This is a genomic window from Halopseudomonas pachastrellae, assembly GCF_900114765.1.
Classification (GTDB): Bacteria; Pseudomonadota; Gammaproteobacteria; order Pseudomonadales; family Pseudomonadaceae; genus Halopseudomonas; species Halopseudomonas pachastrellae.
On record NZ_FOUD01000013.1, the window covers coordinates 1 to 56,888 of the forward strand.

The following is a 56,888-nucleotide window of genomic DNA, read 5'->3' on the forward strand; positions in this document are numbered from 1 at the left end:
CGTGGCAAGCCCCAAATTATCCGCAGCGACAATGGCCCGGAATACATCAGCAGCAAGCTCGTGCTATGGGCGGAAAAGCACGGCATTCGACTGGAGCATATCCAGCCCGGTAATCCACAGCAGAATGCCTACGTCGAGCGCTACAACCGCACGGTGCGCTACGACTGGCTGGGGCATTACTTGTTCGAGTCCATCGCCGAGGTGCAGGAGCATGCAACGCGCTGGGTATGGATATACAATCACGAACGGCCAAACATGGCCCTGGGTGGCATCACCCCCAAACAGAAGTTGGCTCTCGTGGCCTGACCTCTACTTCTGGCGAGCACTAAAAATGGGGGGATTACCCCTGCTGCCGACTCGACCTGACGCCTCCAATGCCATCTCTATGGCTGCGGCAAGCAGATCTTTACCAAACCCCAATCCCTTGATTGATCTGTCCACGCCCATACGGCCGAGCACGAAGACGGGCACGTCGATCGGTGCATTTCGGCTAAGCTGGCCTGGGGCTTTCGTTCGGAGGATCGAGCCGCTGGATAGGGTGAAATACCCGACAACAACTCTGGTGTCTTTGCGGCATATAACGAATACAACCGCTGATTTGGATTGCTGGTGCTTATGCGCCCGCTGTAGGTACTGATTTATTGATTCTTCTTCGCAGTCAAACTGAGAGAGATCGTGCGTTTCGTTTAGTCTTTCTGGTGCGCTTATTTCCACCGTTTGGGGCGGGATAGAAATGTGTTTAGACATCGTTCGGTTTCCTCGGGTCTAGGTTCGTTCAAGACCTTCACGAAAGCGTCAAATGCTACGTCATCCAGTGCGAAGACCCTTCTATCCAGGATCACATCCTCGGCCCGATGCAGCGCAGCATCGACCACGAATCGCGTTCTGTCTTGACCTAGCAAATTAGCTGCGTAGTCGATCAGGTTGCGTTTTTCTACATCGACCTTCATGTTCATGGGGGCGATGGTTTTATGACTCTCACCGTTCTGGGTAGACATCATTTAATCCTTAGCTTCAATAGGTACGTAGTGGTTAGCTCCTTAGTGGCGTTTCAAGCGGCCATAGTTTTTGCTGCGGTTGTTGGTTGCATCGGGGGACTCCTCTCGGCCTGAGGCCGGTCCATGTTTTATGTGTTGCATATCTCCGACCCCCAAAGCAGGGATCGAGAGAGCAGCCTTAGGCTACAGGCGTATCCTAGCACGCCGTGTATCCAATGTCTACATGCGTGTATCTCATGAGTATACGCTGACCGCTTTTGAATGAAGATGGTGACAGCAAATTTGATGCGTCAGTCCCCCGCAGGAATGCTGTGTTTTGCAGCGTCTCGGCCTGCTGGCTCGGGCCAATGCCCAGCTTTGGGAGTTGTGGTGCCCACGTACCCGAGCCGTTGTAGCTCCTGACACTCTCCCTACAGCCTGAAAATGGATTATTCCATCCAGAGCCATGAAGGAGATTCGCCATGTGGACCAACATCATCCCTGTGTTGAGCGTCGTTCATGTCACCGCTGCTGTCCTTGAGCGTTTGAATGACCCTGCCGCGTACGAATGCGACGACGGTGTGCGGCTCGAGCGCGCTGTCTAGGACTACGGCGCCTTTGTGCGGCTGATCAACATTCCTGCCAGAGGGAGCATCGGCGCCGTCGAACGCAAGGAATTATTGCCGAGGAATCCTAGGCGTGGCCGTATTTTGACCTCGGTGCTATCCGCGCTACGCAGCAAAAAGAGGCAGAAGTAGCGACCGGCACTAAGTGCCAGCCGCTCAAAACACTGCGGCAGCTCGCCCCCCCCCCCTCTCAAATGAGCCAACTACGAACGACGACGTAAGGGGGTTGGAAAGCTGCCCTGCTTGTCTCTCACCAAGCCCTGAATCAAAGGAGTTAGCAGCAAAGCCCAAAAAACAGACTTGCGTCTGCTGGTAGCCTGCTTACCACCGAAGATATTGCCGAACTGAGCAAAAAAGAATACGCCCAGCGGAATTTTCACATAGAGCGCTAGCAGCATTTTCAGCACGTTCCGGTTATCAAGCCAAGTACGCACGACGATAAACAAGAGCAGCAAAGCATCGAGCACTAGGGCAAGGGAAAACAGCGCCATACGAAGCTCGAAGACTGCCTCATCATTGGTGCCTGGCCCTCCGCCTCCGGCTACTAACACCGCCAGCGCAGCGATACTCGCTGGGATCAGGTAAAGCCCGCCGACAACCATCACGTCCAGGTGATTTCGATACACCACAATGTGTCGCTTCAAGCCTAAGCCGAGCCCAAAAGCAAATGGCAAGATCAACAAGAGCCCGACGCCCACTACCCACCAGCTCAGCGGCAATACACCCAATGTCGATTCAGCACCGGCATCAGACATGTTGAACCTCCTGGCTTCGAGCAGCCGAGCGGTTCAACCACTCGCGCGCGTCAACACGCCAGATCGCCTTGAAAACAACAGTCAGGCAATACAGAAACAACAAGGGTAGGATGAGCGTCCGCAACACAAACAGCGCCATGACTTCCATGATGGTGTCACTGGCATTGGAGAGCTTCTCCTGTAACGCATCCAATGCCAGCGGGTTGACTAGCGTGGCTACGGTGCCGCCCACAGAATCCATGATGCCGGAAGCACCATCCGGATTCTGCGCTGCTTCACGCTCGCGCTGGATCAATAGCAGGCCGTTTTGAGTTTTGTTGCGCTCATCCTCCAACAGATCAAGCTGATCCTCGTAAAGACCAACCTGCGCGATAGCCTTGGCGTGCTCGGGCGAACGCGACAAGAAGTTAAGGCGCTCGACGGTATCCATGCCTGCCTCCAGCTCATCAAGCTTGGACTCTGCCTGACGTTGCTGCTCTATTAGCTGCTCACGCTGGGCGGCGACTTCCTCAAGTCGCGCAGTGAGCACAGCTTCCCGTTCTGCGCGCTGCTCCTCGGCTTGCGACGCCAACGCACTGAGGGCTTGCGCATCTGCGCCTTTTACATCGACATTCTCGACCTCTCCCGGCAACGCTTCCAAGGCAGCAATCCCACCGCGGGACTGTTCAGCCAAAAAATACTCGCTGACCACACCGTTCAGGGCGACCACCATAACCAGTGCAAAGCGAAGGAAAACCAGAAAGGCAAAAAGGCGAACACTTTGATTAAACCCGGCGAGCGATGGCCGCAACAGACTGAGAATGACCACAGCACCAGACAGCGTCAGCAAGATTTTGAAGAACAAGTCAGAGACAACGCCAAGAAGCAGCTTTTGAATCAGCAGAGAACCGATCGATAGCTTCATGAGCGAGGAGTAATCCTCGATCAGATCATTGAACGGATCTAGCACCTCTCCCAGACCCAAGCTGCCAGAAAAGACCACCATGCTGACTTCTACCTCCACACTTTGCAGTAGGGAAATCAGCGCATTGAGCAGCTTGGCCACACCAAAAGCTACTGAGGCCTGCACGAGAGAGCTGTCGATGTAATCGGTCGAGGCACGGTCGATCGCCCCTAACCAACTCACTGCCATCAGTATAAGGACTGCAGCTACTACTAACGATCGGCCACGCCCCTTTAAAAGGCCTGACGATTGCGACGTCGACTCCATGTTCACTCCTTGGTTATCTTATTGATCAGACGGGGCAACTGGCTGAACAAACCGGCTTCCTTGCCCGCCTGAGGAAGGTACAAGCGCTGAACGATGGAAACAACTGTCACCGCCGTGCTTTGTCCCTGCAATTATTCAGCACCATCACGACAAACCTTGTCGCAATGACGGCGTAAAACAGAATTTTGCTAACCCGCTTGATAACCACGAGCTCGCATGAGTTGATGTAAAACGGCACCTTCATCACATGCAGGGCAGCCCCGCCGCTTGCGAGCAGCGACGCTACTTAAATCAACGCAAGACATGGACGCCACAGTGAGCGACACAAAAGACACTTTGCACCGAATCAAGCTAATGATCGCCCTCGTTCCTAAAGAGCCCGGCGATATCTCCACCAGAGAGTTGCTCTGCGCCCTGGAAAATGAAGGGTTTAACGTTAGTAAACGCACTGTTCAGCGTGATCTGGAAAAGTCATCCAACACCTTCCCCATTTACCAATCCGTTGGGGGCCATCATCCGCGCTGGAGTCGAAAAAAAAATGCACCGCTGGATACGGACATCATGCTCCCCGCCACTGCGTTAGCCCTGCATTTGGCAGAAAGCCACCTCAGCAGACTGCTGCCGAGCACTGTGCTGCAGAGGCTAACGGCGCAATTTGAGCTGGCCCGGCACCAGCTCCTGAGCAATACCAGCAACACGTTTCACAACTGGGCTAGAACCGTACGTGCCCTGCCAAATGGCAAAGCTTTGCTACCTGCCGATATATCTTCAAACGTGTGGGAAGCTGTATCCGATGCCCTGCTGCGAGAGAGGCAATTACGGGTTGTTTACCAAGCTCGCGAGCAGTCGACACCTCGCGAGCACGTACTGCATCCGGCAGGCCTGGTGTCACGACATGCGATTAGCTATCTGGTCGCACGGACCAAAAGCTACGAGCAGCCAGTGCAGTTTGCGTTGCACCGCATAACTGACGCAGAAGTACTTACAGACCCTGCCATGGAACTGGAAGGTTTCAGTATTGACCAGTTCATCAGCCGCCAACTCAACAGCGAAGAAGACATCGCCACTGTGACGCTTGAAGCCGACGTGTCCCCAAGCATCGCCTGGCTCCTCAACGAAACCCCACTGAGTATGGAGCAAAGTCTCACCCCTCTTGAGGACAGCCATTGGCAACGCTTGCGTGCCGTTGTCCCGAATGACAAGGAAACACGATGGTGGGTCTACTCGCTAGGAGAGAACATACGAGTAAGGGCACCAGCCGACTGGATTGAGGAGATAAAAACCCGAGCGCAACAGACACTCGCTCAGTACCAAAAAAACGCTGAATAACCTCAAAGCAGGGCGCATTTAACGAGCGGTCTCTGAGGCCTAACGGAGCCTGTAGCAAAGGCAAAACGCCAAGAACAAAAGCGCCGGAGCATGCGCAAGGCGAGTGGAGCCTATCGCTGCGCACTGCATAAACAGCCTTTGCCTTGCTCCAGCAAAGGCGACAGCAGTGCAATCGCCTGTTGCCAGCCACAACGGCGCAACGCCGTCGCCAGAAGGCTTTCGGCACATTCCCACTCTCAAGAAAAAACTGGCCTTCATGCGACACGGCCTGTCGCGGTGCTGCTGCACAGTCCCCTGTAACAGTACAACGGAGGACTGACATGCCCTTTCCACCCAGCCCCACTACCTACCGATGCCGTCAATGCAGCTGGCGCAAAAGAGTTCGCCCCACAAGCGATGCCCTCGCGTGGGGGGTGGACTGTTTTGCCTCCTGCCCGCAATGCGGTAGCGACAATCTACAGATAACTCATCACCCCAAATCGCGCGGCCCACTGGCCTGGATCTTTGGGCGTTGACTCTTAACGCGAACGACAAATCAGCAGACAAGGAAGGGTTCTACCCCGTTACTGCGGACATTTCTGAAAAGAGGCACAATGTGCCGAAGGAGTGTTCATGACCAAACGCAGAAAATACAGCCCCGAATTCAAGCGCGAAGCCATCGCGCTATCTCGCCAACCCGGCATAAGCTGCCGACAGGTAGCTTTGGAAATAGGCGTTAATCCCAACATGTTGACCCGATGGGTGCGTGAAGCGAATGGAGAGCCGAGCAAGGCCTTCAAGGGCTCTGGGTCGGCCCGTGATGAGAATCTTGCCAAACTGAAGCGGGAACTGGCGCGGGTAAAAAAGGAGCGCGATTTTTTGCGCGAAGCGGCAGTGTTCTTTGCAAAGGAGTCGTCCGGAGGTATCAGGCGATTAAGCACTGTCGCGACCAGTTCCCCATACGCCTTATGTGTCGCTGTCTGAAGGTTTCTGCCAGCGGCTATTACGCTTGGGTATCTCGGCCGCTCTCCAGCAGAGCAAAGGCTAACCAGCGTCTGCTGAGGCGGATCAGAGAGATTCATGATGACAGTGGCGGAATGCTTGGGTCGCCCCGTATGCATGAAGACTTAGCTGCTGAAGGTGTTGCAGCCAGCCTGAATCGGGTTGCAAGGCTAATGGCTAAGCACGGCATTCAGGGGGGGGGCCGCAGGAAGCGAGGACGCCTCGGACGCGCATCGAATCGGCCACTAGGTATTCAAAATCACCTTGAACGGGATTTCTCCGCATTGGAACCTGATACCAAATGGGTCACTGACATTACGGAGATCTCCACCCAGGAAGGGAAGCTATTTCTCTGCGTGGTTCTGGATTTGTTCAGCAAGCTGATCGTCGGCTGGTCTATGCACCACCTGCAGGATCGGCTGATGGTAATCAGAGCCGTGCAAATGGCTGCGTGGCAACGTCAGGGCGAAACACCTGTGATATTGCATTCAGACCGCGGCAGCCAGTTCACCAGCGGCGATTACCAGCGTTATCTTGGCAGTAATCATTTGGTCAGCAGTATGAGCGCGGTTGGCCATTGCGGAGACAACGCAGCCTGTGAGGGGTTCTTCGGCATGCTGAAACGCGAGCGAGTACACCATCGGCGTTACCGAACGCGGGACGAGGCAAGAGCTGATCTGTTTGAATACATCGAGCGGTTCCATAACCCCAGGATGCGACGTAGAGTTGCTGCTCAGGATCGGAAGCTCAAAGCCGTTTTATAACCGTCCGTGGAAACGGGGTAGAACCCCAATGCCATCGAAGAACTGCTGCCGCACAACTGGAAGCCGGCCATCAAGGTGTGATGGCCGGACGCTTACATTTTTTTCCAGAGACCCAGTATTTAGTGGCCCGTAGTGCACCCGTGCAACACTCCACCATATTTCGCCAGGACGAACTGTGCAGCATTCCACCATATTTTGCTTTCGAGGCAAAATGCCTACAGGCCTCATATTTACTGGGCTGTAGAGCACCCGTGCAGCGCTCCATCATATAATGCAACTACTGGCGTCGCTTAGCTTCCCGAGCGTATCCGACAGGCTATTCATGGCCGGGATTAGTAGACCACTACACTACGATAACCGACGATCAACACTGGTGCGTGGTCGACCCTAACGACGGAACGGCAGACTTTCTGAAAGGTTTGAAAGTGTCCGCCATTTCAGTTGGCCTGCTCAGTCAAGGCCGTCCGGTCCTTGGCGTAGTCTATGCGCCGGTAAGAGCCGCCGGTGGGCCCGACTGCATCGCCTGGGCAGAAGGCATGAAGACGATCTACCGCAACGGCGCACAGCTCGCCAACGCCAGCCTGACGCCCGAGTCGCGGGTAATGGTCAGCAGCGCCGCGAGCAGGAAACCGGCCATTAACGCGGAGCTATGCGCACCAGCAACCCCCGCTCCTACAACCAGTATCGCGTACCGACTGGCAGCAGTTGCCGCCGGAGATGCCGTAGCCGGGGTGTCGCTGGTCACCACTGCAGCTCATGACGTATTGGCTGGGCACGCCATCTTGCGCGGCGCCGGCGGCGTGCTACTCGACCAAGATGGACAGGAAATCACCTACGGTAGCCGATCCGCCTTGGCGGTCACGTCTAGGCGTTGCTTTGGTGGCGCCCTAGACGCCTGCAGGGAACTGGCCAACCGAGACTGGGACCGTGTTTTTCAGAAAAACGTTTGAGCAATCGTTTTCCATTGAAAGCCTTGCCGGTACGCTGTGGCCGCAACCTTGGAGCAAGATAGAAGTTCGCTGCTCTGCGATTAGGAACAAGAGCCAGACAAGAACGCGACAAGTTGTGCCCACACGGCAGACAGCCCGGCTTGGAAGGAGGCTAGTCCCTATCGGCAGGGATGACGATACCCATGGCCCACGGTGGCCTGCTTAGGCTATCGTTATCGGAAGAGGTCTAATCGAAACACCTTCTCTGGAAATCCACATGCCGCAAAACAACGACCTGGATAAACGCCGTGCGGATGTACTCCACGTTCAGGCGAGCAACAGACTCTCCGGAGTCCGAGTAAGCCAATACATGGCAGCAAGAATGGAGGAGTATGCTAACGGCCGTCTTTCTTCGGCAGAGCTAGTGGCCGAAGCAAAAATAAGGCACGGAGTCCAAAAGCGCTCACCTTCGGGCGAGGAATGACACGCTAGTCCACACCATCGCAACGCTCGTCTGCGACGCCCTTATTGCACGATGCACGAACCTGGGTGGGCGAACCTCTCGGAGACGCTTATTCACCTTGTCCGATACTGTAGTCCTAACACCGAAGCTTTCGTCGAGCTGTCAGTACCAAGAGCCCCCCCGATCCCCAAAAGATCACCTGCCAAAATGCTTCCCTGCTTTCAGGCCCACAAGGCTCAGTCAACCAAGCAGGGACATCCCGCGGTAAAAAAACAGATGGAACAAAGCGCCGTAGAGAGCTCCATTCGATTAGACGAGCATACCTAGCTGCCATATCAATACGTCACTTGGTGCCGCAAGAGTAGGCGAATTGAGGTCGCCAACCGAGATCGGAGCCGGAGCGGACTATAGTCTATTGAGATGCATGAAACGCCCTAGGGCGGAGCTAACCGAAGGATCAAGCTGGTAAAGACCGACTAAGGTCAGGTGGTCAAAAAAGGTATCATTTCGTGTATCAAAAGCAACAACGCCGAAACACGAAAAAACGTAACCTATTGATTTAATTGGCGCGCGAGCCCGGATTCGAACCGGGGACCTACCGCTTAGGAGGCGGTTGCTCTATCCAGCTGAGCTACAAGCGCGTATCCCTGTGACGAGCCGCTGTCATGGCTCTCGGACGCTGCGCATCTTAACCAAAGCAGGAGGTCATTTCCACCAAGGCGGGCGCTGCGTTCAGCACTAGCAAAGTGCCATTCGTCGTAAACCCGTCACATTTTAGGGGCATTTTTTTGTCGCGCTCTGGCGCTCTGAAAAAAAACCGGGTCTACTAGTGGCACCTTGCAGGCAAAACTTGTCTAACCTGACGACAAGGATGCACTGGCCCATGGCTTACCGCCGTTTGAGGCACTAGGCCAGTATCGATTTTTTCAGCGAAGCGATTATTATTGCCCCATGAAAACAGCGACCCAGCACTACACCAGCCGCACAGCCGACAAGTTTGTTGTTCGTCTGCCACAGGGCATGCGTGATCGCATTGCCGACGTAGCCAAACAGCATCACCGCAGCATGAACTCGGAGATCATTGCCCGGCTCGAACACAGCCTGCTCGATCTGCCCACACTGCCCGACACCGGCCACCCTTCACGCAAGATGCTCAACGAGCAGGATGCTGAAGGTCTGAGCAGCCCTGAGCGCGAGCTGCTGCTGCGCTTTCGTGAAATGAGCCGCCGCCAGCAAAATGCACTGCTTGCTCTGCTGGCCAACGAACAGCAGTAAAACCACCGCCCTCCTCGGATACACCCTGCCAAGCCATCGGCATCATCTAAAGGGCATAAAAAAACCCGCTCAATTGAGCGGGTTTTTTGTGGCCTTCACTATCAGCCGACGAAGTTCAGCAGGATACCTGCTGCCACCGCCGAGCCAATAACACCGGCCAGGTTGGGACCCATCGCATGCATCAACAGGAAGTTGTGCGGATTGGTCTCCAGACCTACGCGGTTGGATACCCGCGCCGCCATGGGCACCGCCGATACGCCGGCAGAACCGATCAGCGGGTTAATCGGGTTCTTGCTGACCAGGTTGAGCAACTTGGCCATCAGTACACCAGCCGCAGTACCAGCGCAGAACGCCAGCATGCCCAGAACCAGAATGCCCAGGGTCTTGAGCTGCAGGAAGGAGTCGGCAGACAGCTTGGAACCAACCGCCAGACCCAGACCAATGGTGACAATGTTGATCAGCGCATTGCGCGTGGTGTCAGCCAGGCGCTCAACCACACCACACTCACGCATCAGGTTACCGAAGCACAGCATACCCACCAGCGGAGCTGCATCAGGCAGCAGCAGAGCAACCAGCATCAGCAGCAACAGCGGGAAGATGATCTTCTCCGACTTGCTGACCACACGCAGCTGAGTCATGACAATGCCACGCTCTTTCTGGTTGGTCAGTGCGCGCATGATCGGCGGCTGCAGCAGCGGCACCAGTGCCATGTAGGAGTAGGCGGCCACAGCAATCGGACCCAGCAGATCCGGCGCCAGCTTGGAGGTCACAAAGATAGAGGTTGGACCATCCGCACCACCAATAATGGCGATGGATGCCGCTTCCTTCATGGTGAACTCAAAGCCCGGGATACCGGCCGACGTCAGCGCCAGGGCGCCAAGCAGCGTGCCGAAAATACCAAACTGCGCAGCGGCGCCCAGCAGCAGCGTGCGGGGGTTTGCCAGCATCGGACCGAAGTCGGTCATGGCGCCCACACCCATGAAGATCAGCAGCGGAAAGACACTGGTAGGCAGACCCACTTCATAGATCAGGTGCAGGATGCCAGACCCTTGCGCCATATTGGCAACCGGCAGGTTGGCCAGAATGCCGCCAAAGCCGATCGGGATCAGCAGCAGCGGCTCAAAGCCCTTGCGAATGGCCAGGTAGATGAGGCCAAAGCACACCAGGATCATCACCGCCTGGCCGGGGGCCATGTGGTAGATACCCGTGGTATGCCATAGCTGGAGAAGCTTATCCATTAGTCTCTCCCTTAGCCGATGGTCAGCAGAGTGTCGCCAACGGCAACGGCGTCGCCAACCTTGACGTCAACAGAAGCAACGGTACCGGCGCGCTGTGTGCGGACTTCGGTTTCCATCTTCATGGCTTCAAGGATCATGACAACATCACCCTCTTCCACAGCATCGCCGACGCTGACCAGTACCTTGAAGATATTGCCCGACAGCGGCGCAACCTGCGGCTCGCCTTCACCAGCAGGTGCGGCAGCAGCCTGAGCCGGCGCAGCGCTTTCACCAATCGGCTTGATGCCGGAGATGTCGCCACCCTCGGTCACCTGAACCACGTACTCCTTGCCGTTGACGGCAACGGTGTAGGCTTGCGGCGCAGCCGCGCTGCTGCCGGCCGGCAGTTCGTTGCCGGTAGGCACCGGCTCGAAGGCGTCCGGGTTGCCACGGTTTTCCAGGAACTTGAGACCAATCTGCGGGAACAGCGCGTAAGTCAGAACGTCGTCGATCTCGTTCTCGGCCAGCTTGATGCCCTTTTCGCTGGCCAGGCCCTTGAGCTCGGCAGTCAGCTTGTCCATCTCTGCTTCCAACAGATCAGCCGGACGGCAGGTGATGGCTTGAGCGCCATCCAGAACGCGCGCTTGCAGCTCTGCATTGAAGGCCGCCGGCGCCGCGCCGTACTCGCCCTTCAGAACGCCTGCGGTTTCTTTGGTGATCGACTTGTAACGCTCGCCGGTCAGGACGTTGATAACCGCCTGGGTGCCAACGATTTGCGAGGTAGGCGTAACCAGCGGGATAAAGCCCAGGTCTTCGCGAACACGCGGGATTTCAGCCAGCACTTCGTCAAACTTGTCGCTGGCGCCCTGCTCCTTGAGCTGGTTTTCCATGTTGGTCAGCATGCCGCCCGGTACTTGAGCGACCAGAATGCGCGAATCAACACCGCGCAGGTTGCCTTCAAACTTGGCGTATTTCTTCCGCACTTCGCGGAAGTAGGCAGCCACTTCTTCCAGCAGCTCCAGATTCAGGCCGGTGTCGCGCGGGGAGTTCTGGAAGATGGCAACGACCGATTCGGTCGGCGAGTGACCGTAGGTCATCGACATGGAAGAGATCGCGGAGTCGACATTGTCGATACCGGCTTCAGCAGCCTTGAGGATGGCGGCAGTGGACAGACCAGCGGTCGCATGGCACTGCATGTGAACCGGGATGCTCAGCGTGGACTTCAGCTGGCTGACCAGATCGAACGCAACATAGGGGTTCAGAATGCCGGCCATATCCTTGATGGCGATGGAGTCGGCACCCATGTCTTCGATCTGCTTGGCCAGATCGACCCACATCTGCAGGGTGTGCACCGGGCTGGTGGTGTAGGAAATGGTGCCCTGGGCGTGCTTGCCCTGCGCCTTGACGGCTTTCAGAGCGGTTTCCAGGTTGCGCGGGTCGTTCATCGCGTCAAACACGCGGAATACGTCCACACCATTAACCGCAGCGCGCTCAACGAACTTCTCAACCACGTCGTCGGCGTAATGGCGGTAACCCAGCAGGTTCTGACCACGCAGCAGCATCTGCTGACGGGTATTGGGCATGGCCTTTTTCAGAGCGCGGATACGCTCCCACGGATCTTCCCCAAGGTAACGGATGCAGGCATCAAAGGTCGCGCCGCCCCAGGATTCAACAGACCAGAAGCCAACCTGATCCAGCTTGCCGGCGATCGGCAGCATGTCGTCCAGACGCATGCGCGTGGCCAGGATGGATTGGTGAGCATCACGCAGGATGACATCGGTAATGCCCAGAGGCTGTTTGTTATCGGTCATAGTGTCATGGCCTTTATTTGATTTTTAATGGTGAAAACCGCAAAACGAAATCAGGAACGCTGGCGCGCGCGGTGCTGCTTGATAGCAGCGCCAATGGCGGCAACGACATCAGGGTCCACACTGGCTGGCGCAGCACTGGGCCTTTTGCGCACGGGCTTGGGCGCCGGAGCGGCCTCGGGGAAATAACGTGACAGGATGGCGGACATCAGGCTGGTACAGCAGACCAGCAGAATAAGGAAGGAGAACACTGCCCCCATCCCGAGGAGCATCAGCTCGACGCCCTCAAGAACCAGATTGGTTGATTCCATTTTCTCTCCCTGCAACTCTGGGCATGGTTGGGACCATGCTGCTCTTTTAATAGTTGAACTTCAGTGGGTGTACGACCAAAGCCCGATTGCGGACGGGCCTCCCACGCGAAAAAACGGCCTAATGTATCCTGATGTGACATTTTAGGCAATCAAGGCGACACCTACTCAGGGTGGGGAGAGCACACTCAGAGCAGGAACAACGTCGCCAGGCCGAGGAAGATAAAGAACCCGCCACTGTCAGTAATAGCGGTGATCAGCACGCTTGAACCCAGCGCAGGGTCGCCGCCAAGACGCAGCCTGATCAAGGGTATGAATACCCCCATACAGGCCGCCAGCAGCATATTCAGCGTCATTGCAGCCAGCAGCACGATGGCCAGCGCGACACTGCCGTATAAAAGGTAGGCGATACCGGCAAGTACGCAACCCCAGAACAAACCGTTGATCAGCGCCACGCCAACCTCTTTGCGCAGCAGGCGCTTGCCGTGCGCCACCTGAACCTGCCCGGTGGCAATACCACGGACAATCATGGTGATGGTCTGGTTGCCGGAATTGCCGCCGATACCGGCGACAATCGGCATCAGCGCCGCCAGCGCGACCAGCTGCTCGATAGCCGTCTCAAACAGGCCGATTACCCGGGAGGCAACCAGCGCGGTACACAGGTTCACAGCAAGCCAGGCCCAGCGGTTGCGCACGGATTTCCAGACCGAGGCAAAGATATCCTCTTCCTCGCGCAGACCCGCCGCATTCAGCACCTCGGCCTCGCTCTCCTCACGGATATAGTCAACCATCTCATCGATGGTCAGACGGCCGCACAGGCGCCCGAGATTATCGACAACCGGCGCGGACACCAGGTCATAGCGTTCAAAGGCCTGAGCCGCCTCACCGGCGTCATCTGCCGGATCGAACACCACCGGGTCATCCGCCATGACATCGGCCACCAACGCATCCGGAGAGCTGACCAGCAGCTTCTTGATCGACAAAACCCCCTTGAGCAAGCCTTCGGTATCCACCACAAACAGCTTGTCGGTGTGATCAGGCAAGGCGTCAAAGCGGCGGAGATAGCGGCTGACCACTTCCAGGCTGACGTCATCACGGATCGTCAGCATGTCGAAGTCCATCAGCGCCCCGACCTGATCCTCGTCGTAAGACAGGGCCGACTTCAGACGATCGCGCTGCTGTGCATCCAGGCTATCCATCAGCTCGCGCACGATGTCGCGCGGCAGATCAGGTGCCAGGTCCGCCAGCTCGTCCGCATCCAGGCTGTTGGCGGCGGCGATCAGCTCATGGCTGTCCATGTCGGCGATCAGCGTTTCACGCACCGCATCCGACACTTCCAGCAGAATCTCGCCGTCGCGCTCGGTCTTGACCAGCTGCCAGACCGCCAGACGCTCCTCCAGCGGCAGCGACTCCAGCACATAGGCTACGTCGGCCGGATGCAGCTCATCGAGCTTGCGCTGCAGCTCGACCAGGTTCTGCTGATGCACCAGATGCTCGACCAGCTCCTGGTGCTGGCCATCCTGCTTGTGCACCAGATTCTCGACCAGGCGGTGGCGCTCCAACAGCTCCTGCACCTGCTCGAGACGATCCTGCAGGCTTTCCGGTGATTTTCTGTTGATTTCCGACATGGCAAGGCTTCCCGACCGCCCTATTGCGGGCATTTACCTATCGACGCCGCCCGACACAGGCAGGCCACAGCAAGTTGGCACTCAGCCTATCAGGCTTTACCCGGCAACTCAGCTGCACTTTCATGAAGACAAAAAAAAACCCACTGAATTCAGTGGGTTCTTCATATGGCGCACTCGGGAGGATTCGAACCTCCGACCGCTCGGTTCGTAGCCGAGTACTCTATCCAGCTGAGCTACGAGTGCGTGTGGAGGCGCATTATACGCACTTTTTTCGCCTTGTCATCAGTAACATCAAACTAAAGACGAAAAAAAACCCACTGAAATCAGTGGGTTCTTTATATGGCGCACTCGGGAGGATTCGAACCTCCGACCGCTCGGTTCGTAGCCGAGTACTCTATCCAGCTGAGCTACGAGTGCGTGTGGGGGCGAATTATAGGCTCTTTTACCGCGCCGTCAAATGTTTTTTCTTTTAAATTCAAGAAGTAACACCTGACAAAACCTACAACTCTAAAAATGGCGGAGAGGGCGGGATTCGAACCCGCGATACCCTTTTGAGGTATACTCCCTTAGCAGGGGAGCGCCTTCGGCCTCTCGGCCACCTCTCCGAACACGCGGGGAATATTACCCGCGTGATTTTATTATTGCAACGAAAAACTCAATAAAATTAGTTATTTGGTTCTTCGTCTTTCTCTTTCTGGATGCGCTGGTAAATTTCTTCGCGGTGAACAGCGACTTCTTTCGGCGCATTGACGCCAATGCGCACCTGGTTGCCTTTGACGCCCAGGACAGTCACGGTAACTTCATCACCTACCATCAGGGTTTCACCAACCCGTCGAGTGAGTATCAGCATTCCATTTCTCCTTACTAATGATCAGGACACAGCTCTGCAAAAAACCGGCTAGTAGCCTGGCGCGACCTTGATCGACGCAGGCGGACACGGCAGCCAGAAACCGCGCCCTTGTAACTGACCAGCCGGGGCCGGTCAGCCGGGACCGACAACGCCGTTAAGCGTCCTCGGCTGCCGGAGCATCCAGCCCGAAGGCGGTATGCAGCGCACGCACTGCAAGCTCCAGATACTTCTCGTCGATGACCACCGACACCTTGATTTCAGAGGTGGAGATCATCTGAATATTGATACCTTCATCCGCCAGCGCCTCAAACATGCTGCTGGCCACGCCCGCGTGCGAGCGCATGCCTACCCCTACGATAGACACCTTGGCGATTTTGTCATCCGCCGCCACTTCACGTGCGCCGATATCGCTGGCTACCTGCTTGAGAATAGACTCTGCTTTGCGAAATTCGTTGCGATGCACGGTAAAGGTGAAGTCGGTCGTGTTATCCATCGACACGTTCTGCACAATCATGTCGACTTCGATGTTCGCAGCACTGACCGGGCCCAGAATCTTGAAGGCCACACCGGGGGTGTCCGGCACGCCGCGGATGGTCAGTTTGGCTTCATCACGATTGAACGCGATACCGGAGATGACGGGTTGTTCCATTGATACATTGTCCTCAAGGGTAATAAGGGTGCCCGGGCCTTCTTTAAAGCTGTGCAGCACGCGCAGCGGCACGGCATATTTGCCAGCAAACTCCACCGAACGAATCTGCAGCACCTTGGAGCCCAGGCTGGCCATCTCCAGCATCTCTTCAAAGGTGATGCGATCGAGTCGGCGAGCGCGCTCAACCACGCGCGGGTCAGTGGTATAGACACCATCTACGTCAGTGTAGATCTGACACTCGTCGGCCTTCAGCGCTGCTGCCAGCGCCACACCGGTGGTGTCCGAGCCGCCACGGCCAAGGGTGGTAATGGCGCCATTCTCGTCCGCCCCCTGGAAGCCCGCCACGATAACCACACGACCGGCAGCCAGCTCGCTGCGCATACGCTCGTCGTCAATCTGCTGGATACGCGCCTTACCGTGGGCACTGTCGGTCAGAATACGCACCTGCGGGCCCGTCATGGAGACAGCCTCAACACCGATAGCCTTGAGCGCCATGGCCAGCAGGCCGATGGTGACCTGCTCGCCAGTGGAGACGATCACGTCCATCTCGCGCGGATCGGGGTCGGCCTGAATCTGCTTGGCCAGATCAATCAGGCGGTTGGTTTCCCCGCTCATGGCGGAGACCACCACGACCAGGTCATCACCCCGCTCCCTGAAGCCCTTGATTTTCTCGGCTACTTGCTGGATTCGCTCCACGCTGCCAACCGAGGTACCACCAAACTTCTGGACAATAAGCGCCATTTTGCTACGTCAATCCTCACCCAGCGGTCGGCCTTCCGACCCGTCTAAAAGCACTCTTGCGAGCGCCTCCCCTACTGCTGCGCGACCCACTCGGTCGCTGCGCTCAACGCCTGGTCCAGCGCCGCAACGTCAGTGCCGCCGCCTTGCGCCATATCCGGACGTCCGCCACCCTTGCCGCCAACGGCCTGAGCGGTAGTTCGAATCCAGTCGCCAGCCTTCAACGGCCCGGCCAGATCCTTGGTGACACCGGCCACCAGCACCACTTTACCCTCGTGCTCACCACCCAGCAGGATAGCGGCTGAACCCAACTTGTTCTTCAGCTGATCGACCAGCGCCATCAAACCTTTGCCGTCCTGGCCGTCAACACGCTGTACCAGCACCGTACGACCACCCAGCTGCTGTGCAGCCGCTGCCAGGTCAGACCCGGCAGCACTCGCGGCCTTGGCCTTGAGCTGCTCAACCTCTTTCTCAAGCTGGCGGCTGCGTTCAACCAGCGCGGTCAGCTTGTCCAGCACGGTGTCCCGGCTGCCTTTGACTACCTGTGCCGCGTCACGCAGACGCTCTTCGGTCTCGGCCACCCAGGCGAGCGCACCGGCGCCGGTGACCGCTTCGATACGACGCACACCCGAGGCGATGCCGCTCTCGGCGGTAATCTTGAACAGGCCAATATCGCCGGTACGCGATACGTGGGTACCGCCACACAGCTCAACGGAGAAGCCGTTGCCCATGGTAAGTACGCGCACTTCATCGCCGTACTTCTCGCCAAACAGCGCCATGGCACCCTTGGTTTTGGCGGTCTCGATGTCGGTCAGTTCAACGCCGACAGCCGAGTTTTGACGCACCTGCTCGTTGACCATGTCTTCCAGCAGACGCAGTTGCTCGGGCTTGATGGCCTCGTAATGGCTGAAGTCAAAGCGTAGACGTTGGCTGTCGACCAGCGAGCCTTTCTGCTGCACGTGATCACCCAGCACCTCGCGCAGAGCGGCGTGCAACAAGTGAGTGGCCGAGTGGTTCAGCGCGGTCGCCTGACGCACGCTGGCGTCAACCTGGGCCTGCAGCTGATCGCCAACCCGCAGGCTGCCCTGTTGAACTACAACGTGGTGCAGGTGCGCATTGCCTGCCTTGGTGGTATCGGACACTTCAGCCTGCACGCCGTCAGCACGCAGAAAACCGGTATCGCCAACCTGTCCACCGGACTCGGCATAGAACGGCGTCTGATCCAGCACAGCCACGCCCTTCTCGCCTTCGTTCAGCGCCTCGACCTGCTCGCCATCACGGAACAGCGCAACCACACTGCCCTGCCCCTCAGTGCCATCGTAGCCCTGGAAACGGGTCTCGATGTCGACCTTGACCAGCGCGTTGTAATCCAGACCAAACTGGCTGGCAGACCGGGCGCGCTCGCGCTGCGCTTCCATCGCCGCTTCAAAGCCGGCCTCATCAATGGTCAGCTCACGCTCACGGGCGATGTCACCGGTCAGGTCCACCGGGAAGCCGTAGGTGTCATAGAGCTTGAAGACAACATCGCCAGGAATCTCGCTGCCCTTCAGCTCGGCCAGATCCTGCTCCAGAATGCGCAGGCCCTGATCCAGCGTCTTGGCAAATTGCTCTTCCTCGGTTTTCAGCACACGCTCGATGTGCGCCTGCTGGGTTTTCAGCTCGGGGAACGCATCGCCCATCTCGGCTGCCAGCGCAGCAACGATCTTGTGGAAAAACACGCCCTTGGCGCCCAGCTTGTTGCCGTGGCGGCAAGCGCGGCGAATGATGCGGCGCAGCACGTAGCCCCGACCTTCATTGGACGGCAGCACGCCGTCAGCAATCAGGAAGCTGCAGGAACGAATATGGTCAGCGACCACTTTCAGCGACGCTGCATTGTCCTGGGCACAGCCGATGGCTTCGGCGGCAGCGGACAGCAGATTCTGGAACAGGTCGATCTCGTAGTTGGCATGTACGTGCTGCATGACGGCGCTGATGCGCTCAAGCCCCATGCCGGTATCTACACTCGGCGCCGGCAGTGGGTGCATTTCACCATCAGCCGTGCGATTGAACTGCATGAAAACGTTGTTCCAGATTTCGATGTAACGATCACCATCCTCTTCGGGCGAGCCCGGCGGGCCACCCCAGATATCGGCGCCGTGATCAAAGAAAATCTCGGTACAGGGGCCGCACGGGCCGGTGTCGCCCATGGCCCAGAAGTTGTCAGAGGCGTAAGGCGCACCCTTGTTGTCGCCGATACGCACCATGCGCTCGGCGGGCACACCCACTTCTTTGGTCCAGATGTCGTACGCCTCGTCATCGCTGGCGTAGACGGTGACCCAGAGCTTCTCCTGCGGCAGGTTCAACCACTTGTCCGAGGTCAGAAACTCCCACGCATAGTGGATGGCATCACGCTTGAAGTAGTCGCCAAAGCTGAAGTTGCCCAGCATCTCGAAAAAGGTGTGATGGCGCGCGGTGTACCCGACGTTCTCCAGGTCATTATGCTTGCCGCCGGCGCGCACGCACTTCTGGCTGCTGGTGGCGCGGGTATAGGCGCGCTTTTCCAGGCCCAGGAAGCAGTCCTTGAACTGGTTCATGCCGGCGTTGGTGAACAGCAATGTCGGGTCGTTGGCCGGAATCAGCGAGCTGGAGGCGACGCGGGTGTGCCCCTTTTCTTCAAAGAAACGGAGGAAGGATTCACGGATGTCTGCGCTTTTCATAATTCCCTTACCAGAGACGGGTCGGCCAGCTGAACGTCGGGAGCATGTCGCGGTCTGCGCCGCGTGGAGAGGCTGCCCCAGATGGAGCATCCAAACTGGCAAAGAGCCGCATTATATAAGCATCAGAGCGCACTATGCATTATCTGCTCCGTTGATATTCACTATGGCAACTATAGATTCGGACCATTGAACAGTCCGCGAGGTTCACCGCGCTACTGCCGCAGCTGACAAGACCGGCGCGCCTGCGTTGCAGAGCCACCTGCCGAGATAGCCCGGCAAGCCTCAGGCGTTCAGCGCGACCGCCCGCACCAGCGTTCCAGCACGCAACTTCAGACGCTCTGCGGACTCAGCGCCCACCACCAGGGTGCCGGCAGCTACGCGCGCCGGGGCGGCAATCATGCGGCAATTGTCACGCCCGCGATTGGAGATGAGATAGGGCTCGGCTTCATCGCCCGGCGTGCCGATGGCCAGCAGCAGGGTGCGGCTGTCGCGGATGGCGCGAATCTGTCCACGCTGCGCCTCCAGGGTGGCGCCGCCATCAAAGATGTCGATATAGCCCTGATAGCGCATGCCTTCTTCTTCCAGCACCAGCCGGCCCGCTTCAGAATCGGGGTGTACCTGCCCGATGGCGTCGCGCGCAGCCTGACTCAAAAAACAGGCGTAGAGCGGAAACTTGGGCATCATTTCGGCGATAAAGGCCTTGTTGCCCAAGCCCGTCAGATAGTCGGCACGGGCAAAGTCCATGCGGAAAAAGTGCTGGCCCAGGCTGTCCCAGAAAGGCGAGCGGCCGCTCTCGTCTGAGCGACCGCGCATTTCCACGACGACCCGTTCGGAAAAGTCCTGCGGCGCATCGGCCATAAACATGAACCGCGCCTTGGAAAGCAGGCGCGGCGTATCCCCACTGCGGAATTCGGGGGCAAGGAAATAGGAGCACAGGGCCGTAGCGCCGGTCAGGTCATTAACCAGAAACAGGGTCGGATGCTGGCGATAAACGCCCAGCTCATCGCTCGCAGCCACGGTCAGCCCCATGCGATAGCTATACCAGGGCTCGCGCATGCCGGCGGCGCCCAGCATGCCGCTGGAGCCGATCAAGCTGCCGTCCACGCCCTCCAGCACCAGCAGGTAATCAGCATCGGCCTGCGGCACCTGGCCGGCAAAGCTCTGCTCGATCAGTTGCAGGCGCTCGCGCAGACGCTCCTCGCTGGCCGGCAGCGTCGTCAGCCCGGCGCCCGCACTGTGCGCCAGCGCCAGCAACGCCTCAAGATCCCCCAGATTGGCGGCCCGTACCAGCATGTCAGTCTCCCCTAATCAGGCGCACACTATCGCCCTCGGCAACACGCAGCGCCTGGGCGGTTGCCGCATCCAGCTGCAGCGGCTCGCCCGGCTGCCAGGCAAAGCGTAGGGCGCAGGCACGGAAGTCGCACACCTTGGTATTGGCGACCAGCCACAGTGTGTCGCCTGCCTGCGGCTGGCCAACCACGACCTGTGCCAGCTGGCTGTGGCGCACACTGGTCAGCATGGCCGTGCGCGCATTGACTACCGGCCCGCCATCAAAGATGTCGACGTAGTTGTCCGTCTCAAAACCTTCGTCCATGAGGATGTCGAACACATCCTGCACGCTTGGATTGACCTGCCCGACCACTTCCTGAGCCTCGTCAGACAGCATGGGTACGTAGATCGGGTAGCCCGGCATCAGCTCGGCCAAAAAGCCGCGCCCGCGCTCACTGCCGATGCGTTCGGCCTCGGCGTAGCTGACAGCGAAGAAGTGCCGGCCAACTGCGTCCCAGAACGGGGCGTTGCCCTGTTCGTCACTGATACCCACCACCTCAACCGAGGTAGACTCGGCAAAACGCTGCGGGTGACTGGCCATGAACAGCAGGCGCCCACGCGCATTGAGCTGCGCCAGCTCGGGCGTACGATGGCCTTCACTCAGGTGATAACCAACCAGCAAACTGTGACCGGTCAGATCGTGACAGAGCGACAGCACGTGAATACGGTTGTGCAGGCCCAGCTCACGCGAGGCATGCACAAACATTTCATTGCGGAAGGTATAGAACGGAGAGCGAAAACCGGAGGCAGCGATAATTCCACTGCAGCCGACCAGGGTCGCGGTAGCGGTGTCCTCCAGCACAAAGAAGTAACGCTCCTCACCGCTGAAGGTGACCTCCTCGGCCATTGAGGCTTCCGATGCTGCGAGGATATTGGCCAGCCGCTCTCGACTGGCCGGCAGCGCGGTCACCCCGACCGGGCTTGCCGCCGCCAGGCGCTCAATCTGTGGCAGGTCCGCCGTCCTGCCCAAACGCAGCATCAGCATCCAGTTCTCTCCCAGGGCCTAGGCGACCAGCCGCTGCAACGCAGCGCGCAGGCGTGCCAGGCCTTCTGCCATATCCGCTTCATCAATGATCAGGCTCGGCGCCAGACGCACCACATCCGGCCCCGCCTGTAGCACCAGAACGCCCTCCTCCTGCGCGAGCATCTGCACGTCTTTAGCCTTGCCGCGCCAGGCGTCGCTCATCACCGCACCCAGCAGCAGGCCGCTGCCGCGCACGCCGGAGAACACACCAAACTCCGCGCCCATGGCTTCCAGCTCGGCCCGCAGGCGTTGGTGCCGCTGCGCCACGCCATCCAGCACCGCCGGTGTATTGACGATATCCAGCACCCGCTCGGCAACAGCGCAGGCCAGCGGATTACCGCCGTAGGTGCTGCCATGGGTGCCAACAGCAAAATGCTCAGCAATCGCCGTGGTGGTCAGCATCGCCGAAATCGGGAAGCCGCCACCCAGGCTCTTGGCACTGGTCAGAATATCGGGCACGACACCGCTGTGCATGTAAGCAAACAGCTTGCCAGTACGCCCCATGCCGCTTTGCACCTCATCAAACACCAGCAGCGCCTGATGCTTGTCACAGAGTGCGCGCACCGCTTGCAGGTAGTCGCTGCTGGCCGGAATAACGCCACCTTCACCCTGGACCGGCTCCAGCACCACCGCACAGGTGGCATCGGACATAGCCGCTTCCAGTGCGGCCAGGTCCTGATAGGGCACGTGGCTGATGCCGCCCATGGCAGGGCCGAAGCCTTCGGAGTACTTGGGCTGACCGCCGACACTGACGGTAAACAGCGAGCGACCGTGGAAGCTGTTCGTGCAGGCGATGATCTGGTGCTTGGCCGCACCACCGGTGTTATGCCCCCAGCGGCGCGCCAGCTTGAAGGCGGCCTCGTTGGCCTCGGCACCGGAGTTGGCAAAAAACACCCGCTCGGCAAAGGTGGCCTTCACCAGCTTGTCGGCCAGGCGCAGCGCCGGCTCGTTGGTCATGATGTTGGAGACGTGCCACAGCTTGCCCGCCTGCTCGGTCAGTGCCTCAACCAGCGCCGGGTGTGCATGGCCCAGCGCGTTCACCGCAATACCGCCCGCCAGATCAACATATTCTCGGCCTTCCTGGTCCCACAGACGCGAGCCCGCGCCGCGAACCGGAACCATATTCACCGGTGCGTAATTGGGAACCATAACCCGATCAAAATCGGACCGACCGACCGTTGTTGACACTGTCTTCTCCTTGCTATCAAAAGGCACATCAAAAGTATGTGCAGTCATACCCGCTCGCCCTTGCGAAACGGTTCAATCAGGCACTGCCCTCGGCAGTCTGCTGTGCCCGCCGCTGATTGCGATCTTCGCGCGGCGTGACGCCAAAACAATTGCGATAGGCACTGGAAAAATGCGGCCCGGATGAAAACCCACAGGACAGGCCTATCTGAATAATCGACTTACTGGTCTGCAACAGCATTTGGCGCGCCCGATTGAGCCGCAACTCCAGGTAATACTGCGACGGTACGCTGTTGAGATACTGCTTGAAAATGCGCTCCAGCTGCCGCCGTGACACGCAGACGTGCCGAGCAATTTCGTCTGTGGTCAGCGGCTCTTCAATGTTGGATTCCATCAGAATGACCGCCTGGGTCAACTTGGGATGGCTACTGCCCAGCCGATTGCGCAGTGGCATACGTTGCCGCTCGCTACCGTCGCGGGTGCGCTCAATCACCAGGTCCTCGGCAACCAGCGCCGCCAGATCCTGTCCTTGCTCCTGCGCCAATACGCTGAGTAGCAGGTCAGTGCTGGCAAGGCCGCCACTGCTGGTGGCCAAATTGGCGCTCTGCACAAATAGCTGGGTGACGGCCTCCACTTCCGGGAAGCGCTCGCGAAATTCGTCAAGCATGCGCCAGTGCACCGCGCAACGAGCGCCATCAAGTACACCGCACGCTGCAAGCACCGCGACGCCCGCCTCCAAGCCACCGACCAGCACACCAGCGGCCACCCATTCGGCAAGCTGCGGCGCCAGCCAGTCGGGCAACGAGTCAACCGCATGCAGGTGCTCGGCCACCAACCACAGCTGGCTAAAACCGGCAGCGCAGCCCTGCAGCGGCGCGGGCTGCAACAGCAGACCATCCGCCGCGCGCACTGATTGCTCCTCAAGCGTGCAGCATTCGATCTGGTAAAGGGGCTCTTCGGCCATGCGATTGGCCGACAACAGCACCGATAGCGCGGGCATCAGACTGCCGGGGTGAGCACCGGGCAGCAGCACGAAGACGACTCGCCGCAGCTCAGTCGCCATCTGTGTATGTCCTGCCAGGTTGAATGCTCACGCGCTTTTTCCGTCCGAGCCAGCAAAACCGCATTGTGCCATAAGGCCGGCTACCAATCACCGCAGTGCGCCGCGCTTTGTGCAACAAAAAAGGCGCCTTCCTTACGGAAGACGCCTTCTGTCATCGGGGCCGCTGACGCGGCCGCGCCGATCAGCCGCGATAGGCTTCGAACAGGCCGGTTGCGCCCATGCCACCGCCAACACACATGGTGACGATGCCATAACGCTTGCCGCGACGCTGCAGCTCACGAACCAGGTGACCCACCTGACGAGAACCCGTCATGCCGAACGGGTGACCAATGGAGATGGAGCCGCCGTTGACGTTGTACTTCTCGTTGTCGATCTTCAGGAAGTCACGAGCGTACAGGCACTGGGAAGCAAAGGCTTCGTTCAGTTCCCACAGATCGATGTCTTCAACAGTCAGGCCACGGGATTTCAGCAGCTTCGGCACGGAGTAAACCGGACCAATGCCCATTTCGTCAGGCTCGCAACCGGCAACAGTGAAGCCACGGAAGTAGGCCAGCGGCTTCAGGCCCAGCTCCAGCGCCTTGTCCAGGCTCATGACCAGCGTCATGGAAGCGCCGTCAGACAGCTGAGAAGCGTTACCGGCAGTCACGGAACCGTCTTCGGCAAACACCGGCTTCAGGCTGTTCAGGCCTTCGATGGTGGTGTCGGGGCGGTTGCAGTCGTCGCCTTCAACAACGCCGTCAACGATGGTTATTTCGCCAGTAGCCTTGTCCTGAACCTGATACTTGACGTTCATCGGCACGATTTCGTCGTCGAACAGACCTTCGGCCTGAGCGCGGGCGGTACGCTGCTGGCTCTGCAGTGCGTAGTTGTCCTGCTGCTCACGGGTAACGTTGTAGCGGCGCGCAACGATCTCGGCAGTCTGACCCATCGGGTAGTAGATGCCCGGGAAGTCTTTTTCCAGGATCGGGTTGACGAAGTTGTCAGTGTTGCGGCTCTTGGCAGTCATGGTGATGGACTCAACACCACCGGCAACGATGGCGTCGGAGCAGCCGGAAGCAACCTGGTTGGCAGCGATGGCAATCGCCTGCAGACCGGAAGAGCAGTAGCGATTCAGCGTCATACCGGCAACGTCGATGCCCATTTTGGACAGCACGGCAACGTTACGGCCGATGTTGTGACCTTGAGCGCCTTCGTTGGAGCCGGCACCGACGATGCAGTCGTCGATCATCTTGGGGTCAATGCCAGTGCGCTCAATCAGCGCGTTGACACAGTGGGCCGCCATGTCATCCGGACGGGTCATATTGAACTTGCCGCGGAAGGACTTGGCCAGACCGGTGCGGACGCTGTCGACGATTACGACTTCACGCATTGCGATAACCTCATTGCTTGCCTAGGGGTTCAGACGGGCAACCCGTCAAAGGTCGCCAAGCATACTGCCCCAAGGCCACAACAGGAAACACAATAGACGCAGCTGATAAAACGCCATAGTCCGTCGACAGAAGGCTGCCGACGGACCGGCCTTCAGTTGACGGGCACGCGTTTGGCCGCCAGACGGAACATCTCGTCGTAGATAACCTGCGGATCAGCGCGTTTTTGCTCCAGCGCCAGCCGCCCGCGCTCGTGCGGCAGAATCATGAACTGATCCGCCTCACTCTCGCGATAGGTGATATCTGCCACATCGGCAGCGCTGATGGGGGAGTTCTCCAGCAATTTGGCCATATCGTCGCGTGCCTGAGTGTCCGGCCCGTGGTACGAGGCCAGCAGGTTGGTCTGGAAAAACGACGGACAAACCACGTTAACCTTGATGCCCAGCGGGTGCAGCTCAGCCAGCAAACTCTCCGACAGCGCCACCACCCCGGCCTTGGCTACGTTGTAGTTGCTCATACCCGGCGTTTGAATATGGGCAGCCATAGAGGCAATATTGATGATGCGGCCTGCACCCTGACGCATGAACAGCGGCATGAACGCCTTGCAGCCCTTGACCACGCCCATCAGGTTGATGCAAATCTGCGCGTCCCAGTCTTCCAGCGACAGGTCCCAGAACAGGCCGCCTGATGCGATACCAGCATTATTGATCAGCACGTCCACGCCCTGCAGTCGCTCATCGCAGCTCTGCGCCAACGCAGCCAACTGGCTGAAGTCACGGACATCACAGCGCTGAGTAAAGGCCCAGCCACCGGCCGCTGTGGCAAGGCGTCGGGTTTCTTCCAGCCCGTCATCGTTAATATCTGCCAGCGCCAGCCGCGCCCCTTCCCGCGCGTAGCGCAGTGCCAGCTCCCGCCCCAGGCCACTGCCTGCGCCCGTAATAACGACCCGCTGTCCTGTTGCTTGCATGCGATCCCCTTAATTGTTCTTGTTGTGCCACAGGCGACGGCCTGTTCTGCGCAGTCTAGCGAGCCCACTGGGCCGAGCCAGCGCTAGCGGGGGATAATAAAAGCTGTGAATGCGCGACTCTATTCGCCGGCCCGGTCGGGCCCGGCGCCATAGTTCTGAAGGTAACGCGCCTGGCCCATCGCGCGGATCTGCCCCTCGATCAACGCCTCGAACGGCGCCAGCAGCGCATGCTTGTCAAAACCGGGATGCAATACAGCAAGCGCCTCGGCCCCGGCCTCAATAGTGGACAACGCGCCCGGCTGCGGCACCTTGCGCAGGCGATAACGGCTGACCAGCCCGTCAGGCAGACACACCTGCGCCATCGTCTGTAAAACGGGGTTGAGATAAACCAGCTTGCGCGCCTTGCGCCAGGTGCCGTCGAGCAGCACCAGCCGCCGGGGGCGCACGTCAGCGGGCGCAGGCGCCAATACCTGCGCCCGCTCGCCAGGGAACAGCAGCTCGTTGCGCCATTGAGGGTCCTGTAAACGCCTTATCCAGGCGGGATGCTCCTGCAGGTTTTCGGTGACCAACAGATGCGCATTGACCAGCCCCGGCACCAAAAGGCGCGCCGTATTAAGCGCATGGGAGGCTTCATCGGGATGCTGGATCACCAGCACCTGGGTTGGCGGCCACAAACGGGGAATCAATGAACACAGGCACTGGGCCTGCGGGCGGGCGCACACCGGGCAGCGGACGCGGCCGACTGAAGGATTGGCAGACATAACGGATAACCAGACAACGGTGATTACCCATTATGCCCGCGCGGCAAGCGCAGGTCAGGGCAAAAAACGCCTCGCCCACCGCGCTCGACCGTTTAGTTTTACTTGGTCTTTTTCTTGTGCGCGTCGCGCCAGATGAACAGGCCCACACCGCCCAGAAAGGCCACCATCAAACCTACTGTGATCACACCAGCAATGACTGCTTCATCAACGTACATAACCCACCTCCTGCGTTGGCAATGACTGCAGGTTATGCCGCACAGGGTGTGGGGTTATTGACGCGGGTCAATAAGAGAGACGGCTACTTCTTCTTTTTATTGCGGCGGCCTTTTTTGCCGGCCTTGCCGGGGCCTGGCAGCGGCAGTGCGCGGGAAAAGGCATCGCGCATGGCCTCCAGGCGGGCATCGTGAATATCGTGAATACGTTGACGACGGGCTTGCCCCAGGTCGATCACGTCACCACTGCGATTGTCGTCGGTCATGGTTCCACTCACTGTATAAGGAAGCGCTGCCCACCAGCGCATTCCACTCAGCGCTCAGACTATCAAACTTCGATATCGACAAGCAGCCCCTTCTCCGGCAGCTCCAGCTCGTCTGCGCCAACCTGACGCTCCTCGGGTGACTGCTCCTGGCGAGTATGCACACGACGCTTGCGGCGCCGACGCTCCGGCCAGCGGCCACGGTCATTCTGACGCCGCTCGACCTGAGGCGTAGCCGCATCATGCAGCGGCTCGCTGGCCGCCGAGGGCTTGACCTCGCGACTGCTTTTGATTGCGTCATTTTGCGCACCGGCTGGCGGCAAACCGGGTATCAGCATGCTCTGTTCCCTCGTCAACATCGTCCCTGAAGACCAGCTACTACACTGCTATATCGACCGCGGGTTCGCCGCCTTTACTCGCCCGACAGTGACCTGGCGCACAAAGCGGATACTTTTTAACCAACTTGAATGTCCCACCACCGCTCGGTAAAGGCAAGCCGCCGGTTCCGGGATGGCGGGTGATCGGGTACGATATGCGCCTTTTTTTTCGGCACCATCAGGAGAGTGGCATGACGGCTTTTATCCCGGGACAGCGCTGGGTCAGTGACAGCGAAGCAGAACTGGGGCTGGGCACCGTCCTGTCGCAGGATGACCGCGTGGTGATCGTGCTGTACCCGGCCAGCGGCGAAACCCGCCATTACGCCCTGCGCAACGCGCCGTTGACCCGTGTGCGCTTTAGTCCGGGCGACGCCATCAGCCACCACGAAGGCTGGCAACTGGTAGTCAGCGATGTCACCGAGGCCGATGGCCTGCTGGTCTATCATGGTCTGCGCGAAAATGGCGAAAACACCAGCTTCCCGGAAACCATGCTGGATAACTTCATCCAGTTTCGCCTGGCCAGCGACCGCTTGTTTGCCAGCCAGATCGACCCGCTGCCCTGGTTCAGCCTGCGTTTTGAAAGCCTGCGCCACTTTTGTCGCATCCAGCGCTCGCCGCTGCTGGGCCTGGCCGGCGTACGCACGCAACCCATCGGCCACCAACTGCATATTGCGCGCGACGTCGCCGACCGCATGGCGCCCCGCGTCCTGCTGGCCGACGAGGTAGGCCTGGGCAAGACCATCGAGGCGGGCCTGATTCTGCACCGCCAGCTGCAGACCGGCCGCGTGCGCCGGGTGTTGATCGTGGTGCCGGAGAACCTGCAGCACCAGTGGCTGGTGGAAATGCGCCGCCGTTTCAACCTGCAGTTCGCTCTGTTCAACGCCGACCGCTGCGACGGCGCAGAGAGCAACCCCTTCGAGGAAGAGCAACTGGCGCTGGTGGCGCTGGAGTTTCTGCTGGAGAACACCACCGCACAGGACTACCTGCTGCAAGCCGACTGGGACCTGCTGGTGGTAGACGAAGCTCATCACCTGGTCTGGCACGAGGACAACCCGAGCCCCGAGTACACCCTGGTCGACACCCTGGCCCGCCAGACGCCGGCCGTGCTGCTGCTCACTGCCACCCCGGAGCAACTCGGCCAGGCCAGCCACTTTGCGCGCCTGCGGCTGCTCGACCCGGATCGCTTTCACAGCCTGGAGGACTTCATCCAGGAAGCGGAGCGCTATCAGCCCGTCGCCGAAGCCGTGCAGCACCTGCTTGAACAGGACCAGCTCAGTGAGGAGGACCGCAACGCCATCGCCGGCTGGCTCGGTGACAGCGCCACCCCACTGTTCGCCGCGCTGGACAAGGGCGGCGATGAAGCGCCGGCCGCGCGTGACAGCCTGGTGCGCCAGCTGCTCGACCGGCATGGCACCGGCCGCGTGCTCTACCGCAACACCCGCGCCGCAATTGCGGGCTTCCCCGAGCGCGACCTGCACGCCTACCCCCTGCCCTGCCCTGAGCAATATCAGGACCTTGAAGGTCAGGTGGCGCTCTACCCGGAGCAACCACTGCAGGCCGATTTTGACGGCCAGGAACAGCCCTGGTGGCAGGCCGACCCGCGCGTTGAATGGTTGATCGATACCCTCAAGTTGCTCAAGCGCAACAAGGTACTGGTGATCTGCGCCCACGCCGAGACTGCCCTCGACCTGGAAGACGCCCTGCGCATCCGCAGCGGCATCCCCGCCACCGTGTTCCACGAGGGCATGAGTATCGTCGAGCGTGACCGCGCGGCGGCCTTCTTCGCGGATGAGGAATTTGGCGCACAGGTGCTGATCTGCTCGGAAATCGGCAGTGAGGGCCGCAACTTCCAGTTCGCCCATCATCTGGTGATGTTTGACCTGCCGACCCACCCCGACCTGCTTGAGCAGCGCATCGGGCGCTTGGACCGCATTGGTCAGCAGCACCGTATCCAGTTGCACATCCCTTATCTGGAGGGCACTGCGCAGGCGCACCTGTTCCAGTGGTACGACCAGGCGCTGAATGCCTTCCGTGCAACCTGTCCGACCGGCAACGCACTGCAGCACAGCTACGGCAGCGAACTGCTCCAGCACCTGGATCATCCGGGTACCGATGGCTGGGATGCGCTGATCGAGCGCGCCCGCGACGAACGCCAAGCGCTGGAGCAAGAGCTACACAACGGCCGTGACCGCCTGCTCGAGCTGCACTCGCGCGGCCAGGCCGACGCTGACCAGATGATCGACACCATCGCCAGGCAGGACAGCGACTTCCAGCTGCCGATCTACATGGAGCGTCTGTTTGACGTATTTGGCGTCGACAGCGAAGACCACTCCGACAACGCCCTGATCCTGCGTCCGGGCGAACGCATGCTGGATGCCGGCTTCCCGCTGGGTAACGACGAAGGGGTTACCGTCACCTATGACCGGGATACCGCCCTGTCACGCGAGGACATGCAGTTTCTGACCTGGGAGCACCCGATGCTCCAGGGCGGCATGGATCTGGTGCTGTCCGGTAGCATGGGCAACAGCGCCGTTGGCCTATTGAAGAATAAGGCCCTCAAGCCCGGCACCATGCTGCTCGAGTGCATTTACGTCTGCGAAGCCGTTGCCCCGCGCGCCCTGCAACTGCAGCGGGTACTGCCGCCAACGCCAATTCGCTGCCTGCTGGACATTAACGGCAACAACCTGGCAGCCAAGGTCAGCTTTGACACGCTGGACGGGCAGATCGAGTCGCTACCCCGGCAACTAGCCGTGAAGATCGCCAAGACCCAGCGCGAGCCGGTAGAAGGCCTGCTGAATAAGGCAGAAAAGGCGGCTGACGCCGAGCACCGCAAGCTGGTTGATGACGCTCGCGCTCAGCTGCGCGCCGAGCTGGAAGAGGAAATCGACCGTCTCAAGGCGCTGCAGCAGGTCAACCCGCTGGTGCGCGACGATGAGATCAAGGCGCTGCAACTGCGCCTGGCCGACGGTGACCTTGCCCTGGCGCAGGCCAAGCTGCGGCTCGACGCTATCCGTGTATTGGTGGCAGGTTAAGAAAACGCTGTAACTGATCTCGCTTGGCCAGCGCATCACGCCGGCCAAGCGCGATCAGCTCGCGGGTGTAATCGGCCTCGAACAGCAAATAGCTGACCACGCTACCGCCTGAGGCCCGGGTCGCCCCGCTGCCCCGCAGAAAAGCACGCAAGCTGCGCGGCAGCAGTTTGCGATGACGCGCGGCGATGATATCCAGCGGCTCGCTGGGCGAGATCACCTCGACTTCCACCTGCCGCGGCCCTTTACCATTCATGCGTGACCCGACCGGCAAGTAGCCGGCCAGCGTGTTCATGCGCTCCAGCAACTCGATATCGGCTTCCAGATTATCGACAAAGGTACTGCTGAGCAGGTGACCACCGATCTGCGCCAGGGTTGGCGGCAAGGCGGCACGCAGACGCGGACCACGGCGACCGCCCGCCGGCTGATTGGCCAGATTGTCGGATACCCCGATGACCAGCACCCGATTGGCCCCCAGATGCAGCGCCGGGCTGATCGGTGCCTGCTGACGCACCGCGCCATCGCCAAACCATTCACGATTGAGCTGCACCGGCGGAAAGACCAGCGGAATGGCCGAGGACGCCATCAGGTGCTCCAGCCCCAGCCGCGTTTGCACCCCCAACCGCCGGTGCCGGGTCCAGGGCTGGATGCGGTCGCGCCCCTGATAAAAGCTGACCGACTCGGCCGACTGATAACCGAAGGCGCTGACCGACACCGCCTGCAGCAGACCGGCCTGCAGGGCCTCATCGATCCGCCCGAAATGCAGCGTGCGCTGCAACAGGTTACGCAAAGGCGCATTGTCCAGCATGGCGGTCGGCTGAGAGCTGGGCACGCCCAGCAGGTTGGCCCGTGTCCAGCGCCAGGCCTGGGCGGTGACGCCGAGCCAGTCGCTGCGATAGACCTGATCACAGGAGAACGCCGACCAGACCTGCTGCAGCCGCTCTACCCCCTCGCCAAAATCCTGGGCATTGGTTGCCAGCGCCAGGGCGTTGATCGCCCCAGCCGAGGTACCGCAGATCACCGGAAAAGGGTTACTGGCACCGGCCGGCAACAACTCCGCCAGCACCGACAGCACGCCAACCTGATAGGCCGCACGGGCACCGCCGCCCGAGAGAATCAGCCCGGTAAAGGCGCCGTTCGTCTCACCCAGCATCAGCCACGACGCGCTCTGCGTTTGCGCCGCCGACGCTTGGCGTAGGGGCGCGACTCGCCTTCCGGTCGTGTCTTGAAGCGTCGATGCACCCACATATATTGCTCAGGCTGCTGCGAGATAGCCTGCTCGACCCACTGGTTGATGCGCAGCGCGTCGGCGGTCTCGTTTTCGCCCGGGAAACCTTCCAGCGGCGGGTGTACGGTCAGGCGGTAACCGCTGCCATCGGCCAGACGGGTTTGGGTAAAGGGCACTACCTGCGCCTTGCCCAGGCGGGCAAAGGTACTGGTCGCGGTAACCGTCGCCGCCTGCACACCGAACAGCGGAACAAAAACACTGGCCTTGCGACCGTAGTCCTGATCCGGCGCGTACCAGATCGCCCGGCCTGAGCGCAGCGAGCGCAGCATGCTGCGTACGTCTTCGCGCTCTACCGCCTTGGCATCCAGGTTATGGCGCTCGCGGCCACGGCGCTGAACAAAATCAAAGGCCGCATTGCGGTGCTCACGGTACATGCCGTCAATCGTCACCGCCTGCCCCAGGAGCGCCGCGCCAATCTCCAGCGTGGTGAAGTGCAGCGACATCAGAACCACGCCTTTGCCCTGGGCTGCTGCGTCGTTCAGATGCTCCAGCCCTTCGATGTGCGCCAGGCGCGCCAGGCGCTGCCGTGGCCACCACCAGGCCATGGCCATCTCGAACAGGGCAATACCGTTGGAGGCGAAGTTCTCCCGCAGCAATCGCTCACGGGCAATCTCGGACATCTCGGGAAAACACAACGCCAGGTTGGTGCGCGCCACCTCGCGGCGGTCACTCATCAGATGAAACATCCCCCAGCCCAGCAAGCGCCCCAACCCCAGCAACCAGCGATAGGGTAGCTGCACCACCAGCCACAGCAGCCCCAGTCCCAACCAGAGCAGCCAGTAACGCGGATGCAGCAACGCAGCGGTAAAACCTGGACGATCCATCAGTAGGCCCATTCAGCGAAAACCGACATTCTAACCAAGGCGCTCGCGGCTTGCGATCTGTAGGGGCAATCTATATAAGGAAGCGCTGAATCTTTAGGAACTGGATGGACCATGACTGCTGACACTACCCTCGACCTGCTCGACAACGATCCGGTATTCCACCTCAAGGGCGGCATGCTGACGATGACCCTGGTCGAGCTCATCCGCCTGGCACCGGAGCAGTTCGCCAGACAACTGGCCGAGAAGGTAGAACAAGCCCCCAATTTCTTCGTCGACACCCCGGTGGTGATTGCGCTCGACAAGCTGAGCGAGCCGCTGAGCGACATGACCTTACGTCACCTGCTGAGCATCTGCCGCGATCACGGCCTGCAGCCGGTTGCCCTGCGCGGCGGCGAAGACTTTCGCGCGCTGGCCGGCAATGCCGACATGGTGCTGCTGCCGCCGGGTCGCCAGCGTGAAAAAGCGATTGAAGTAGCCGCAGAACCTGCGCCCAAGCCAGCCCCCAAAGCCGAGCCCGCGCCTGCGCCAGCAGCGCCCGCTCCGCCCCCAGCCCCGGCCGGCGCAGGCAAGATCATCACCGAGCCGGTGCGTGGCGGCCAGCAAATTTACGCCCGCGGCGGCGACCTGATTGTGCTGGCACCGGTCAGCGCCGGTGCCGAGCTGCTGGCCGACGGTCACATCCACGTTTATGGCCCGCTGCGCGGCCGCGCTCTGGCCGGCGTTACAGGCGATCGCCAGGCCCGTATTTTCTGTCAGAGCCTGGAAGCCGAGCTGGTTTCCATCGCCGGCCAGTACAAGGTGGCCGAAGATCTGCGCAAGCAACAATGGAAAGCCCCGGTACAGATCAGCCTGGAGGGTGACAGCTTGAAGATAACCGGGCTTTAACAGATACTGTCATCCCATTCGGGGCGCCCGATTTCTCTGGTCTGTGACCGAGTTCCGCAGCCTTGCATCCACGTCGGGAACCATCACCGCCCGACGTAATCCACTATCAGACATTTTTTCGACAGGAAGGTCATTTTGGCAAAGATCATCGTTGTCACATCAGGCAAGGGCGGGGTGGGCAAAACAACCACTAGCGCCGCCATCGGTACCGGGCTGGCACTGCGCGGTTTCAAGACCGTCATCGTCGACTTTGACGTTGGCCTGCGTAACCTCGACCTGATCATGGGCTGCGAACGCCGCGTGGTTTACGACTTCGTCAACCTGATCAACGGCGATTCCAACATGAATCAGACCCTGATCAAGGACAAGCGCTCGGAGAACCTGTTCATCCTGCCGGCCTCCCAGACCCGCGACAAAGACGCCCTGACTCCCGAAGGCGTCGAGCGCGTACTTGAAGAGCTGAAAGAGAACTTCGACTACATCGTCTGCGACTCCCCTGCCGGCATCGAGAAAGGCGCCCACCTGGCCATGTACTTCGCCGATGAGGCCGTCGTGGTCACCAACCCGGAAGTCTCCTCGGTACGTGACTCGGACCGCATTCTGGGCCTGCTCTCGAGCAAATCCCGTCGCGCCGAGAACGGCGAGAAGATCAAGGAGCATCTGCTGCTGACGCGCTACAACCCCGAGCGCGTCGAAAACGGCGAAATGCTCTCGGTAGCCGATGTCGAAGACATTCTGTCCATTCCGCTGCTGGGCGTCATTCCCGAGTCGCAGGCCGTTCTCAAGGCCTCCAACCAGGGCGTCCCGGTCATCATGGACGACAAGAGCGATGCCGGTCAGGCTTACAGCGACGCCGTAGAGCGTTTGCTGGGCAAGGACGTTGCGCACCGCTTCCTCGAAGCACAGAAGAAGGGGCTGCTGCAGCGCCTGTTCGGAGGGCGTTAAGTGAGCATTTTCGATTATTTCCGTGACCGCAAGAAATCGACGCCCGCGTCGATTGCCAAGGAACGTCTGCAGATCATCGTCGCCCACCAGCGTGGGCAGCGCACTCAGCCCGACTACCTGCCGCAACTGCAGCAGGAAATCATCGACGTCATCAGCAAATACGTTTCCATCGATCGTGAACAGGTGCATGTCGCCCTCGACAACCAGGATGACTGCTCAGTCCTTGAACTGAACATCACCCTGCCGGAACGCCCCTGACCAGCCGGCGCCGCCCACCCGGGTGGCGCCCTCCGGAAGACCCATGCCACTAACCCACATCGGCATCGTGCATCAGGACTCCAGCTTCCTGATTGTCGACAAGCCGACGCTGCTGCTGTCCGTCCCAGGCCGCGCCGAGGACAACAAGGACTGCCTGATCACCCGCATGCAGGAAAACGGCTACCCCGAAGCGCGCATCGTGCACAGGCTCGACTGGGAAACCTCCGGCCTGCTGGTGATTGCCCGCAACCCGGACGCCCACCGCGAGCTGTCACGCCAGTTCCATGATCGCGAGACCGAGAAGGCCTATATCGCCCTGTGCTGGGGCCAGCCAGAGAGCGATGCGGGACACATCGACCTGCCGCTGCGCTATGATCCTCCCAACAAGCCACGGCATATCGTCGACCACGAGCTCGGCAAGCATGCGCAGACCTTCTGGCGTGTACTCGAGCGCCACGCAGACTACTGCCGCGTAGAGCTGACACCGATCACCGGTCGCTCGCACCAGCTGCGCGTGCATATGCTCGCCATCGGCCACCCGCTGCTAGGCGACCGTCTCTACGCAGAAGGCGCCGCGCTGGACGCCTGCCCGCGCCTGGCACTGCACGCCGCGCGACTGGTCATCAGCCACCCGGAAACGGGCGAGCGCATGGCATTTGAGAGCCCCTGCCCGTTCTGAGCAGGTGCCCGTCACCCCGTTGCAGGAGAGTTACATGCAGGACCCAACGCTTCAGGATCTGGCCGATTTCATTGCTGCCTCCCCCACACCCTTTCACGCCACCGCCACCCTGCGCGCGCGCCTGCTGGCGGCCGGCTTTACGGCGCTGGATGAGCGTAGTGACTGGCAGCTGGAGGCCGGCGGGCGTTACCTGGTGACCCGCAACGACTCCTCGCTGATCGCCTTTCAGCTGGGCGCCGAAGGCGCGCTGAGCAAGCGAGGACTGCGCCTGATTGGCGCCCATACCGACAGCCCCTGCCTGCGCGTGAAGCCGCAGCCAGAGAAGGACCAGCAAGGGCTCTGGCAGCTGGGCGTCGAGATCTACGGCGGCGCCCTGCTAGCGCCCTGGTTCGACCGCGACCTGTCGCTGGCCGGCCGCGTCACCTTCCGCAATGCTGACGGCGCGCTGGACAGTCGCCTGATCGACTTCCAGCGCCCTGTTGCAGTAGTACCCAACCTGGCGATCCACCTGAACCGGGGCGTCAACGACGGCCTGGCCATCAACCCGCAGACCGACATGCCGCCCATCCTCGCCCACAGCCTGGATGGCGGGCGCGACCTGCGCGCCCTGCTGGCCAGCCAACTGGCGAGCGAGCACGCCGACTGCGAGGGCGCCCAGGTACTGGATTACGAGCTGAGCTTCTACGACACCCAGCGCCCCGCACAGCTCGGGCTAGACGGTGACTTTTTCAGTGCAGCGCGCCTGGATAATTTGCTCTCCTGCCACGCTGGTCTGAGCGCCCTGCTCGATAGCGACGGCGAGCAGCCCTGCCTGCTGGTGTGTACCGACCACGAAGAGATTGGCTCCAGCTCCTGCTGTGGTGCCGACGGCCCCTTCCTGGAAGACGTGCTGCGCCGCCTGATCAGCGACGACGCCGAGCGTATTCAGGTGATCCAGCGCTCGCTGCTGGTGTCGGCGGACAACGCCCACGCGGTGCACCCGAACTTCGCCATGAAGCACGACGAAAACCACGGCCCCCAGCTGAATGCCGGCCCGGTTATCAAAATCAACAACAACCAGCGCTACGCCACCAACAGCGAAACCGCCGCCTTCTTCCGCGACCTGTGCGCGCGCACCGACGTACCGGTACAAGCCTTTGTGGTGCGCAGCGACATGGGCTGCGGCAGCACCATCGGCCCGATCACCGCCAGCCGCCTGGGCGTGCGCACCGTGGATATCGGCGCACCGACCTTCGCCATGCACTCGATCCGCGAGCTGGCCGGCAGCCGTGATCCGGGCTATTTGATCAGCGTGCTGACAGCGTTCTGCAACAGCGCACAGCTGATCTAAGCACCCCTTCGCGGACACGCTGCGCTTAGTCCGCCCCACGGGCCGGTGCTGTGCTGTAGGGCGGACTAAGCGCAGCGTGTCCGCGCATGCCCCATCACGACTATCGCGCCCAAACACCACAAAAAAGCCCCATGCGTCAGCAACGCATGGGGCTTGATGTGCCGCGATGGACGAACAATCAGTCTTCGCGCAGCAGAATCACCTTACCCACCACCTGATCACGCGCCAACTCCTCAAACGCTGCCTCGGCATCGGCGAAGGAGAAGGTTTTCGCGACCATCGGCTTGAGTTCGCCACTGGTAAACAGCGGAATCAGACGCTGCTCCATATCGGCCAGCAAGGTCGCCTTGAAGTCAGCATCGCGGGTGCGCAAGGTCGAGCCCAGCAGGCTGATGCGCTTGGCCAGTACCTTGGCCAGATCCAGCGTTGCCTCACGGCCGCCCATCAGGCCGATCAGCACCCAGCGCGCATCAACGGCCAGCAGATCCAGATGATCAGCGGCGTAGGTCGCACCAACCGGGTCCAGCGCCACATTGAAAGGCCCGAAGTCCTTGAGCGCGGCAATGCCGTTCTGACGCAGCACGCCACCTTCAGCGCCCAGCTCGACACAGGCATCGAGCTTGTCCTGACTGCCGACACTGACCCAGCAGGGGTTGCCCTGGGCCTTGCACAGCTGAATCGCGGCGGTGCCGACACCACTGGCGCCGGCGTGGATCAGTACCTTCTCGCCCGGGCGCGCATCACCCAGCACAAAGATGTTCAACCACGCGGTGCTGAACACCTCGGGGATAGCGGCGGCCTCGGCCCAGCTCAGGCTATCGGGCACTGGCAGCAGGTGGCGCTGGTCGACTACCACCTCCTCGGCCATGCCACCGCCGGCCAGCAGCGCGCACACACGGTCGCCCAACTGCCAGCGCGAGCCTTCTGCAACCTCGATCACTTCGCCTGCGCACTCAAGGCCCAGCACACCGGTCACACCCGGCGGTGGCGGATACATGCCGGCCTTCTGCAACAGGTCGGCACGGTTCAAGCCAGCGGCCTGCACGCGAATACGCACTTCGCCGGACTTCAGCTCTACAGCACTCTGGGGCTGCCACGTCAGTGCCCCGCCCTCGGCTTGCAATCCTCTCACGCTACCTCCATAGTTCTTATCAATGGTCACCAGCGGGAACTCGCTGTCCCGCGTGCACTCCTAAAAGCATACTCTCTCCGGACGCTATACCCCAGATGAAAGGTTTCCCCCTCCTGCGCCGCACCTGCCTGCTCGCCCTGCTGACTGTCAGCAGCAGCGTTCTGGCACTCGAACAGGTCCCTGCACTGGATCTGGATCAACTGCAACCCACTCGCGATCAGGTAGTCGCCAGCCAGAATACCGTAGAGCTGCTGCGCCGCCACCATTACAACCGCACTCGTCTCGACGATGCCCTGTCGGCGCAGATGTACGACACCTACCTCAAGCATCTGGACCCGCAGCGCAGCCTGTTTACCCAGCAGGACATCGATGCCTTCTCCGGCAACCGTTTGCGTCTGGACGATCTGCTGCTGCAAGGCGACCTGAGTGTTGGTTTTGCCATGCACAAGCGTCAGCTGCAACGCCTGCAGGACCGCCTGAATTTCAGCATTGATCTGGTTGAGAACCAGCTCGACAGCTTCGACTTCAACACCGACCAGGACATTCTGGTCGACCGCGAAGAAGCGCCCTGGGCGAGCGACGAACAGGCACTGCACCAACTCTGGCGCGCCCAGATTAAGGATGAAGTCCTGCGCCTGAAGTTGGCCGGCAAAAGCTTGGACGACATTGGCGAGCTGCTCGGCAAGCGCTATCGCGGACAGCAAATTCGCGTCAATCAGACCCGCTCAGAAGACATCTTCCAGAACTACATCAACGCTCTGGCACAGGTGTACGATCCGCACACGCAATACATGTCGCCAGAGAACGCTGAAAACTTCGACATCAACATGAGCCTCTCGCTCGAAGGCATCGGCGCCGTTCTGCAGAGCGACAATGAATACACCAAGATTGTCCGTCTGGTACCCGCCGGGCCGGCCCAGCGCAGCCAACAGCTGGCAACCAGCGACCGCATCATCGCTGTAGGCCAGGGCGAAGACGAGATGGTTGACGTGGTCGGCTGGCGCCTGGATGAAGTGGTCAAGCTGATTCGTGGCCCCAAAGGCTCACCAATTCGCCTTGAGGTCATCCCGGCCAGCAACCCACCGGGTGACCTGACCAGCAAGGTCGTCAACCTGACCCGAGAAGCCATCAAGCTCGAAGACCAGGCGGCCAAATCCTCGGTAATTGAACTGAACAACAACGGGCACGATTACCGCATCGGCGTGATCGACGTCCCCGGCTTCTATATCGATTTCAAGGCTTACCGCAAGGGTGACCCGGACTACCGCAGCACCACACGCGACGTGCGCCGCCTGCTCGGCGAGCTGAGCGAGCAAAAGGTCGATGGCGTGGTACTGGATCTGCGCGACAACGGCGGCGGGTCACTGCAGGAAGCAACCGAACTGACCGGCCTGTTCATCGACCGTGGCCCGACCGTACTGGTGCGTGACAGCCAGGGTCAGGTGCAGCAGCTCGATGACCCGGAAGCCGGCGTTACCTATACCGGCCCGCTGGCTGTGATGGTCAACCGCCTGTCTGCCTCGGCCTCGGAGATTTTCGCCGGCGCCATGCAGGACTATGGTCGCGCGCTGGTGATCGGTGAATCCACCTTCGGCAAGGGTACCGTGCAGTCTATTCAACCGCTCAATCACGGCGAACTGAAACTGACCCTGGCCAAGTTCTACCGCGTCTCGGGGCAAAGCACGCAGCACCGCGGCGTCGTGCCCGACATCCGCTATCCGTCACTGCTCGACAGCGAAGAAATTGGCGAAAGCGCACTGCCCAATGCCATGCCGTGGGACACCATCCCGCCGGCACGCTACCAGACCAGCAGCCACCTACAGCCCTTTATTGCACAACTGCAGCAGCAGCATGAGGCGCGCGCAGCCAAGGACCCGGACTTTATCTACACCCTGGCCCGCATCGGTCTGGACAACCAGATCAAGGCGCGCGAAACGATTCCGCTGAATGAAGAGAAACGCAAGCAACAACAGGAGGACTATGAAAACCGCCTGCTGGAGCTTGAGAACGAGCGACTCACCGCACGTGGCGAAGAGCCTCTGACAACCCTTGAGGAGAGCGACCCGCTGCTGGCTGAAGTGCACACCGAGGACGAGGACAGCGACCCCAAGGATGACGCCTTCCTGCTCGAAACCAGCCACATCCTCGTTGACCTGCTGCAACTGGAGCATCAGGTCGCCCGCGCCAACTGACAATAGCGCCCGCCCCTGCGGCGGGCGCTGTCATAACACGGTCACAAAGCACTAGCACACTGCCATGATCAGGACTCATGAAAGCGTGCCCGACGACACTATTCCGGGCGGCCAGGTAGGGCCAAATTCACATGCCTGGACTAACTATGACCGTATCAGAACAACGTCAGGCCCTGATCACCATCTTGAATCGGGCCGCCGTCACCCCCCTCTTCCAACCCATTGTTTCCACCCTGGAAGAGCGCGTCGTTGGCTTTGAGGCTCTCAGCCGCGGCCCATCCAACAGCCCGCTGCACTCCCCGCTTACCCTGTTCGCCGCCGCGCGCCACCACGGCATTCTGACCGAACTGGAAATGCTCTGCCGCGAGCGCGCGATCAGCCGCTTCCGCAGCCTTGGCCTGCCGGGCAAGCTGTTTCTCAACGTATCCCCGGAAAGCCTGCTGGAACAACAGCACTACCGTGGGCAAACCCTGGCACTGCTGGAAGCCAATGGCCTGACAGCGGACCAGATTGTCATCGAGCTGACCGAGCAGGCGCCGATTGAGGACCTCTCGTTGCTGCAGTCGGCGCTGCATTACTACCGGGATATGGGCTTCTCCATCGCATTGGACGACCTTGGAGCCGGCTACTCCAGCCTGCGCCTGTGGTCAGAGCTGCAACCCGAGTACGTGAAGATCGACCGGCACTTTATCGACGGCATTCACCGCGACCCGGTAAAACGGGAATTCGTCAGCTCCATTTTGCAGATGGCCAAAGCGTCGCGCGCCCAGGTCATCGCCGAAGGCATTGAGCAACAGGAAGAGCTCGCTGTGCTGTCCGACATCGGCATCGATTGGGTACAGGGCTACCTGCTCGGGCGCCCCGACAGCCACCCCGAGCTGAACGACAGCAAACTGAGCGCGATACTGGATCAGCGGCAAACCAGCGGCAACGACGACGCCCCTATTCACAGCCTGCTGCTGCCGGTCAGCGGCGTGCCCGAACATACCAAGGTACAAGCCGTACTGGAGTGCTTCCAGCAGCAGCCCACTCTGAACACCCTGGCGGTGGTCGATGAGCAACAGCGCCCGATTGGCGCAGTTCAGCGGCACGCCCTGAGCCAGACCATGCTCAAGCCCTTCGGCCAGGAGATCTACAGCCGCAAGCCGATCCGTCAATTGATGGACCCGGACTGCCTGATCGTAGATATCCGCCAGAGCCTGCAGCGGGTCAGTCGCCTGCTGACCAGCCGAGCCAGACAGCGACTGGAAGATGACTTCATCATCGTTGACCAGGGCATCTACAAGGGGCTCGGTCGAGGCATAGACGTGCTGCGCCAGATCACCGAGCTGAAGCTGCAGCAGGCGCGTCACGCCAACCCCCTGACCCTGCTGCCCGGCAATATCCCGATTCAGCAGTGCCTGCAGCGCCTCTTGGAGCGCCAGGTAGACGCACGCCTGTGCTACCTCGACCTGGACAACTTCAAGCCCTTCAACGACATCTATGGCTACGGCAAGGGCGACGAGATTCTGCTGGGGCTGGCCCAATTGCTGCGTGAACTCTGCGACCCGCGCTGCGACTTCGTCGGTCATATCGGTGGCGACGACTTTATGCTGGTCATGCGCAGCGACGACTGGCACGTCCGCCTGCAGCAGCTGGACCAACGCTTCCAGCAACTGTGCCGCACGCTGTACCGCGACGAGCACATTCAGGCCAACGGCTTCACCGCCCCGGACCGCGAAGGCAAGTGGCGACACCACGACCTGCTCAATCTCTCGATTGGTGTCATCTCCCTGCCCGGACACCAGGCCAACCTGTATGACGCCGCGCGTCTGGCCGAACTGGCCTCCCGCGCCAAGCACGACGCCAAGAAGCAGCGCGGCTTCAGTGTGGTCCTGCAGCATCCCGGGCAGCCCCAGCGCGAAGAGGACGCGCCGCTCAACCTCTGCAACTGATTGCCACCAATGTTCTATGCTTGAAAGCAGAACCGTGCTTGCGAGGCTGTCGTGAGATTGATGATTCGCTGCCTTATCCCGCTGTTGGGCTGGAGCACCGGCTTGCTGGCCGAGCCGCTGGTCTGGGGCTACTCACCTTCCGATCCGCCTCCCTACGTCGAGATGACAGGCGCGGAGCTGGACAACAGCGTCACCCGTGACCTGGGCGAGCTGGTGGCCGCCAGCCTGGGCCGCAGGCTGTCCTTTGTCGCCGTGCCCAACAACCGCATCGAGGACGCGCTCAAAAGCGGGCGCATTCACCTGATCTGCAACACCCAGCCCCAGTGGCACAGCCAACCCGAGCTGCTGCACTGGTCAGCCGTACTCTATGAAGATGCCGACGTACTGGCCACCCCTGCCAGTCAGCCCGCGCCACAAACCCTGGCCAGCCTGCAAGGCGCGCTGGTAGGCACCACCATCGGCTATCACTACAGCAGCGAGTTGACGCGCGCGTTCGAGCGCGGTGACCTGGTAAGGCGCGATGTCCGCAATATAGAAACACGCCTGAAGATGCTCGAGCGTGGCCGCCTGGACGCCAGCATCGACCTGCGCCGGGCCCTTAGCTACCAACTGCACAAGCACCCGGCAGACATTCGCGTCAGCGACTGGCCACTGGAGCACTTTGCCTTGCGTTGCGCTGCTCCCAAGACGACCGCCGGCAGCGCCGATCTGGTCGAGGCCATCGACAAGCTGCTGGCACGCGGCCAGATCCAGCAGATTCTCAATCGATACCAGTGATGCCAGGTTACCCACAGGATCTGTGGATAACTCTGTGAAGAAAATCAGGAAAACTGCCTCAAACGCCCGTTTATATGCGCCTGCAGACAATCCGCGCATATTTTAACCAATGAAAAATTTGCATGTTTTTCAGTCAGTTACGGCGAAGGAGGGAACCCAGAAAAGCGGGGGAAAGTAAATAGCGAGTGTTACCGAAAAATGTGCATAACAGTAACACTGAAACGCCCGAAGGCCTTGCCTCGGGCGTTTCGACGTGTTACCGGATCACTCTTCTTGTGACTTGATGGAGACCAGCTCCATATCAAACACCAGAATGGAATTCGGCGGGATTACCGGGCTCGGGCTGCGCGGGCCGTAAGCCAGCTCGGCAGGAACGGTGACGGTCCACTTGTCACCAACGTGCATCAGCTGCAGCACTTCAACCCAACCCGGGATCACACCAGCAACCGGCAGCTCTGCCGGCTCGCCACGCTCAAGCGAGCTGTCGAACACGGTGCCATCAACCAGACGGCCTTCGTAGTGCACGACAACAACATCGTCTGCCTGCGGCTGCGCTGCGTCTTCATCACCCGAGGTCACAACCTCGTACTGCAGGCCTGAGGCAGTGGTGGTCACGCCGTCTTTGGCGGCATGCTCTTCCAGGTATTGCTTGTTGGCATCCAGGGCTTCGTTGGCTAGCGCCTCTGCGCGCTCCTGAGCGCGCTGCTGCAGCGCATTGAAGGCGTTGGTCAGCTCTTCATCACCTACCCGCTGTTCCTGCTTGCCAAGGGCGTCCTGCAGCCCCAGGGCCAGTGCTTGCGGATCGATATCGTCCAGACCGTCCTGCAACAGGCTCTGGCCCATGTTAAGGCCGATGCCGTAGGAGGCTTGCTGGATTGGGGTGGTGAGTTCCGGTTGTTTTTCCTTGTCGCACCCGGCCAGAACAAGAACACCGACTGCAACGCTGACTGCCAGCAAATTACGCTTCATGCTTACCTCAATAGACAGACCCGACACGGGCGAAAGAGTAAGCAGGCAGCTTAACAGGGCTTGCAGGTGCAGGCTACCGGGACAACAACGAATGTGAATCTGTACCGAAGGCGGGAAAACAGGATAAAACAAGAGTACTGCAGGAGGGGGAAATGGCGCAGCGGACGGGACTCGAACCCGCGACCCCCGGCGTGACAGGCCGGTATTCTAACCAACTGAACTACCGCTGCGCTATTCTTCTCGAGTGGTGGGTGATGACGGGATCGAACCGCCGACCCTCTGCTTGTAAGGCAGATGCTCTCCCAGCTGAGCTAATCACCCGTTTGCTCTCGAAGTGGTGCGCATTCTAGGGAGCTTTTCCGGATCTGGCAACACCTTTTTCAAAAAAAAATTCAGGTTATTTCAATATCTTATTCCAACCCCCGGAAACACTGGCTGCCAACCGATGGCTGAGGCACTATTGGGCGCTTTCCCCGGGAAGCACAATCGAACCAACCCGCCCAATAATGGCCGAGGCGGTTCCTTTGCTTGTTGCTTCCCAAGACCTTAGCAACAGAAAGGACAGCACCATGTGGTTTCGTAACCTGCTCATCTATCGCTTCAGCCAACCCGTCCCCTTCAGCGAATCCGAGCTGGTCGATGCGCTCGAACAGAAAGCCGCCCGCCCCTGCGCCAGCCAGGAGACCCATACCCTTGGCTGGACCACGCCCTGGGGACGTCATTCGGAAAACCGCGTAGAGGTCAGCAATGGCTACTGGCTGATCGCGATGCGCAAGGAAGAACGCATCCTGCCGGGCAGCGTGGTGAAAGAGGCGCTGGCCGAGAAGGTCGAGGAAATCGAGAACCGCGACGCACGCAAGGTCTACAAGAAAGAGCGCGACACGCTCAAGGACGAGATCGTCATGTCGTTGCTGCCGCGCGCCTTTACCCGCACCCAGACCACCTTTGCCTGCATCTGCCCGGCCGAAGGCTGGATCGCGGTGGACAGCTCCAGCCACAAGCGCGCCGAAGACCTGCTCAGCCTGCTGCGCGAGTGCACCGGCTCCCTGCCCGTGCGCCCCCTGAACGTAAAAATCGCGCCTGCCGCCTGCATGACCCAGTGGGTGAAGGAAAACCAGGCACCAGAGCAACTGCAGATCGGCGACGATTGTGAACTGCGGGATACCAGCGAAGACGGCGGCGTGGTGCGCTGTAAGCGTCAGGATCTGGCCAGCGACGAAATCCAGCTGCACCTGAGCGCCGGCAAGCAGGTAAGCCAGCTGATGCTGCAATGGCAGGAAAAACTCAGCTTCAGCCTGGACGACAAGCTGACACTCAAGCGCGTGAAGTTCGAAGACTTGCTGCGCGACGAAGCAGAGGAAAATGGCGGCGACGACATGCTCAGCCAACTGGACGCCAGCTTCACCATCATGTCCAGCACACTCAGTGAACTGATCCCCTCGCTCACCAACGCCCTGGGTGGCGAGGACATCCCGCAGGGTGTCTAAGACCGAGTAACGCCAGACCACCGTGTCGAGGCTTACCGACCGGGCCCGGCTGTGCCGAGATGCGCAGACGGGCCCGGCCTCCCACTGCCCTCGTTTTTGCTCCCGAGCAAGGCTCGTACAACCCCAGACTGCAGCGACCAATGACCCGCTAAAAACCCCGCAAGCCCGCCACTACAAGGGTTACAGAGAGCTATCCACAATATCTGTGGATAACTTTGTGGATAGCCTGATCAAAAGCACCTCAAAGCTATAGGGACTGGGCCACCCGCTCAGAATGGTTAAAATTTAACCTATTTTTTCCCCTTTAAAATCAATGACTTATTTTGCTCGCAAGAATATCAATCACTTAGATCCATACTTGACGAATTCATGACAGCACGCCCCAAGCTTGTGCACAAACTTGGGGACGCCAGCCCTGATCTAGGGCAAATTTTGAGCAAAACAGGCAATAAAACGCTTGACTCGGAAGGGGTAAATCAGTCTTGAGCGCTACGCTGATCGATCAACCAGGCGATGGCTGAGGTTGCCGCGGGAGTACGCGGATAATTCTCCCGCAAATAGCGCATGCGACGCTCAGCGCGCGCCTGCTGTCCGTGCTCGGCATCCACCAGCGCCAGGTCATATTCGGCCTGCGCCATGCCCTGCAAAATGGACTCCATGCGCTCAGCCAGCTCACTGCGATACTGTGATTGCGGATAGGCTCTTACAAAGGCAACCATTTGGCCATGGGCCGCGCGCCCCTGCTCCAACCGCTGCTGACTGTCACCCGCCGCCAGCTCGAAGCGCGCATAGGGGATCAACGCCGCCAGGTAGGCCGCATAATCCTGATCTGCTCGCTGAGCGAAGCTGTTCCGATAATCGCTGAGCAACTGCTCGCTGAGCTCAAGACGTGCATTGGTCAGGCATTGATAGGCTGCCTCAAGATGCAGCGGCGCCTGCTGCGCGGCGATCACCTGGGCAGTCAGGTCCGGCGTACACTGCCCCATGCTCAGCCGCGCCCGCAGATCAGCCAGCGACGACTCACTCGGCTGGTTTACCCGGTTACCGGCGCAACCAACCAACACCAGCGCCAATGCCATCACTCCGGCAGATCGCACCACCGCTCCCATACTCCACTCCTTGCTCATTGCAAATTAGCCCGCCAGCGTATCCAACCCTCGGCGTCCGGACGCCCGAGCAGGCTCAGCCCCTCAGCGAGCGAGGAATCAGCCTCCGGGCGTGCCTGCAGGCGCGTATCCAGTTTCAATGGTGCCGCCGGCTGCCAGCGGGCAGTACCCTGCAGGCCCAGCGGGCCACCGTTGTCGGCCAGCGTCATCACCAGCCAGCCATTGTCCTGGCTCAACTTGGCACCCAGGTCACCCAGCGCCAGCGGGTTGGGTAAGCCGCCCCCGGCATTCTGCCAGCCAATGCGCCCGGTCGCCCGGCTTACTTCTCGAAAATCCTGCAGTTGTAGCTCACTGATATCCAGCAACCAGTCGCCCTGCAGTACAAAGGGCGCCTTGTTGACCTGCGCCATGCTGGCCGCATCAAGATAGCCGTTGACCTGCTCAAGGGTGATGCTGCCAAGCCCTGCGCGAACCAGTGCGCGCACCTGGCCCTTGCGTGGTTGCCAACTGAGGTCCAGTACCACTTCACCACGCAGCAACCCACCCGGCTGCCAGTCCCAGCTGAGGGCGCCCTGATCAATGCCCGCAACCTGCATGCGCGCCACCTCACCCTGCCACAGCGTGCCCCGCAACCCGGTCAGCTCGACGCGGGTTGGCAGATACCCTTTTAACGATTGCCAAACCAGCGTGGCCGGCAGATTGGCCAGCAGGGTCGCCAACAACACCAGCGTCGCCAGCAACCACAACCTTTTGCCTCGTATCCAGCCGCTCATTGACCACGCTCCACCAGAATACGGGCGGCGACCTGGCCCGGCGCCTCTGCCACGTCGATGGACAATTGCGACACCTGCAAGCCCTGGCGCAGCTCCAGGTCGGCCAGCCAGCTCATCAGCGAATCAAAGCCCACCTGGTCAAAGCTCAGTCGCGCGCCATCACCTTCGGGTTGCACGCGGGTCAGAGCCTGACGCAGCCCTGCCGCGTTGGCGGACACCTCAATCAGCGTCAGCACCGAGCCCTGGGCCGGTGCGCCAGCGGACGCGGGTGCCAGGCGGGCGCGGCGACGGACATCATCAGCCACCTGATCCATCCACACAGCTTCAGCTGAGAGCCATGCAACCTCGGCCCGTAACGCACTGCGCCCCTGTACCAGCGGCTCCCAAATGGCCACCCAGACAACAATCAGCGCGAGAATCACGCCGCCGCCCATGAGAATAAACCGCTCTCTGGCGGCCAGCCCCGCCCACCAGGCCTTCATGACTCACTCCTTGCAATACGTATCCGTGCGCTGACGCCGCCATTTTCCGAGTCGGCGCCCTCCAGGCTCTCGGTAATACCCGCGCTGCCCGCCAAGGCCGCACGCAGCTTTTCCAGCTCGGCAAAGCTGACCACCTTCAACTCGACATCCAGCGCATCGACGCTACCGCGTAACTGGCGTATTTCCACTCCGGCCTGCCCCTTCACGCTGGCAAAGAAGGCATGCAACAGCATGCCGGCACCGGCCTGGACCTGGCCGCTGGAGCCCTGCAGTTGCTGCTGAAACTGCACCAGCGGGTCCTGCATGCGTGCGCCCGGCAGGGCGCGGGAAAAGGTTGCATCAATCTGGCTGCGCAGGGCGTCGCGCTCTTCAACCAGAGCCGCGCGCTCGGCGCCCAGCCAGCCAATGGAGAGCAGCAGGACCACACCGGCTGCAGCCATCACCGGGCGCAATTTACGCCAGGGCGGCGCCGCCATACTTACCGCATAAGGGCCGGTCAGCAGGTTGAAAGGTGCCGCAGCGCTCAGTTGCTGCTGCAGACTCACAGCGGACTCTGTGGGTGGTGCGGTTACCAGTCGGGTGTCGGCAGGCAGGCACGCCTGCAAGGCGTCAACTTCGCTAGCCGGCGCCTCCAGCACCCGCTGCTCGGGTGCCAGCGTCTGCAGGCGGTTGCCCAGCCAGAAGGGCAGCAGCGCCTGCTCCAGCAACACCGGCTCCTCATCACCGGCGCAGACCAGCCAGCCCGGCGCCTGTGGCCAGTCCAGGGCCTGCAGGCGCAGCCCCTGACTCGGCGCCTGGTCAGCGTACAGCGCCGCCAACGGCAACAGCGCTTCAACCCGCAGACCGGCTTGGGCAAAGCGCTCGGTCCAAGCGGTCATAACGCTGTGTTCTACAACCGCAGCGCTGACGCGGCCATCGCTGCGTCTGGGCCCCATGACGATGTGCAGGTCGTCCAGCTCCTGACTCAGGCGCTCTTCCAATGCGTAGGGCAACGCTGCACGCAGGGCGGCGGCGCGCTGGCCCGGTAGCGTCACCCGGTGCAGCCCGACGCCCTCGGGCAACAACGCGCGCACCCGCTCTGCGGCAAAGCGCTGGCGCAAAACGCCAAGGCTGTCGCAGCCTTGCTCAAGGGGTTGCCCCTCCCGCCCCAGGCGCCACCAATGCAATGGCCCGTCCTGCTCGGAGGCAGCGGCTACTGCGGTCAAAAGCACTATCAACATGCACGCATTCCTGTTGTTGTCACGGCTCGCAGGCCGTCTGTTCGCGCAACACTACCTTGCCATTTGGCGCATCCAGCAGTGTGCACTGATAAAACTGTCGTTCGCCGAAGCTGGCCACTATCTGCAGACGCATGAACCAGGGTGCGTCACCGCCGGCCCCCTGTTCGGCAAACACCTCCTGCATCAGATCGCTGCTGCGCTCCAGATCAATCGGGCTCTGATCCGACGGATAGGCCGTCACATAGGGCGCCAGCGCTTGCCAGGCCTCGCTGGTCATGCCGCTGACAGCGTTGAGTTCCGATGCCACCAGCATGGTGCGATTGGCCGACAGGCGCGGCGGGATATCCAGCTGATACACCGCGTCATCGGTTTCCGGATCCATCCAGTCACTCACCGCCAGCGCCAGCTGACTGCCTGGCGGCATGCTCACACCACTGTCACGGCCGACCCGATCCACCAGTTGCGCGAACAGCGCCAACTGCCGTTCGTCACCACCGGCCAGAGCGTTGAGATTGAAGCGACAACGCATGTCGTCCAGCGTGGCCTGCAGCTGCACCTGATCCACCTCAAAGGGCAACACCGGCGACAGACAGGTGTCCCAGATGAGATCGTCCGGGCCATCGGCCTGCTCCAGAATCTGCAGCACCATTTTTTCTGCGCCGAGGGCAATTTCCCGCGACAGGTCGCGCTCGAACACGGCGCTGCTGCGGCGAATGTCCGCCTGCCCGCGCATGGCCATGCCCACGGCGGCCGTCACCGCCAGCGCGACAATCAGCAGCGCGGTAATCAGGGCTACGCCCTGCTGCCGTTGGCGCTTCATTGGCTCACCGCAATCAGGCGCCGAATCTGCCCCAGGCGCGGCAACTCCAGCACCACCTCAACGGCCAACGGCAACTGGCTGGACTGCGGGTCCTGATCGGCCTGCGGCCAGCTGTCGACCCGCTCCAGTCCGCTGGCGCCACGCACGATGAAATGAAAGCCGCTGTCCACACCCAACTTCTCCTCTTCGCCCACCAGCTCGGCAAACGGCTGCATGCGACGGCTATCTGCATCAGCGATATCCACACCGGGCCACAGATCACGCTCAAGCCCCCGCTCAGTCAAGCGCCAGGCCGTGCGCCGCAAACGCTCGGTGCCGCCAGCGCCGGCTCGTACCAGCTCCAACAGCGGGTAATCGTCGGAGCCAGGCACCAGGCGCAGCGGCGGCAGGCGATCGCCAAACTCGTCACGTACGCGGATATCCACCAACTGCGACAAGTCGCGCTCCAGCACGCTCAAACTGACCTGCAGGTCCGCCAATACCTGCGCGTGCTCACGGCTGACCTCGTTCACCTGCAGCACCGAACGCAGCCCCTGATAGGCAACCACACTCATGATCGCGAACACGGCCATCGCCACCAGCAGCTCCAGCAGGGTGAAACCCTGTTGCCGCCTCATGGCAGGACAAACCCGCTGACCAGCGCCCGCTGTTCAGTCTCGCCGCCGGGCATCAGCCATACCCGAATATCGATACGCTTGACCGCCGGCAACGGAAACGGCGCCTTGGCCGTGTAATCGCTGATGCTGGCCTGGTAACCAAACTGGTACGGCCCCATGGTCGTATCCCCACGCAGATCGCCATCGCTGGCTGGCCGCATGCCGGATTGGTACTCGGCCAGCAGGTTGCTGCCAGCCCAATGGGCCAGGGTACGCTCCTGCAGATAGGCACTGTTGCGCGCATGGTCGCTACCCGCTTTCACCAGCGCAGCCAGCGCCACGGCCAGAATGGTCAGCGCCACCAGCACTTCGATCAGGGTAAAACCGGCGTCCTTACGGGCGTTCACTGAATACCTCGATCTGGCCGTTCAGGTCGGTCCTGATATAGCGCTTCAAATCGCCCTTGGTTTCCGTCAGCACAATCAGCCCCGGCGTCATTTCGCCGGTATTGCCCAGGCGTATCTGGGGTGTCCAGGTGGTACTGCCGGACAGCCGGCCAGCCTGCTCGTCGGCCTCAAAGTCCAGCTCGATCAGCCCCTCGGTCAGCCAGTGCGGGCCGAGCTGCGGGTCCTGTACGGGCCGCCACTCACGGCTGGCGTCATCCAGCAACACCAGATCCAGCACGCTGTAACTGTCACGCCGTAACCCCAGCGCCCGCTCGTTGCCCCCACTGATCAGGAGTTCGTCGCGCGCCAGACGCAATACCGCGGCCAGGCGATCGCTCTCCTTGCGCAGCTCCCGCTCCGCGCCGTTACCCAGCGACAGGGTCGCCAGGCCGGCAATGACGCCGATCAGCACCAGCACCACCAGGACCTCGATCAGGGTAAAGCCGGCACTGGCGGCAGACGCCGGCCGACGGGCGGGAGAGGCTGACATCAACGTTCGCTGTTCTGATTCTGGTCCAGGTTCCAGTTGCCGATATCGGCGTTGTTGTCCGTACCGCCGGCACGGCCATCGGCGCCATAGCTGTAGAGGTCAAACAGGCGACCGTCGCGACCCGGGGTCTGGTACTGATAGTCGTTACCCCAGGGGTCCTGCTGCAGGCGGTCCAGATAACCACCGTCACGCCAGTTGCGCGGCGCATCCTGGCCGGTCGGGCGCTGCACCAGCGCACGCAGCCCCTGCTCGGTGGTGGGATAGCCGAAGTTGTCCAGTCGATACAGGTTTAGTGCGCTTTCGATAGCGCGGATATCGCTCTGCACCTTGGTCGTACGCGCCTGATCCGGGCGGTCCATGACCCGCGGCACCACCACGGCGGCCAGAATGCCGAGGATCACCACGACCACCATGACCTCGATCAACGTAAAACCGCGCTGCGCCGCGCGGCCCAGGGATTGCTTGTGGGACATCATCAGTTCACCAATTGGTTGAGTTCAAAGATAGGCAGCAAAATGGCCAGCACAATTACCAGCACCACTGCGCCCATGGTCAGAATCAGCAGGGGCTCAAATACCCCCATTACCATCGCGATACGCGCTTCCAGCTCGCGTTCCTGGGTTTCGGCAGCGCGCTCCAGCATGCTGTCCAGGGTGCCGCTGCTTTCGCCGCTTTTGATCAGGCTGAGGGTCATCGCCGGAAAGTAGCCGCTGCGCTCCAGCGCCAGCCCTACCCCGGCGCCCTCGCGCACCCGCTGGGCGGCAGCAGACACGGCCTCGCGCATGGGCAGGTTGGAGATCACACTGGCGCTCATATTCAGCGCATCGAGCAGAGGCACGCCGCTACCCGCCAGAATATTGAGGGTCCGGGCAAAGCGAGCGGTGTTGAGGCCTCGGGTCAGGCGGCCGATCAGTGGCAGGCGCAGTAGAAAGTCGTGCCAGCGGCGCTGGTAGGCCGGCTTTTTCAGCAGCGTGCGCGCGCCATAAACCAGCCCCACCAGCACCAGCAGAATGAGAATGCCCCAGTCCCGCAGGGTGTCGCTGACGGCTATCAGCGAGCGGGTCAACAGCGGCAGCTCCTGGTTCATGCCGTCAAAGACCTTGACCACCTCCGGCACTACGTAGGTCAGTAGCGCCACAGTCACCAGCAGTGCCACGCAGGTCAGAATCGCCGGATAGAACATCGCCAGCTGAATCTTCTGACGCATGGCGTTCTGCGCCTCGACGTTGTCAGCTAGCCGCTCCAGCACCAGGTCCAGACGGCCGGCCTGTTCACCGGCTGCAATAGTGGTGCGGTAGATCACCGGGAAGACCGACGGGAATTCACCCAGCGCGTGGGCCAGCGGCAAGCCTTCCATCACGCGAGTGCGCACCGCGGTCAGCGCCGAGCGCACCCGGGGCGATTCGCTTTGCCGGGCGACGGTAGCCAGTACTTCTTCTATTGGCAGACCAGCGCGCGCCAAGGTCGCCATCTGCCGGGTCGCCAGCGCCAGCTCCAGCGGTTTGATGCGCTGCTGAAAAACCGGCATACGCAGCAGCGCCTGACGCTCGGCGACCTGGTTGACCGACATCGGCGTAAGCCCCTGCTCGCGCAGGCGACTGCGCACCTGACGCGGCGAGTCACCCTCCTCTACCCCCTTGCGGGTGCGGCCAGCGCCATCCAGTGCGGTGTATTCAAAGGCAGGCACCCTCAGTCCTCCCGCGTCACGCGCAGTACTTCTTCCAGGGTGGTATCACCAGTCAGCACGCGGCGCAGACCATCCTGACGAATGCCCATCTGCGCCAGTCGAGCGTGACGTACCATCGCCTGTTCGCTGGCACCGTCATGAATCAGGCCACGCAGGGTGTCGTCGATCTCGACCAGCTCATAGATACCCGTCCGCCCGCGATAGCCGGTGCCGTTACAGGCAGCGCAGCCGGTCGCGCGATACAGCGTTGGCGGCTGCTCGGCCGGTACACCCATCAGCCGGCATTCGCTGGCACTGGCCTGATGCGGTTCGCGGCAATCCGGGCACAGGGTGCGCACCAGCCGCTGGGCCAGTACGCCGTTCAAGGTCGAGGACAGCAGAAAGGGTTCAATGCCCATGTCACGCAGACGGGTAATGGCGCCGACAGCGGTGTTGGTGTGCAAGGTAGAGAACACCAGGTGGCCGGTCAGACTGGCCTGAATGGCGATCTGCACGGTATCCACGTCACGGATCTCACCCACCATCACCACGTCCGGGTCTTGGCGCAAAATAGCGCGCAGGCCACGGGCAAAGGTCATGTCGACCTTGTTGTTGATCTGCGTCTGGCCGATGCCGTCGAGGTAGTACTCGATCGGGTCTTCGACGGTAAGGATGTTGCGGCTGCGGTCATTCAGACGCATCAGCGCCGAGTACAAGGTCGTCGTTTTACCGGAGCCGGTGGGGCCTGTTACCAGCACGATGCCGTGGGGCCGACTGATTACCCGCTCCATGGCGTCGTAGTGCTCGGTGCACATGCCCAGCTGACGCAGTTCCAGGCGACCAGCCTGCTTGTCGAGCAGACGCAGTACCACCCGCTCGCCGTGCCCGGACGGCAAGGTCGAGACCCGCACATCAACTGCCCGGCCAACCAGTCGCAGACCGATACGGCCGTCCTGCGGCAGGCGTTTTTCGGCGATATCCAGCTTGGCCATGACCTTGATGCGCGAGACGATCACCGGCGCCAGCGCGCGCGGCGGCTCCAGTACCTCACGCAGCACACCGTCGACCCGCAGGCGAATCGACAGGCGGTTTTCAAAGGGTTCGATATGGATATCGGACGCATTTTCCTTGACCGCCTCGGACAGCAGCGCGTTGATCAAACGAATGATCGGCGCCTCATCCTGGGATTCCAGCAGGTCTTCAGGCTCGGCCAGCGACTGCGCAACCGAGAGCAGGTCAGCATCATCGCTCAGCCCCTCGACAAACTGCATGGCGTCATTGGCCGAGCGCTCGTAGCGATCACGCAGGCGCGCAGCAAAGCTGTCATCGTCCAGCACCACCGGCAGCAGCGGGTGCCCCAAACGGCGACGCAGCTCCAGCAGGCCCTGCGGATCGCAGTCGGCGCGCACAAAGACTTCCATCTGGCCGTCGTCACGCAGGCTGCCGGTCAATACCCCGACCCGCCGGGCAAAGCGGTAACCGGTGTCGGTCGGCGCGCTGGCAGGCGCCACCTCGGAGAGGATGTCCGACTCGCTCATGATCAGTCCCCGCTCGCAGCCGGCGGCGCGCTGATGCTCGCCGGAGGCGTACCCTGCATGGCGTTTTCAAACGGCGGCGGCAGCGTCAGCAGGTAGTTCCAGTCAGGCAGAATCGGCACGCCATCGCCCACATCCAGGCGCCCGCGACGATTCTGCTCGGCCACCTGCTGGTCACGAATATAGCTGTACTTGCTGTGGGTCAGGCTCTGCGCGACGGCCGAATCCCGCACAATCACCGGGCGCAGGAAGACCATCAGGTTGCGCTTTTGCAGCGAGGCCGTGTCATAGCGGAACAAGCGCCCCAGCCCCGGCACATCGCCAAGTACCGGCACCTTGTCGGTGGTTTCTATCATCTGGTCGTCAATCAGGCCGCCCAACACGATCATCTGGTTGTCATCGACCATCACATGGGTCGTCAGGCTGCGCTTGTTGGTGATGATATCTGCCGCGCCGCTGACCCCGGGTGCGATCTGGGATACTTCCTGGGCAATCTCCAGGCGTACGGCGTCGCCCTCGTTGATCTGCGGACGGATCTTAAGGGTAATACCCACATCTTCACGCTGAATGGTGTCAAATGCCTGCCCGGAATCCTCCACCGAGCGGCCGACAATAAAAGGCACGTTCTGGCCGACGACGATTTCGGCTTCTTCATTATCCAGCGTCAGCAGGCTGGGCGTGGACAGGATGTTGCTTGCGGTGTCGCCCTGCAGGGCGTTGACCAGCAAGGCAATCTGGGTGCTGCCAATGCTGCCGATACCGCCCAGGCTAATGCCGTTGCCGAGCGACGGCGGGGTGCTCACGTCCCCTTCCAGGAAGGCGTTCACACCGGCGGCAAGGTCAACGATGCCGTTGCCATTGCGGTTGAAGTTGATGATACCGACGCCCGAATCCTCGCTGCCGATGCCCCACTGCACGCCCAGCTCCTTGGCGCGGTCATAGGACACCTCGGCAATCACCGCCTCAACCAGCACCTGAGCGCGGCGGATATCCAGCTGGCGAATAATCGAGGACAACTCGCGCGATAGCTCCGCCGGGCCATAGATCACGACCGAGTTGGTGCTCTCGTGGGCTTCGATACGTACCCGGTTCTGCTCGGCCAGGTTGGTGCCGCCACTGGTGCTGGAGGAGCTCATGCCGCTGTTACCCACCGAGCCACTGCTGTTGTTGCGCTCGCGCCCCTCGGCGATGCCGCGCAATACCTCGGCCACCTCCTCGGCTTTGGCGTAGCGCAAATAATGCACCTGGGTGTTGCCCTGGTTGCCAGCCACATCCAACTGACGAACCACGGCGCGCAGGCCGGCACGGGCCTCCGGGTCACCGCGCAGAATGACCGAGTTGGTGCGCTCGTCGGCAATCAATTTGGGGCCGCGGGCAAACTCTTCGGCCGGGGCATTGGAATCCAGCCCCTGAACGATGCGCACCACATCCAGCGCCGAAGCGTGCTGCAGCGGCAGCACTTCAAAGTCTTCCATTGATTCGCGATCAATGCGCGAAATCAGCGATTTGATACGGCGCACGTTGGCCGCCGTATCGGCAATCACCAGCGAGTTGGACTGGGCCGCCGCAGCCAGGTGCCCGCCCTTGGGCACCAGCGGCCGCAGGATACGCACCAGTTGCCCGGCATCCATGTTGTTTACCGTCAGCACCTCGGTGATGTATTCGTCACCGGGCGTGTTGTCTCCAAGGGTGGCGACCTCGTTCTCCTTGGCCTGCACCTCAGGCACGATACGCACCAACCCGTCGCTGCCGCGCACAGCGGCAAACCCTTGGGACTTGAGCACACTAAGGAAGATGTCGTAGAGCTCGTCGCGCCGAATCGGCTGACCAGACACCACGTTGACCTCACCACGCACGCGAGGGTCAACAATAAAGTTGATGCCGGTTTCCTGGCTGACTATCTCGATCAGGCCGTTGATGTCCGCATCACGCAGGTTGAGGACCAGGTCCTCCCCGTCTGCCGCTGCCCCTGCGGTCTGTGCCGCCAGCGGACCGCTCAGCGCCCCCAACCCCAATGCCAGCGCCAACGCCAGCCGCTGCTTCCGAAACTGCATCGACATCTGTATCAATCCATCGTAATCGTTATGTTCATCGGTTCACCGTCACGCTCCAGCGAGAGCGTGACCGAACTGGCGTCCGTCAACTCGCGCAAAATGTCGCGGTAATCCTCGATCTGCGATACCGGCGTGCCATCCACGTCGGTAATCACATCCCCCCCCTTCAGGCCCGCCGCCTCGAACTCACGCACATTGCGCGAGGGCGAGACCTCCAGAC

Annotated in this window: 55 protein-coding genes and 6 tRNA genes (1 of these 61 running past the window's edge); 17 read left to right on the forward strand and 44 right to left on the reverse strand. The window is 60.8% G+C overall.

What is annotated here, in order from left to right; genetic code table 11:
* On the forward strand, positions 1-306 hold a 306-nt coding region (locus BM116_RS11095), incomplete at its 5' end, for an integrase core domain-containing protein (protein WP_139222360.1).
* Between the two features lie 3 nt (positions 307-309).
* Here BM116_RS11095 and BM116_RS18860 read toward each other — a convergent pair.
* Positions 310-747, reverse strand: a complete 438-nt coding sequence (locus BM116_RS18860; RefSeq protein WP_175494040.1) for a GNAT family N-acetyltransferase — start codon at positions 745-747, stop codon at positions 310-312.
* On the reverse strand, positions 705-998 hold the full coding sequence (locus BM116_RS11100; protein WP_090475162.1) for a type II toxin-antitoxin system TacA family antitoxin: 294 nt from the start codon (positions 996-998) through the stop codon (positions 705-707). Before BM116_RS11100 ends, BM116_RS18860 begins: the two co-directional genes overlap by 43 nt.
* A gap of 461 nt (positions 999-1,459) precedes the next feature.
* On the opposite strand from BM116_RS11100, the gene BM116_RS19265 reads away from it, so the two are divergent.
* Positions 1,460-1,582, forward strand: coding sequence for a hypothetical protein (locus tag BM116_RS19265; RefSeq protein WP_268874571.1), 123 nt, complete (start codon positions 1,460-1,462; stop codon positions 1,580-1,582).
* 224 nt (positions 1,583-1,806) lie between these two features.
* Here BM116_RS19265 and BM116_RS11105 read toward each other — a convergent pair whose 3' ends face one another.
* Positions 1,807-2,358, reverse strand: a complete 552-nt coding sequence (locus BM116_RS11105) for a hypothetical protein (protein ID WP_083724820.1) — start codon at positions 2,356-2,358, stop codon at positions 1,807-1,809.
* Positions 2,351-3,568 (reverse strand): hypothetical protein, encoded by a 1,218-nt coding sequence (locus BM116_RS11110; RefSeq protein WP_139056947.1) that lies wholly within the window; start codon positions 3,566-3,568, stop codon positions 2,351-2,353. Before BM116_RS11110 ends, BM116_RS11105 begins: the two co-directional genes overlap by 8 nt.
* Positions 3,569-3,883: 315 nt before the next feature.
* Between BM116_RS11110 and BM116_RS11115 the strand changes: the two genes are divergently transcribed.
* From BM116_RS11115 to BM116_RS19320, 4 genes are all read left to right on the forward strand, one after another.
* A complete protein-coding gene (locus tag BM116_RS11115; protein ID WP_083724832.1) occupies positions 3,884-4,897 on the forward strand; it encodes a helix-turn-helix transcriptional regulator in 1,014 nt (337 codons plus the stop codon).
* A 612-nt stretch (positions 4,898-5,509) separates the two neighbouring features.
* A protein-coding gene (locus tag BM116_RS11125; RefSeq protein WP_090475165.1) for an IS3 family transposase occupies positions 5,510-6,642 on the forward strand; the annotation gives its coding sequence in 2 pieces (ribosomal slippage) (positions 5,510-5,750 and positions 5,750-6,642; 1,134 coding nt in all).
* A gap of 353 nt (positions 6,643-6,995) precedes the next feature.
* Positions 6,996-7,592: an inositol monophosphatase family protein gene (locus BM116_RS11130; RefSeq protein WP_083724814.1), complete on the forward strand. Its 597-nt coding sequence runs from the start codon at positions 6,996-6,998 to the stop codon at positions 7,590-7,592.
* A gap of 256 nt (positions 7,593-7,848) precedes the next feature.
* The gene (locus BM116_RS19320; RefSeq protein WP_169847231.1) at positions 7,849-8,055 is read left to right on the forward strand and encodes an antitoxin VbhA family protein; all 207 of its coding nucleotides are present in this window, start codon (positions 7,849-7,851) and stop codon (positions 8,053-8,055) included.
* Positions 8,056-8,598: 543 nt separating this feature from the next.
* Here BM116_RS19320 and BM116_RS11135 read toward each other — a convergent pair.
* Positions 8,599-8,675, reverse strand: a tRNA-Arg gene (locus BM116_RS11135).
* A 310-nt stretch (positions 8,676-8,985) separates the two neighbouring features.
* Here BM116_RS11135 and BM116_RS11140 point away from each other — a divergent pair.
* Positions 8,986-9,309, forward strand: coding sequence for an Arc family DNA-binding protein (locus BM116_RS11140; RefSeq protein ID WP_065336182.1), 324 nt, complete (start codon positions 8,986-8,988; stop codon positions 9,307-9,309).
* 101 nt (positions 9,310-9,410) lie between these two features.
* Here BM116_RS11140 and BM116_RS11145 read toward each other — a convergent pair whose 3' ends face one another.
* From BM116_RS11145 to BM116_RS11235, 20 genes are all read right to left on the reverse strand, one after another.
* Positions 9,411-10,547, reverse strand: a complete 1,137-nt coding sequence (locus BM116_RS11145) for a sodium ion-translocating decarboxylase subunit beta (protein ID WP_083724812.1) — start codon at positions 10,545-10,547, stop codon at positions 9,411-9,413.
* An 11-nt stretch (positions 10,548-10,558) separates the two neighbouring features.
* Positions 10,559-12,337: a sodium-extruding oxaloacetate decarboxylase subunit alpha gene (gene oadA, locus BM116_RS11150; protein WP_083724810.1), complete on the reverse strand. Its 1,779-nt coding sequence runs from the start codon at positions 12,335-12,337 to the stop codon at positions 10,559-10,561.
* A 50-nt stretch (positions 12,338-12,387) separates the two neighbouring features.
* The gene (locus tag BM116_RS11155; RefSeq protein WP_083724808.1) at positions 12,388-12,645 is read right to left on the reverse strand and encodes an OadG family protein; all 258 of its coding nucleotides are present in this window, start codon (positions 12,643-12,645) and stop codon (positions 12,388-12,390) included.
* 185 nt (positions 12,646-12,830) lie between these two features.
* The gene (gene mgtE / locus BM116_RS11160; RefSeq protein WP_083724806.1) at positions 12,831-14,270 is read right to left on the reverse strand and encodes a magnesium transporter; all 1,440 of its coding nucleotides are present in this window, start codon (positions 14,268-14,270) and stop codon (positions 12,831-12,833) included.
* A gap of 166 nt (positions 14,271-14,436) precedes the next feature.
* A tRNA-Arg gene (locus BM116_RS11165) sits at positions 14,437-14,513 on the reverse strand.
* A 97-nt stretch (positions 14,514-14,610) separates the two neighbouring features.
* Positions 14,611-14,687, reverse strand: a tRNA-Arg gene (locus BM116_RS11170).
* Between the two features lie 97 nt (positions 14,688-14,784).
* A tRNA-Ser gene (locus tag BM116_RS11175) sits at positions 14,785-14,875 on the reverse strand.
* Between the two features lie 59 nt (positions 14,876-14,934).
* A complete protein-coding gene (gene csrA, locus BM116_RS11180; protein WP_083724804.1) occupies positions 14,935-15,120 on the reverse strand; it encodes a carbon storage regulator CsrA in 186 nt (61 codons plus the stop codon).
* Positions 15,121-15,274: 154 nt separating this feature from the next.
* Positions 15,275-16,510 (reverse strand): aspartate kinase, encoded by a 1,236-nt coding sequence (locus tag BM116_RS11185; protein ID WP_083724801.1) that lies wholly within the window; start codon positions 16,508-16,510, stop codon positions 15,275-15,277.
* A gap of 71 nt (positions 16,511-16,581) precedes the next feature.
* Positions 16,582-19,203, reverse strand: coding sequence for an alanine--tRNA ligase (gene alaS / locus BM116_RS11190; protein ID WP_083724799.1), 2,622 nt, complete (start codon positions 19,201-19,203; stop codon positions 16,582-16,584).
* Positions 19,204-19,485: 282 nt separating this feature from the next.
* Positions 19,486-20,496 carry an arginine N-succinyltransferase gene (astA, locus tag BM116_RS11195; RefSeq protein WP_083724797.1) on the reverse strand — a complete coding sequence of 337 codons (1,011 nt, stop codon included), beginning with the start codon at positions 20,494-20,496 and terminating at the stop codon, positions 19,486-19,488.
* Position 20,497: 1 nt separating this feature from the next.
* The gene (locus BM116_RS11200) at positions 20,498-21,517 is read right to left on the reverse strand and encodes an arginine N-succinyltransferase (protein ID WP_083724795.1); all 1,020 of its coding nucleotides are present in this window, start codon (positions 21,515-21,517) and stop codon (positions 20,498-20,500) included.
* Between the two features lie 18 nt (positions 21,518-21,535).
* Positions 21,536-22,744 carry an aspartate aminotransferase family protein gene (locus BM116_RS11205; RefSeq protein ID WP_328586204.1) on the reverse strand — a complete coding sequence of 403 codons (1,209 nt, stop codon included), beginning with the start codon at positions 22,742-22,744 and terminating at the stop codon, positions 21,536-21,538.
* Positions 22,745-22,820: 76 nt separating this feature from the next.
* A complete protein-coding gene (locus tag BM116_RS11210) occupies positions 22,821-23,804 on the reverse strand; it encodes a GlxA family transcriptional regulator (protein WP_083724791.1) in 984 nt (327 codons plus the stop codon).
* Between the two features lie 181 nt (positions 23,805-23,985).
* Complete coding sequence (locus BM116_RS11215; protein WP_083724789.1) at positions 23,986-25,173, reverse strand: thiolase family protein; 1,188 nt, start codon at positions 25,171-25,173, stop codon at positions 23,986-23,988.
* Positions 25,174-25,325: 152 nt separating this feature from the next.
* A complete protein-coding gene (locus BM116_RS11220; RefSeq protein ID WP_083724787.1) occupies positions 25,326-26,138 on the reverse strand; it encodes an SDR family oxidoreductase in 813 nt (270 codons plus the stop codon).
* 119 nt (positions 26,139-26,257) lie between these two features.
* Positions 26,258-26,899 (reverse strand): tRNA-uridine aminocarboxypropyltransferase, encoded by a 642-nt coding sequence (locus BM116_RS11225; RefSeq protein ID WP_083724785.1) that lies wholly within the window; start codon positions 26,897-26,899, stop codon positions 26,258-26,260.
* A 98-nt stretch (positions 26,900-26,997) separates the two neighbouring features.
* Positions 26,998-27,114 carry a cytochrome c oxidase subunit CcoM gene (gene ccoM, locus BM116_RS19300; RefSeq protein ID WP_328586205.1) on the reverse strand — a complete coding sequence of 39 codons (117 nt, stop codon included), beginning with the start codon at positions 27,112-27,114 and terminating at the stop codon, positions 26,998-27,000.
* Between the two features lie 83 nt (positions 27,115-27,197).
* Positions 27,198-27,377, reverse strand: a complete 180-nt coding sequence (locus tag BM116_RS11230; protein WP_083724783.1) for a hypothetical protein — start codon at positions 27,375-27,377, stop codon at positions 27,198-27,200.
* A gap of 62 nt (positions 27,378-27,439) precedes the next feature.
* A complete protein-coding gene (locus BM116_RS11235; protein ID WP_083724781.1) occupies positions 27,440-27,712 on the reverse strand; it encodes a hypothetical protein in 273 nt (90 codons plus the stop codon).
* A gap of 230 nt (positions 27,713-27,942) precedes the next feature.
* Between BM116_RS11235 and rapA the strand changes: the two genes are divergently transcribed.
* Positions 27,943-30,783, forward strand: coding sequence for an RNA polymerase-associated protein RapA (rapA, locus tag BM116_RS11240; protein ID WP_083724779.1), 2,841 nt, complete (start codon positions 27,943-27,945; stop codon positions 30,781-30,783).
* Here the strand turns inward: rapA and BM116_RS11245 are convergent.
* Positions 30,758-31,933, reverse strand: a complete 1,176-nt coding sequence (locus BM116_RS11245) for a patatin-like phospholipase family protein (protein ID WP_083724777.1) — start codon at positions 31,931-31,933, stop codon at positions 30,758-30,760. The genes rapA and BM116_RS11245 overlap by 26 nt on opposite strands.
* Positions 31,933-32,892: a lipid A biosynthesis lauroyl acyltransferase gene (locus BM116_RS11250; RefSeq protein ID WP_083724830.1), complete on the reverse strand. Its 960-nt coding sequence runs from the start codon at positions 32,890-32,892 to the stop codon at positions 31,933-31,935. Before BM116_RS11250 ends, BM116_RS11245 begins: the two co-directional genes overlap by 1 nt.
* A 111-nt stretch (positions 32,893-33,003) precedes the next feature.
* Between BM116_RS11250 and minC the strand changes: the two genes are divergently transcribed.
* The 5 genes from minC to BM116_RS11275 all read left to right on the forward strand — a co-directional run bounded on the left by minC (position 33,004) and on the right by BM116_RS11275 (position 36,989).
* Positions 33,004-33,777 (forward strand): septum site-determining protein MinC, encoded by a 774-nt coding sequence (gene minC / locus BM116_RS11255; RefSeq protein ID WP_083724775.1) that lies wholly within the window; start codon positions 33,004-33,006, stop codon positions 33,775-33,777.
* Positions 33,778-33,912: 135 nt separating this feature from the next.
* Positions 33,913-34,722: a septum site-determining protein MinD gene (gene minD, locus BM116_RS11260; protein ID WP_083724773.1), complete on the forward strand. Its 810-nt coding sequence runs from the start codon at positions 33,913-33,915 to the stop codon at positions 34,720-34,722.
* Positions 34,723-34,980, forward strand: a complete 258-nt coding sequence (minE, locus tag BM116_RS11265; RefSeq protein WP_083724771.1) for a cell division topological specificity factor MinE — start codon at positions 34,723-34,725, stop codon at positions 34,978-34,980.
* A 43-nt stretch (positions 34,981-35,023) separates the two neighbouring features.
* Positions 35,024-35,659: an RluA family pseudouridine synthase gene (locus tag BM116_RS11270; protein WP_083724769.1), complete on the forward strand. Its 636-nt coding sequence runs from the start codon at positions 35,024-35,026 to the stop codon at positions 35,657-35,659.
* Between the two features lie 34 nt (positions 35,660-35,693).
* Positions 35,694-36,989, forward strand: a complete 1,296-nt coding sequence (locus BM116_RS11275; RefSeq protein ID WP_083724767.1) for a M18 family aminopeptidase — start codon at positions 35,694-35,696, stop codon at positions 36,987-36,989.
* 178 nt (positions 36,990-37,167) lie between these two features.
* On the opposite strand, the gene BM116_RS11280 is transcribed toward BM116_RS11275, so the two are convergent.
* The gene (locus BM116_RS11280; protein WP_083724765.1) at positions 37,168-38,121 is read right to left on the reverse strand and encodes an NAD(P)H-quinone oxidoreductase; all 954 of its coding nucleotides are present in this window, start codon (positions 38,119-38,121) and stop codon (positions 37,168-37,170) included.
* Between the two features lie 95 nt (positions 38,122-38,216).
* On the opposite strand from BM116_RS11280, the gene BM116_RS11285 reads away from it, so the two are divergent.
* The 3 genes from BM116_RS11285 (at position 38,217) to BM116_RS11295 (ending at position 43,024) form a co-directional block, all read left to right on the forward strand.
* A complete protein-coding gene (locus BM116_RS11285) occupies positions 38,217-40,313 on the forward strand; it encodes a carboxy terminal-processing peptidase (protein ID WP_083724763.1) in 2,097 nt (698 codons plus the stop codon).
* Positions 40,314-40,459: 146 nt separating this feature from the next.
* Complete coding sequence (locus BM116_RS11290) at positions 40,460-42,247, forward strand: bifunctional diguanylate cyclase/phosphodiesterase (RefSeq protein ID WP_083724761.1); 1,788 nt, start codon at positions 40,460-40,462, stop codon at positions 42,245-42,247.
* Positions 42,248-42,307: 60 nt separating this feature from the next.
* A complete protein-coding gene (locus BM116_RS11295) occupies positions 42,308-43,024 on the forward strand; it encodes a substrate-binding periplasmic protein (protein ID WP_083724759.1) in 717 nt (238 codons plus the stop codon).
* Positions 43,025-43,288: 264 nt separating this feature from the next.
* Here the strand turns inward: BM116_RS11295 and BM116_RS11300 are convergent, their stop codons facing one another.
* The 3 genes from BM116_RS11300 to BM116_RS11310 form a co-directional block, all read right to left on the reverse strand.
* Positions 43,289-43,993, reverse strand: a complete 705-nt coding sequence (locus BM116_RS11300; protein WP_083724757.1) for a BamJ family beta-barrel-assembly machinery protein — start codon at positions 43,991-43,993, stop codon at positions 43,289-43,291.
* A 153-nt stretch (positions 43,994-44,146) separates the two neighbouring features.
* Positions 44,147-44,223: transfer RNA gene (locus tag BM116_RS11305), tRNA-Asp, on the reverse strand.
* A gap of 15 nt (positions 44,224-44,238) precedes the next feature.
* Positions 44,239-44,314 (reverse strand) — tRNA-Val (locus BM116_RS11310).
* Positions 44,315-44,562: 248 nt separating this feature from the next.
* Here BM116_RS11310 and rdgC point away from each other — a divergent pair.
* Positions 44,563-45,480 (forward strand): recombination-associated protein RdgC, encoded by a 918-nt coding sequence (rdgC, locus tag BM116_RS11315; protein WP_083724755.1) that lies wholly within the window; start codon positions 44,563-44,565, stop codon positions 45,478-45,480.
* A gap of 476 nt (positions 45,481-45,956) precedes the next feature.
* Here rdgC and bamD read toward each other — a convergent pair whose 3' ends face one another.
* The 13 genes in view from bamD to gspC are tightly spaced (at most 19 nt apart) and all read right to left on the reverse strand, a layout consistent with a single transcriptional unit that may run on beyond the window.
* On the reverse strand, positions 45,957-46,589 hold the full coding sequence (bamD, locus tag BM116_RS11320) for an outer membrane protein assembly factor BamD (protein ID WP_169847230.1): 633 nt from the start codon (positions 46,587-46,589) through the stop codon (positions 45,957-45,959).
* 14 nt (positions 46,590-46,603) lie between these two features.
* Positions 46,604-47,359, reverse strand: coding sequence for a type II secretion system protein N (locus BM116_RS11325; protein WP_083724751.1), 756 nt, complete (start codon positions 47,357-47,359; stop codon positions 46,604-46,606).
* A complete protein-coding gene (gene gspM, locus BM116_RS11330) occupies positions 47,356-47,841 on the reverse strand; it encodes a type II secretion system protein M (protein ID WP_083724749.1) in 486 nt (161 codons plus the stop codon). Before gspM ends, BM116_RS11325 begins: the two co-directional genes overlap by 4 nt.
* Entirely contained in the window at positions 47,838-49,061 is a 1,224-nt protein-coding gene (gene gspL, locus BM116_RS11335; protein WP_083724747.1) for a type II secretion system protein GspL, read from the reverse strand. The genes gspM and gspL overlap by 4 nt, the downstream gene beginning before the upstream one ends.
* Positions 49,062-49,080: 19 nt before the next feature.
* Positions 49,081-49,881: a type II secretion system minor pseudopilin GspK gene (gene gspK / locus BM116_RS11340; protein ID WP_083724745.1), complete on the reverse strand. Its 801-nt coding sequence runs from the start codon at positions 49,879-49,881 to the stop codon at positions 49,081-49,083.
* Positions 49,878-50,498, reverse strand: a complete 621-nt coding sequence (gspJ, locus tag BM116_RS11345; RefSeq protein ID WP_083724743.1) for a type II secretion system minor pseudopilin GspJ — start codon at positions 50,496-50,498, stop codon at positions 49,878-49,880. Before gspJ ends, gspK begins: the two co-directional genes overlap by 4 nt.
* A complete protein-coding gene (gene gspI / locus BM116_RS11350; RefSeq protein ID WP_083724741.1) occupies positions 50,495-50,884 on the reverse strand; it encodes a type II secretion system minor pseudopilin GspI in 390 nt (129 codons plus the stop codon). The genes gspJ and gspI overlap by 4 nt, the downstream gene beginning before the upstream one ends.
* Positions 50,871-51,413 carry a type II secretion system minor pseudopilin GspH gene (gspH, locus tag BM116_RS11355; protein WP_083724739.1) on the reverse strand — a complete coding sequence of 181 codons (543 nt, stop codon included), beginning with the start codon at positions 51,411-51,413 and terminating at the stop codon, positions 50,871-50,873. The genes gspI and gspH overlap by 14 nt, the downstream gene beginning before the upstream one ends.
* The gene (gene gspG, locus BM116_RS11360) at positions 51,413-51,886 is read right to left on the reverse strand and encodes a type II secretion system major pseudopilin GspG (RefSeq protein WP_083724737.1); all 474 of its coding nucleotides are present in this window, start codon (positions 51,884-51,886) and stop codon (positions 51,413-51,415) included. Before gspG ends, gspH begins: the two co-directional genes overlap by 1 nt.
* A gap of 2 nt (positions 51,887-51,888) precedes the next feature.
* Positions 51,889-53,100: a type II secretion system inner membrane protein GspF gene (gene gspF / locus BM116_RS11365; RefSeq protein ID WP_083724735.1), complete on the reverse strand. Its 1,212-nt coding sequence runs from the start codon at positions 53,098-53,100 to the stop codon at positions 51,889-51,891.
* Positions 53,101-53,102: 2 nt separating this feature from the next.
* Complete coding sequence (gspE, locus tag BM116_RS11370) at positions 53,103-54,617, reverse strand: type II secretion system ATPase GspE (RefSeq protein ID WP_083724733.1); 1,515 nt, start codon at positions 54,615-54,617, stop codon at positions 53,103-53,105.
* Positions 54,618-54,619: 2 nt separating this feature from the next.
* Positions 54,620-56,674: a type II secretion system secretin GspD gene (gspD, locus tag BM116_RS11375; RefSeq protein WP_083724731.1), complete on the reverse strand. Its 2,055-nt coding sequence runs from the start codon at positions 56,672-56,674 to the stop codon at positions 54,620-54,622.
* A gap of 5 nt (positions 56,675-56,679) precedes the next feature.
* Positions 56,680-56,888 carry the end of a type II secretion system protein GspC gene (gene gspC, locus BM116_RS11380; RefSeq protein ID WP_083724729.1) on the reverse strand. It continues 655 nt past the right edge of the window, so the window shows 209 of its 864 coding nt (coding positions 656-864); its start codon lies off the right edge, out of view — the gene reads right to left on this strand; its stop codon occupies positions 56,680-56,682.

What these genes read in the sequence shown, in the direction of transcription:
- BM116_RS18860 (WP_175494040.1), bottom strand. Translation starts at nt 747, where the DNA reads ATGTCTAAACACATTTCTATCCCGCCCCAAACGGTGGAAATAAGCGCA.
- BM116_RS11100 (WP_090475162.1), bottom strand. Translation starts at nt 998, where the DNA reads ATGTCTACCCAGAACGGTGAGAGTCATAAAACCATCGCCCCCATGAAC.
- BM116_RS19265 (WP_268874571.1), top strand. Translation starts at nt 1,460, where the DNA reads ATGTGGACCAACATCATCCCTGTGTTGAGCGTCGTTCATGTCACCGCT.
- BM116_RS11105 (WP_083724820.1), bottom strand. Translation starts at nt 2,358, where the DNA reads ATGTCTGATGCCGGTGCTGAATCGACATTGGGTGTATTGCCGCTGAGC.
- BM116_RS11110 (WP_139056947.1), bottom strand. Translation starts at nt 3,568, where the DNA reads ATGGAGTCGACGTCGCAATCGTCAGGCCTTTTAAAGGGGCGTGGCCGA.
- BM116_RS19320 (WP_169847231.1), top strand. Translation starts at nt 7,849, where the DNA reads ATGCCGCAAAACAACGACCTGGATAAACGCCGTGCGGATGTACTCCAC.
- BM116_RS11140 (WP_065336182.1), top strand. Translation starts at nt 8,986, where the DNA reads ATGAAAACAGCGACCCAGCACTACACCAGCCGCACAGCCGACAAGTTT.
- BM116_RS11145 (WP_083724812.1), bottom strand. Translation starts at nt 10,547, where the DNA reads ATGGATAAGCTTCTCCAGCTATGGCATACCACGGGTATCTACCACATG.
- oadA (WP_083724810.1), bottom strand. Translation starts at nt 12,337, where the DNA reads ATGACCGATAACAAACAGCCTCTGGGCATTACCGATGTCATCCTGCGT.
- BM116_RS11155 (WP_083724808.1), bottom strand. Translation starts at nt 12,645, where the DNA reads ATGGAATCAACCAATCTGGTTCTTGAGGGCGTCGAGCTGATGCTCCTC.
- mgtE (WP_083724806.1), bottom strand. Translation starts at nt 14,270, where the DNA reads ATGTCGGAAATCAACAGAAAATCACCGGAAAGCCTGCAGGATCGTCTC.
- csrA (WP_083724804.1), bottom strand. Translation starts at nt 15,120, where the DNA reads ATGCTGATACTCACTCGACGGGTTGGTGAAACCCTGATGGTAGGTGAT.
- BM116_RS11185 (WP_083724801.1), bottom strand. Translation starts at nt 16,510, where the DNA reads ATGGCGCTTATTGTCCAGAAGTTTGGTGGTACCTCGGTTGGCAGCGTG.
- alaS (WP_083724799.1), bottom strand. Translation starts at nt 19,203, where the DNA reads ATGAAAAGCGCAGACATCCGTGAATCCTTCCTCCGTTTCTTTGAAGAA.
- astA (WP_083724797.1), bottom strand. Translation starts at nt 20,496, where the DNA reads ATGCTGGTACGGGCCGCCAATCTGGGGGATCTTGAGGCGTTGCTGGCG.
- BM116_RS11200 (WP_083724795.1), bottom strand. Translation starts at nt 21,517, where the DNA reads ATGCTGATGCTGCGTTTGGGCAGGACGGCGGACCTGCCACAGATTGAG.
- BM116_RS11210 (WP_083724791.1), bottom strand. Translation starts at nt 23,804, where the DNA reads ATGGCGACTGAGCTGCGGCGAGTCGTCTTCGTGCTGCTGCCCGGTGCT.
- BM116_RS11215 (WP_083724789.1), bottom strand. Translation starts at nt 25,173, where the DNA reads ATGCGTGAAGTCGTAATCGTCGACAGCGTCCGCACCGGTCTGGCCAAG.
- BM116_RS11220 (WP_083724787.1), bottom strand. Translation starts at nt 26,138, where the DNA reads ATGCAAGCAACAGGACAGCGGGTCGTTATTACGGGCGCAGGCAGTGGC.
- BM116_RS11225 (WP_083724785.1), bottom strand. Translation starts at nt 26,899, where the DNA reads ATGTCTGCCAATCCTTCAGTCGGCCGCGTCCGCTGCCCGGTGTGCGCC.
- ccoM (WP_328586205.1), bottom strand. Translation starts at nt 27,114, where the DNA reads ATGTACGTTGATGAAGCAGTCATTGCTGGTGTGATCACAGTAGGTTTG.
- BM116_RS11230 (WP_083724783.1), bottom strand. Translation starts at nt 27,377, where the DNA reads ATGACCGACGACAATCGCAGTGGTGACGTGATCGACCTGGGGCAAGCC.
- BM116_RS11235 (WP_083724781.1), bottom strand. Translation starts at nt 27,712, where the DNA reads ATGCTGATACCCGGTTTGCCGCCAGCCGGTGCGCAAAATGACGCAATC.
- rapA (WP_083724779.1), top strand. Translation starts at nt 27,943, where the DNA reads ATGACGGCTTTTATCCCGGGACAGCGCTGGGTCAGTGACAGCGAAGCA.
- BM116_RS11245 (WP_083724777.1), bottom strand. Translation starts at nt 31,933, where the DNA reads ATGCTGGGTGAGACGAACGGCGCCTTTACCGGGCTGATTCTCTCGGGC.
- BM116_RS11250 (WP_083724830.1), bottom strand. Translation starts at nt 32,892, where the DNA reads ATGGATCGTCCAGGTTTTACCGCTGCGTTGCTGCATCCGCGTTACTGG.
- minC (WP_083724775.1), top strand. Translation starts at nt 33,004, where the DNA reads ATGACTGCTGACACTACCCTCGACCTGCTCGACAACGATCCGGTATTC.
- BM116_RS11270 (WP_083724769.1), top strand. Translation starts at nt 35,024, where the DNA reads ATGCCACTAACCCACATCGGCATCGTGCATCAGGACTCCAGCTTCCTG.
- BM116_RS11275 (WP_083724767.1), top strand. Translation starts at nt 35,694, where the DNA reads ATGCAGGACCCAACGCTTCAGGATCTGGCCGATTTCATTGCTGCCTCC.
- BM116_RS11285 (WP_083724763.1), top strand. Translation starts at nt 38,217, where the DNA reads ATGAAAGGTTTCCCCCTCCTGCGCCGCACCTGCCTGCTCGCCCTGCTG.
- BM116_RS11290 (WP_083724761.1), top strand. Translation starts at nt 40,460, where the DNA reads ATGACCGTATCAGAACAACGTCAGGCCCTGATCACCATCTTGAATCGG.
- BM116_RS11295 (WP_083724759.1), top strand. Translation starts at nt 42,308, where the DNA reads ATGATTCGCTGCCTTATCCCGCTGTTGGGCTGGAGCACCGGCTTGCTG.
- BM116_RS11300 (WP_083724757.1), bottom strand. Translation starts at nt 43,993, where the DNA reads ATGAAGCGTAATTTGCTGGCAGTCAGCGTTGCAGTCGGTGTTCTTGTT.
- rdgC (WP_083724755.1), top strand. Translation starts at nt 44,563, where the DNA reads ATGTGGTTTCGTAACCTGCTCATCTATCGCTTCAGCCAACCCGTCCCC.
- bamD (WP_169847230.1), bottom strand. Translation starts at nt 46,589, where the DNA reads ATGGGAGCGGTGGTGCGATCTGCCGGAGTGATGGCATTGGCGCTGGTG.
- BM116_RS11325 (WP_083724751.1), bottom strand. Translation starts at nt 47,359, where the DNA reads ATGAGCGGCTGGATACGAGGCAAAAGGTTGTGGTTGCTGGCGACGCTG.
- gspM (WP_083724749.1), bottom strand. Translation starts at nt 47,841, where the DNA reads ATGAAGGCCTGGTGGGCGGGGCTGGCCGCCAGAGAGCGGTTTATTCTC.
- gspL (WP_083724747.1), bottom strand. Translation starts at nt 49,061, where the DNA reads ATGTTGATAGTGCTTTTGACCGCAGTAGCCGCTGCCTCCGAGCAGGAC.
- gspK (WP_083724745.1), bottom strand. Translation starts at nt 49,881, where the DNA reads ATGAAGCGCCAACGGCAGCAGGGCGTAGCCCTGATTACCGCGCTGCTG.
- gspJ (WP_083724743.1), bottom strand. Translation starts at nt 50,498, where the DNA reads ATGAGGCGGCAACAGGGTTTCACCCTGCTGGAGCTGCTGGTGGCGATG.
- gspH (WP_083724739.1), bottom strand. Translation starts at nt 51,413, where the DNA reads ATGTCAGCCTCTCCCGCCCGTCGGCCGGCGTCTGCCGCCAGTGCCGGC.
- gspG (WP_083724737.1), bottom strand. Translation starts at nt 51,886, where the DNA reads ATGTCCCACAAGCAATCCCTGGGCCGCGCGGCGCAGCGCGGTTTTACG.
- gspE (WP_083724733.1), bottom strand. Translation starts at nt 54,617, where the DNA reads ATGAGCGAGTCGGACATCCTCTCCGAGGTGGCGCCTGCCAGCGCGCCG.
- gspD (WP_083724731.1), bottom strand. Translation starts at nt 56,674, where the DNA reads ATGTCGATGCAGTTTCGGAAGCAGCGGCTGGCGTTGGCGCTGGCATTG.